Annotated in this window: 62 protein-coding genes (1 of these 62 running past the window's edge); 44 read left to right on the top strand and 18 right to left on the bottom strand. The window is 60.1% G+C overall.

The features are described from left to right. Window positions 1–590 carry the 3' portion of a DUF6076 domain-containing protein gene (locus ACZO3G_RS04755; protein WP_277138671.1) on the top strand. It extends 184 nt beyond the left edge of the window, so only the last 590 of its 774 coding nucleotides appear in the window; its start codon lies beyond the left edge, outside the window; the stop codon is at window positions 588–590. Between the two features lie 193 nt (window positions 591–783). On the opposite strand, the gene ACZO3G_RS04750 is transcribed toward ACZO3G_RS04755, so the two are convergent. From ACZO3G_RS04750 to ACZO3G_RS04730, 5 genes are all read right to left on the bottom strand, one after another. Continuing rightward, window positions 784–1,158 (bottom strand): DndE family protein, encoded by a 375-nt coding sequence (locus ACZO3G_RS04750; RefSeq protein WP_481159348.1) that lies wholly within the window; start codon window positions 1,156–1,158, stop codon window positions 784–786. After that, window positions 1,158–3,296, bottom strand: a complete 2,139-nt coding sequence (locus ACZO3G_RS04745; protein WP_277138673.1) for an AAA family ATPase — start codon at window positions 3,294–3,296, stop codon at window positions 1,158–1,160. The genes ACZO3G_RS04750 and ACZO3G_RS04745 overlap by 1 nt, the downstream gene beginning before the upstream one ends. Next, window positions 3,286–4,650 carry a DNA phosphorothioation system sulfurtransferase DndC gene (gene dndC / locus ACZO3G_RS04740; protein ID WP_277138674.1) on the bottom strand — a complete coding sequence of 455 codons (1,365 nt, stop codon included), beginning with the start codon at window positions 4,648–4,650 and terminating at the stop codon, window positions 3,286–3,288. Before dndC ends, ACZO3G_RS04745 begins: the two co-directional genes overlap by 11 nt. Before the next feature lie 5 nt (window positions 4,651–4,655). Then, window positions 4,656–5,723 (bottom strand): DNA sulfur modification protein DndB, encoded by a 1,068-nt coding sequence (gene dndB, locus ACZO3G_RS04735; protein ID WP_277138675.1) that lies wholly within the window; start codon window positions 5,721–5,723, stop codon window positions 4,656–4,658. A 103-nt stretch (window positions 5,724–5,826) separates the two neighbouring features. After that, the gene (locus ACZO3G_RS04730) at window positions 5,827–7,005 is read right to left on the bottom strand and encodes an AIPR family protein (RefSeq protein ID WP_277138676.1); all 1,179 of its coding nucleotides are present in this window, start codon (window positions 7,003–7,005) and stop codon (window positions 5,827–5,829) included. A gap of 135 nt (window positions 7,006–7,140) precedes the next feature. On the opposite strand from ACZO3G_RS04730, the gene ACZO3G_RS04725 reads away from it, so the two are divergent. After that, window positions 7,141–7,374, top strand: coding sequence for a helix-turn-helix domain-containing protein (locus ACZO3G_RS04725; protein ID WP_368044111.1), 234 nt, complete (start codon window positions 7,141–7,143; stop codon window positions 7,372–7,374). Between the two features lie 752 nt (window positions 7,375–8,126). Here the strand turns inward: ACZO3G_RS04725 and ACZO3G_RS04720 are convergent. Then, window positions 8,127–8,669: a helix-turn-helix domain-containing protein gene (locus ACZO3G_RS04720; RefSeq protein ID WP_367379713.1), complete on the bottom strand. Its 543-nt coding sequence runs from the start codon at window positions 8,667–8,669 to the stop codon at window positions 8,127–8,129. A 171-nt stretch (window positions 8,670–8,840) separates the two neighbouring features. On the opposite strand from ACZO3G_RS04720, the gene ACZO3G_RS04715 reads away from it, so the two are divergent. The 6 genes from ACZO3G_RS04715 (at window position 8,841) to ACZO3G_RS04690 (ending at window position 14,156) form a co-directional block, all read left to right on the top strand. Continuing rightward, window positions 8,841–9,377 (top strand): hydrolase, encoded by a 537-nt coding sequence (locus ACZO3G_RS04715; protein WP_418427972.1) that lies wholly within the window; start codon window positions 8,841–8,843, stop codon window positions 9,375–9,377. A gap of 16 nt (window positions 9,378–9,393) precedes the next feature. Further along, window positions 9,394–10,764, top strand: a complete 1,371-nt coding sequence (locus ACZO3G_RS04710; protein WP_368044110.1) for a sodium-dependent transporter — start codon at window positions 9,394–9,396, stop codon at window positions 10,762–10,764. Window positions 10,765–10,797: 33 nt separating this feature from the next. Then, window positions 10,798–11,379: a LysE family transporter gene (locus ACZO3G_RS04705; RefSeq protein ID WP_302550011.1), complete on the top strand. Its 582-nt coding sequence runs from the start codon at window positions 10,798–10,800 to the stop codon at window positions 11,377–11,379. 170 nt (window positions 11,380–11,549) lie between these two features. Next, window positions 11,550–12,170: a TetR/AcrR family transcriptional regulator gene (locus tag ACZO3G_RS04700; protein WP_302550010.1), complete on the top strand. Its 621-nt coding sequence runs from the start codon at window positions 11,550–11,552 to the stop codon at window positions 12,168–12,170. Beyond that, window positions 12,167–13,585, top strand: coding sequence for an MATE family efflux transporter (locus ACZO3G_RS04695; protein ID WP_302550009.1), 1,419 nt, complete (start codon window positions 12,167–12,169; stop codon window positions 13,583–13,585). Before ACZO3G_RS04700 ends, ACZO3G_RS04695 begins: the two co-directional genes overlap by 4 nt. Beyond that, entirely contained in the window at window positions 13,578–14,156 is a 579-nt protein-coding gene (locus ACZO3G_RS04690; RefSeq protein WP_302550008.1) for a cytidylate kinase-like family protein, read from the top strand. The genes ACZO3G_RS04695 and ACZO3G_RS04690 overlap by 8 nt, the downstream gene beginning before the upstream one ends. Window positions 14,157–14,545: 389 nt before the next feature. On the opposite strand, the gene ACZO3G_RS04685 is transcribed toward ACZO3G_RS04690, so the two are convergent. Beyond that, window positions 14,546–14,980 (bottom strand): helix-turn-helix domain-containing protein, encoded by a 435-nt coding sequence (locus tag ACZO3G_RS04685; RefSeq protein WP_368044109.1) that lies wholly within the window; start codon window positions 14,978–14,980, stop codon window positions 14,546–14,548. A 642-nt stretch (window positions 14,981–15,622) separates the two neighbouring features. Between ACZO3G_RS04685 and ACZO3G_RS04680 the strand changes: the two genes are divergently transcribed. The 12 genes from ACZO3G_RS04680 to ACZO3G_RS04625 all read left to right on the top strand — a co-directional run bounded on the left by ACZO3G_RS04680 (window position 15,623) and on the right by ACZO3G_RS04625 (window position 23,176). Further along, window positions 15,623–16,201, top strand: a complete 579-nt coding sequence (locus tag ACZO3G_RS04680; protein ID WP_146021734.1) for a hypothetical protein — start codon at window positions 15,623–15,625, stop codon at window positions 16,199–16,201. Between the two features lie 14 nt (window positions 16,202–16,215). Further along, on the top strand, window positions 16,216–16,539 hold the full coding sequence (locus ACZO3G_RS04675) for a DUF6076 domain-containing protein (protein ID WP_288234127.1): 324 nt from the start codon (window positions 16,216–16,218) through the stop codon (window positions 16,537–16,539). 207 nt (window positions 16,540–16,746) lie between these two features. Next, window positions 16,747–17,496, top strand: coding sequence for a hypothetical protein (locus ACZO3G_RS04670; RefSeq protein WP_288234128.1), 750 nt, complete (start codon window positions 16,747–16,749; stop codon window positions 17,494–17,496). A gap of 206 nt (window positions 17,497–17,702) precedes the next feature. Beyond that, window positions 17,703–18,230 carry a TetR/AcrR family transcriptional regulator gene (locus ACZO3G_RS04665; protein WP_101552915.1) on the top strand — a complete coding sequence of 176 codons (528 nt, stop codon included), beginning with the start codon at window positions 17,703–17,705 and terminating at the stop codon, window positions 18,228–18,230. 70 nt (window positions 18,231–18,300) lie between these two features. After that, a complete protein-coding gene (locus ACZO3G_RS04660) occupies window positions 18,301–18,963 on the top strand; it encodes a hypothetical protein (protein ID WP_277138576.1) in 663 nt (220 codons plus the stop codon). Window position 18,964: 1 nt separating this feature from the next. Then, window positions 18,965–19,408 (top strand): DUF2871 domain-containing protein, encoded by a 444-nt coding sequence (locus ACZO3G_RS04655; RefSeq protein WP_277138577.1) that lies wholly within the window; start codon window positions 18,965–18,967, stop codon window positions 19,406–19,408. Between the two features lie 45 nt (window positions 19,409–19,453). Continuing rightward, the gene (locus tag ACZO3G_RS04650) at window positions 19,454–19,864 is read left to right on the top strand and encodes a peptide deformylase (protein WP_277138579.1); all 411 of its coding nucleotides are present in this window, start codon (window positions 19,454–19,456) and stop codon (window positions 19,862–19,864) included. Between the two features lie 133 nt (window positions 19,865–19,997). Next, window positions 19,998–20,456, top strand: coding sequence for a metallophosphoesterase family protein (locus tag ACZO3G_RS04645; protein WP_277138580.1), 459 nt, complete (start codon window positions 19,998–20,000; stop codon window positions 20,454–20,456). 4 nt (window positions 20,457–20,460) lie between these two features. Beyond that, on the top strand, window positions 20,461–20,961 hold the full coding sequence (locus ACZO3G_RS04640; RefSeq protein WP_277138581.1) for a DUF6933 domain-containing protein: 501 nt from the start codon (window positions 20,461–20,463) through the stop codon (window positions 20,959–20,961). Window positions 20,962–20,971: 10 nt separating this feature from the next. Beyond that, window positions 20,972–21,721: a peroxide stress protein YaaA gene (gene yaaA, locus ACZO3G_RS04635; protein WP_277138582.1), complete on the top strand. Its 750-nt coding sequence runs from the start codon at window positions 20,972–20,974 to the stop codon at window positions 21,719–21,721. A 1-nt stretch (window position 21,722) separates the two neighbouring features. Then, complete coding sequence (bcp, locus tag ACZO3G_RS04630; protein ID WP_101552928.1) at window positions 21,723–22,196, top strand: thioredoxin-dependent thiol peroxidase; 474 nt, start codon at window positions 21,723–21,725, stop codon at window positions 22,194–22,196. Window positions 22,197–22,429: 233 nt separating this feature from the next. Continuing rightward, window positions 22,430–23,176 carry a hypothetical protein gene (locus tag ACZO3G_RS04625; RefSeq protein ID WP_277138583.1) on the top strand — a complete coding sequence of 249 codons (747 nt, stop codon included), beginning with the start codon at window positions 22,430–22,432 and terminating at the stop codon, window positions 23,174–23,176. A gap of 66 nt (window positions 23,177–23,242) precedes the next feature. On the opposite strand, the gene ACZO3G_RS04620 is transcribed toward ACZO3G_RS04625, so the two are convergent. After that, complete coding sequence (locus tag ACZO3G_RS04620; protein WP_101552932.1) at window positions 23,243–23,866, bottom strand: DUF4190 domain-containing protein; 624 nt, start codon at window positions 23,864–23,866, stop codon at window positions 23,243–23,245. Window positions 23,867–24,053: 187 nt separating this feature from the next. On the opposite strand from ACZO3G_RS04620, the gene ACZO3G_RS04615 reads away from it, so the two are divergent. From ACZO3G_RS04615 to ACZO3G_RS04585, 7 genes are all read left to right on the top strand, one after another. Next, entirely contained in the window at window positions 24,054–24,566 is a 513-nt protein-coding gene (locus ACZO3G_RS04615; RefSeq protein ID WP_101552934.1) for a COG2426 family protein, read from the top strand. Between the two features lie 154 nt (window positions 24,567–24,720). Beyond that, window positions 24,721–25,134, top strand: coding sequence for a DUF3842 family protein (locus ACZO3G_RS04610; protein WP_276872562.1), 414 nt, complete (start codon window positions 24,721–24,723; stop codon window positions 25,132–25,134). Window positions 25,135–25,138: 4 nt separating this feature from the next. Further along, window positions 25,139–26,230: an FAD-binding protein gene (locus tag ACZO3G_RS04605; protein ID WP_276872563.1), complete on the top strand. Its 1,092-nt coding sequence runs from the start codon at window positions 25,139–25,141 to the stop codon at window positions 26,228–26,230. Between the two features lie 187 nt (window positions 26,231–26,417). Then, a complete protein-coding gene (locus ACZO3G_RS04600) occupies window positions 26,418–26,750 on the top strand; it encodes a winged helix-turn-helix transcriptional regulator (RefSeq protein ID WP_276872564.1) in 333 nt (110 codons plus the stop codon). After that, window positions 26,747–27,001, top strand: coding sequence for a helix-hairpin-helix domain-containing protein (locus ACZO3G_RS04595; RefSeq protein WP_101552942.1), 255 nt, complete (start codon window positions 26,747–26,749; stop codon window positions 26,999–27,001). The genes ACZO3G_RS04600 and ACZO3G_RS04595 overlap by 4 nt, the downstream gene beginning before the upstream one ends. A gap of 3 nt (window positions 27,002–27,004) precedes the next feature. Beyond that, entirely contained in the window at window positions 27,005–27,712 is a 708-nt protein-coding gene (locus ACZO3G_RS04590; RefSeq protein WP_276872565.1) for an MBL fold metallo-hydrolase, read from the top strand. 32 nt (window positions 27,713–27,744) lie between these two features. Then, entirely contained in the window at window positions 27,745–28,512 is a 768-nt protein-coding gene (locus ACZO3G_RS04585) for an AAA family ATPase (RefSeq protein ID WP_276872566.1), read from the top strand. A 55-nt stretch (window positions 28,513–28,567) separates the two neighbouring features. Here ACZO3G_RS04585 and ACZO3G_RS04580 read toward each other — a convergent pair whose 3' ends face one another. From ACZO3G_RS04580 to ACZO3G_RS04550, 7 genes are all read right to left on the bottom strand, one after another. Further along, window positions 28,568–29,389: a MerR family transcriptional regulator gene (locus ACZO3G_RS04580; RefSeq protein ID WP_121586688.1), complete on the bottom strand. Its 822-nt coding sequence runs from the start codon at window positions 29,387–29,389 to the stop codon at window positions 28,568–28,570. 152 nt (window positions 29,390–29,541) lie between these two features. Then, entirely contained in the window at window positions 29,542–31,647 is a 2,106-nt protein-coding gene (locus ACZO3G_RS04575) for a CocE/NonD family hydrolase (RefSeq protein ID WP_276872567.1), read from the bottom strand. A 25-nt stretch (window positions 31,648–31,672) separates the two neighbouring features. Further along, the gene (locus tag ACZO3G_RS04570) at window positions 31,673–32,698 is read right to left on the bottom strand and encodes a dipeptidase (protein WP_276872568.1); all 1,026 of its coding nucleotides are present in this window, start codon (window positions 32,696–32,698) and stop codon (window positions 31,673–31,675) included. A 36-nt stretch (window positions 32,699–32,734) separates the two neighbouring features. After that, window positions 32,735–33,739: a proline racemase family protein gene (locus tag ACZO3G_RS04565; protein WP_101552955.1), complete on the bottom strand. Its 1,005-nt coding sequence runs from the start codon at window positions 33,737–33,739 to the stop codon at window positions 32,735–32,737. A gap of 67 nt (window positions 33,740–33,806) precedes the next feature. Then, entirely contained in the window at window positions 33,807–34,706 is a 900-nt protein-coding gene (locus tag ACZO3G_RS04560) for an ABC transporter permease (protein WP_101552957.1), read from the bottom strand. A 5-nt stretch (window positions 34,707–34,711) separates the two neighbouring features. Then, entirely contained in the window at window positions 34,712–35,629 is a 918-nt protein-coding gene (locus ACZO3G_RS04555; RefSeq protein ID WP_101552959.1) for an ABC transporter permease, read from the bottom strand. 119 nt (window positions 35,630–35,748) lie between these two features. Beyond that, on the bottom strand, window positions 35,749–37,302 hold the full coding sequence (locus ACZO3G_RS04550) for an ABC transporter substrate-binding protein (RefSeq protein WP_101552962.1): 1,554 nt from the start codon (window positions 37,300–37,302) through the stop codon (window positions 35,749–35,751). A gap of 462 nt (window positions 37,303–37,764) precedes the next feature. Here ACZO3G_RS04550 and ACZO3G_RS04545 point away from each other — a divergent pair, with 462 nt between their 5' ends. The 7 genes from ACZO3G_RS04545 to ACZO3G_RS04515 all read left to right on the top strand — a co-directional run bounded on the left by ACZO3G_RS04545 (window position 37,765) and on the right by ACZO3G_RS04515 (window position 42,784). Beyond that, window positions 37,765–38,763: an ABC transporter ATP-binding protein gene (locus ACZO3G_RS04545; RefSeq protein WP_276872570.1), complete on the top strand. Its 999-nt coding sequence runs from the start codon at window positions 37,765–37,767 to the stop codon at window positions 38,761–38,763. Further along, complete coding sequence (locus tag ACZO3G_RS04540; RefSeq protein WP_276872571.1) at window positions 38,760–39,773, top strand: ABC transporter ATP-binding protein; 1,014 nt, start codon at window positions 38,760–38,762, stop codon at window positions 39,771–39,773. The genes ACZO3G_RS04545 and ACZO3G_RS04540 overlap by 4 nt, the downstream gene beginning before the upstream one ends. Window positions 39,774–39,878: 105 nt before the next feature. Further along, window positions 39,879–40,085, top strand: coding sequence for a YwbE family protein (locus tag ACZO3G_RS04535; protein ID WP_101552969.1), 207 nt, complete (start codon window positions 39,879–39,881; stop codon window positions 40,083–40,085). Next, on the top strand, window positions 40,082–40,438 hold the full coding sequence (locus ACZO3G_RS04530) for an arsenate reductase family protein (protein ID WP_276872572.1): 357 nt from the start codon (window positions 40,082–40,084) through the stop codon (window positions 40,436–40,438). Before ACZO3G_RS04535 ends, ACZO3G_RS04530 begins: the two co-directional genes overlap by 4 nt. Then, entirely contained in the window at window positions 40,435–41,586 is a 1,152-nt protein-coding gene (locus ACZO3G_RS04525) for an alanyl-tRNA editing protein (protein WP_276872573.1), read from the top strand. Before ACZO3G_RS04530 ends, ACZO3G_RS04525 begins: the two co-directional genes overlap by 4 nt. Next, window positions 41,583–41,924 (top strand): arsenate reductase family protein, encoded by a 342-nt coding sequence (locus tag ACZO3G_RS04520; RefSeq protein ID WP_101552975.1) that lies wholly within the window; start codon window positions 41,583–41,585, stop codon window positions 41,922–41,924. The genes ACZO3G_RS04525 and ACZO3G_RS04520 overlap by 4 nt, the downstream gene beginning before the upstream one ends. A 143-nt stretch (window positions 41,925–42,067) precedes the next feature. Continuing rightward, window positions 42,068–42,784, top strand: a complete 717-nt coding sequence (locus tag ACZO3G_RS04515; protein WP_276874295.1) for an alpha/beta fold hydrolase — start codon at window positions 42,068–42,070, stop codon at window positions 42,782–42,784. Window positions 42,785–42,847: 63 nt separating this feature from the next. Here the strand turns inward: ACZO3G_RS04515 and ACZO3G_RS04510 are convergent, their stop codons facing one another. Continuing rightward, window positions 42,848–43,663 (bottom strand): MerR family transcriptional regulator, encoded by an 816-nt coding sequence (locus tag ACZO3G_RS04510; RefSeq protein WP_101552977.1) that lies wholly within the window; start codon window positions 43,661–43,663, stop codon window positions 42,848–42,850. Between the two features lie 259 nt (window positions 43,664–43,922). After that, window positions 43,923–44,492: a tRNA 5-(aminomethyl)-2-thiouridylate-methyltransferase MnmM gene (gene mnmM / locus ACZO3G_RS04505; RefSeq protein ID WP_121586677.1), complete on the bottom strand. Its 570-nt coding sequence runs from the start codon at window positions 44,490–44,492 to the stop codon at window positions 43,923–43,925. Window positions 44,493–44,571: 79 nt separating this feature from the next. On the opposite strand from mnmM, the gene ACZO3G_RS04500 reads away from it, so the two are divergent. Beyond that, window positions 44,572–44,901, top strand: a complete 330-nt coding sequence (locus ACZO3G_RS04500; RefSeq protein ID WP_101552982.1) for an MGMT family protein — start codon at window positions 44,572–44,574, stop codon at window positions 44,899–44,901. Here ACZO3G_RS04500 and ACZO3G_RS04495 read toward each other — a convergent pair. Then, complete coding sequence (locus tag ACZO3G_RS04495; protein ID WP_101552984.1) at window positions 44,879–45,538, bottom strand: HD domain-containing protein; 660 nt, start codon at window positions 45,536–45,538, stop codon at window positions 44,879–44,881. The genes ACZO3G_RS04500 and ACZO3G_RS04495 overlap by 23 nt on opposite strands. 108 nt (window positions 45,539–45,646) lie before the next feature. Between ACZO3G_RS04495 and ACZO3G_RS04490 the strand changes: the two genes are divergently transcribed. The 9 genes from ACZO3G_RS04490 to ACZO3G_RS04450 are packed head-to-tail and all read left to right on the top strand — an operon-like array spanning window position 45,647 to window position 53,329. After that, window positions 45,647–45,811, top strand: a complete 165-nt coding sequence (locus tag ACZO3G_RS04490; protein WP_276874290.1) for a hypothetical protein — start codon at window positions 45,647–45,649, stop codon at window positions 45,809–45,811. Continuing rightward, the gene (locus tag ACZO3G_RS04485) at window positions 45,808–46,356 is read left to right on the top strand and encodes a GNAT family N-acetyltransferase (RefSeq protein ID WP_276874287.1); all 549 of its coding nucleotides are present in this window, start codon (window positions 45,808–45,810) and stop codon (window positions 46,354–46,356) included. The genes ACZO3G_RS04490 and ACZO3G_RS04485 overlap by 4 nt, the downstream gene beginning before the upstream one ends. Window positions 46,357–46,393: 37 nt before the next feature. After that, window positions 46,394–47,431, top strand: a complete 1,038-nt coding sequence (locus tag ACZO3G_RS04480; RefSeq protein ID WP_101552989.1) for a threonine aldolase family protein — start codon at window positions 46,394–46,396, stop codon at window positions 47,429–47,431. Further along, on the top strand, window positions 47,428–48,372 hold the full coding sequence (locus tag ACZO3G_RS04475) for a DMT family transporter (RefSeq protein ID WP_277138587.1): 945 nt from the start codon (window positions 47,428–47,430) through the stop codon (window positions 48,370–48,372). Before ACZO3G_RS04480 ends, ACZO3G_RS04475 begins: the two co-directional genes overlap by 4 nt. Window positions 48,373–48,377: 5 nt before the next feature. Next, the gene (locus ACZO3G_RS04470; RefSeq protein WP_276874380.1) at window positions 48,378–49,973 is read left to right on the top strand and encodes an N-acyl-D-amino-acid deacylase family protein; all 1,596 of its coding nucleotides are present in this window, start codon (window positions 48,378–48,380) and stop codon (window positions 49,971–49,973) included. Then, window positions 49,970–50,641: a pentapeptide repeat-containing protein gene (locus ACZO3G_RS04465; protein ID WP_276874382.1), complete on the top strand. Its 672-nt coding sequence runs from the start codon at window positions 49,970–49,972 to the stop codon at window positions 50,639–50,641. Before ACZO3G_RS04470 ends, ACZO3G_RS04465 begins: the two co-directional genes overlap by 4 nt. 33 nt (window positions 50,642–50,674) lie before the next feature. Further along, complete coding sequence (locus ACZO3G_RS04460) at window positions 50,675–51,766, top strand: ABC transporter ATP-binding protein (RefSeq protein ID WP_121586670.1); 1,092 nt, start codon at window positions 50,675–50,677, stop codon at window positions 51,764–51,766. After that, window positions 51,750–52,610 carry an ABC transporter permease gene (locus ACZO3G_RS04455; protein WP_276874385.1) on the top strand — a complete coding sequence of 287 codons (861 nt, stop codon included), beginning with the start codon at window positions 51,750–51,752 and terminating at the stop codon, window positions 52,608–52,610. Before ACZO3G_RS04460 ends, ACZO3G_RS04455 begins: the two co-directional genes overlap by 17 nt. After that, window positions 52,607–53,329 (top strand): ABC transporter permease, encoded by a 723-nt coding sequence (locus ACZO3G_RS04450; protein ID WP_486846849.1) that lies wholly within the window; start codon window positions 52,607–52,609, stop codon window positions 53,327–53,329. Before ACZO3G_RS04455 ends, ACZO3G_RS04450 begins: the two co-directional genes overlap by 4 nt. The last annotated feature ends 4 nt before the right edge of the window (window positions 53,330–53,333 follow it).

Raw genomic sequence — 53,333 nt, 5'->3', positions numbered from 1 at the left:
ACTTTGATTCGATTAAGCGCAGGGGTGCAGATGCTTATGCCGCAGCCTACGCACAATACTTTTCAGACATGAGAGTGGCGGGAGCCATGCTGTTTGACGCGAATGACTTTGAAGAGAGCTTTCCCGTTCAGGTAAAGTTCGTCCCGATGAAACACCCAACCGAGGACGACAAGGTCATCTTGGCGGAACAGGCGGAGTTTACCTATCTGTCTCACTTTCTCTACACGGATTTCTATCGCGGTCTGAGGATGGGCAACGCGCCCCGCCGCTGCCACAACTGCGGGTGGTATTTTCTGCTGACCGAGGGCTATAACACCCGCTACTGCAACAACATTGCGCCGGGTGAAACCGAACGTACCTGCCGCAAGGTAGGGGCCCATCGAAAAGAGGCAAAGGAGCGTGCCTCTGCCACTCCTGCCCAGAAAGAGTACGCGAAGGCCTATAACCGATTGAAGATGCGGAAGCAGAGAGGTAAAATCAGTGTGGATGAGTGGAACGTCTCCGTGGCCAAGGCCCAGGACTTGAAAGCACAGGCCGAGCGTGGGGAGCTGAGCGATGAGGAGTTACGCAGGCAGTTGGAGGCTCTTTGATTTATGTGTCGCAGGATTTGGTGCGGCTATTTCAATTTGTCCGTGCCTTGGTCAGATACTTTTGTGCGTGCGGTGTATGGTTATTACATCTCAGATTCGAACTACTCCGAATTTCCGAATATTTCGATTTTCAATTTGTCTATTGCTAAAAACCTAAGATCTCGATTGTTTCTCATCAGAATCCTGAAGGTAATTATAACCCTTTGTCCACTTCCGTCAAATGCACAAGTAAATCTCTTGAATACTTTTTCTCTTGTTCCAATAGACTGGCGCCGCGTTCCAAGTGACCTTTCACATAAGTGGGGAAGTATTCTTTGTCCGGAATATGTCGGCCTTCTTGTAATTCAATCAGGCATTTATAGAGGCTGTCTGCGTCTCCAGTGATTGTTGAGCGATTCAGTTCTTTTCCCAGACTATCGGAATATAACTCGACCTCCATCAAAGGTCCCTGGCGAATGGATAAAGATAACGCAAGTCTCATGAGGGTAGGCCACGGAAGTTTTTCGCTTGCCTCAATTTGATTGAAGATTTCTTCCGTTTTCCGGGATGTTTTTAGTTTAAACACCATTATTTCACCTCGAAATAGCTTCCCTCGGAAATCCGAGTACGCTTGTCCTCTCCGTATTCGAGCATATACACTTTTGCGATCTGCTGGTCAAGCGAGACCATGTGTTCATGTCGGATCTCTTCATTTGTAGATAGCACAAAGAGCTGTCCCTGAAGTTCTTTGAAGAACTTTTCGGTAATGTTGGCGCGATGCTCAGTGTCGATGCGCGCAAACGGCGTATCAATGATAAATGGCAACTTGTTGTGACTTTGATTCATAATTGCCCAATACAATGACATTACGAGGACCTGCTTTTCACCATTGGAGAAACGAGTATAGTCAAGCTCTATAGGAAGGATCATCGTCTCTTCATCACAATCAGCCAAGGCAAAGCCGAGAGATTCTTCCGTTGTATTCAGCTGAGTCATCAGTGATTGGAATCCAGCCTGCTTCAGACTCACTTTCAGAGTGGCGGCACCATGCCTTTTGGCTGTAAGCTTAAGCGCAGAGACCTCAACTGCCTGATTGCGGACAAGGTGCAGAGAGAAGTCATTGTCAAGATAGATCTGATCGACAAAATCATCTTTTCGAATAAGTTCTCTAAACTTTCGGTTAAGATCGTGCTCAACATCTGCAATCAATTTTTTGTATTGCTGTTCCTGAAGTTCTTCTACCAGCAGAAGCATACGATCGGAAAGTGCTGACACAGATTGTTTTTTCAGTTCAGCTTCCAATGCTTTTCGACTGTGATTCAGTGCCTTTTTCAATTCTTCTGTTCGATCTTGAAGTTCTTGTAGAGCGGTCTCTTTGCCCGTCAGCTCGGATTTGAGTCGCTCAATCTGATTGGTTAAGTCGGAAACACATTTGACATGGCTCTCAAAATTTTCGATGGAACTCTTTTGCAATTGTGTTCTGATCTTGGTGCTTCGCTGGATTGAGTCCTCGATTCTCCGCCTGTCTTTGCTAAAGGTAGCGGTCTTGTATTCCTCCACAGCCGCAATTTTGTTGAGAATTGAGAGCCCGTCATCCTCTGACAGCATAAAAATTGGGGTTTTGTTCTCCAAGTCTTGATTTTCAAAGAAAGACTGTATTGCATTTACGAGGAGCGTCGTATCTTCAGCGGGGCTATGGCTACTTGTTTTCTTCATTATGTTGGAGATGCATCGCTTGAACTGTGATGTATTCAGAGAACTCTGTAGAATTCTATAGGCCTGAAGATCCTTTTCAGCTGAAATTTGTTCTTTAACATTTGCCAGCAAGTCCTTCACAATTATAAATGGTAGGATCTCTGCCGCTGCACTCTTTAACTTCCAATTAATCCGCTCGCGCCGGTCTTCTTCGTCTTTTAGGGCGTTCTGCAAATCTTTCCAAACTTCGAGTGTAACGCCTCCGTTGGCGGCATATGCTTTGTTTTCGTGATTCAGATCAGCCTCAAGACGCTCAACATCTGTACGCAGTTCGACAATCTCACCGATTAATTGCGCCTCTTCTTGAGAGTACTTTGCCAAGGACTCTCTCTGGTCTGCATAATTTTGAGCAATGGATTCATTGCCGGATTCGACTCCGTTTAAAAGTCGTCGAATATTGTTGTATAGCAATTCATATGTATCATTACCGCTTAGGATAAGTAACGCGTCTTTAATGTTATTGTGCTGCTCATCCAAAAAATAGTCAGCAATTTCTTCACCATCGAAGAAATACAGTTTGTGTAATTCTGGCGGAATGAGGTGCAAGAGGTAATTCTGGAAATTCATTGCGGCTTCTTCGTCCAGCAATACACCATTCTGCTTTACCGAAAAAATTTCAGTAATTATGCTGTTGCTCCAAGTCCAAAACCGAGTTACCTCATAATGATCAGTATCAATCCGACTTTCAGAAAAACAAATCTTCACATATGCAGATTTGGTCTCGTCCAACCTGGCTTGATTGTTGATTAAGTCATAGATTTCCTTTAGATATCGTTTCCCTGAAGTTTTAAAGCCAAAAGATGCATGCCCGTACAAACAAATCTGTATGGCTGTAAAAAGGGTAGTCTTTCCCGCACCATTTTTTCCACCAATGACGATAATTCGTTTGGATTGATCATCGGTCATGACATCAAAGAAATTTAAATCTTCGTATGATCCAAAGTTATTTAATTCGATTCGTTCAATCTTCATTTTCGAGTCCTTCTTGGATATAGCTGTAGTGCAACCAACCCTGGTTCATAATTTTTTCAACCTCGCGAGCACTTATAGCAGATCGGGTATAGAATTTTGTGTTGTCAACAGCAATCAAAAGTTTAGAAACCAGTTCGAAGGGAACCTCATATTTCTGACACAACGCATCAATCCGCTGAATGGTATCATTATCGTATTTTGCGTGTTTAAATTGATCCCAAGGAAGTCGTTTATTTCGCACTTCATAATAGATATCTACGAGAGCCCGTCTGGAAAGATCTCCTTCGTCTTCCCACATTTTATCGATCATTTTCAATTCTTCAATTGTAATGAGCTCGAATCCTGTTTCATCTTCCAATTGCAAAAGACGCTTTAGGATTTCTTTTCGCGTATCCAGTTTGAATGGTCCCCGACCAAAGTCGCCATCGGAATTGAAGTAGACAGCTCCATTTCTACGGCGCCAATCTCGCGCCTCGGGTGTGGCTCTCAACTCTACCAACCAGTTTCTAAATCTCCGGAGCGGAATCAGATTCTCTGCCCCGTGATCAATGAAATTTTGCAGCGACTTGTCCTCTTTGACCATAGTGCAGCACCAGCACCCAAAACGAGAATTACCAGTAATCGGGATCTTGTCCTTATCCACTTCACCGACTACGCTTTGCTCTTCGCCCAGCGTTTCGCCTTGATAAAGACTGAACAAATATTTGTTATCAGTTCCCCATGCGCTACGAGCATCGTCTTTGAGAAGATACTCCCACACAATGGAGTTTTCAATTTCTGTCAGGGGGTTATATACATAGGCCTTGGGAATTGAGGTATGGGGAGATAATATCTTCCCTTCAATCTCATGGAAAGATATGCTTTTTGAACGAGCAGCGCTTTCTGCCTTTCGAACACCTAAAAGGATTACAATCTCGCCATCTTTTTTGATGGTATCGTAAGTGAACTTATTTGAAGGGTTAATCTTCAGCCGTTCGGTACACCATCTGAAACCAGGCGCTTCTGGGGTCGGATATCCCAGACCGATTACCAAACTCCAGAAAGTTTGTCGAATCTCTGGATGCAGCATATGTGCTTCAACATTGAGATGCTCACTTTCGCTGGCGGTATTGATCGCCGCATTCATACGATACATGTAGTCCTTTACAATGGGGTTCTCTACCATAGTATCTGATGTGACAACATATATTTTTTTCGTCCTTTCTTCTGGTTTCAAAGTGTGGAGCATTTCAAAAACGAGCTGACAGAGTAGGGTAGAGTCTTTTCCACCACTAAATCCAAGCATCCACGGGCGCTGATCGTGCTGGTAGACAAGTCGCATCTCCGCAATAATATCGTTAAATACTGTAAACATAGGACTCATTTTCCTTTAGTAAGTTTTTCTTCGTATACTAAGTCTTCGGGATCCAAAGGAATTTCTAAAGTTTCCTTCAGCACATTGCAGGCCAGCCGTGCTGCATCGTTACTGTTGATGATCTTACCATTGGTACGGATAACCCTGCCTTTCCAACATTCAGCACTTCTAAGCCAATCAACTTTTTCTAACCCAGCGATACTTTTCTCAAGCTCTTTGTCATCGTTCGTTAGAAAATGATTGCCTAAAACACCAAGTGCTTGAATAATAATGGCTTGTGTGATGATGTATTTCTCGCGTAAATCCACTTTGCTGAGTTCCTTATTGGTCAATTCGTTCCACGGAAGAATGTGCTTTACCACAGCGGACCAATACTGTTTCAAAAAAGCCTCTGCAGCATCATTACATTTGGCACGCTTTAAGATTTTTTTGTTAGCCTTGTAGAATGTGTTCAGCGTAAAAAAGTTCGATGAAAACTTTCCAAGAATGTCTTTTTCTTTGTCTGTATACTGGTCAAAAAACTCAATTTCACTGATAACCCGTCTTGTCACCACAGCCAAAGCGTCACGAGAGTCATAAAGTTCGGCAATAGAGTTAGATGTTTTCACAGCATGCTTATTGAGGTCGGTAAACATCTGCTGCCCATGTTGCAGTCCCTTATCTTCGTAGAAAACGACGGAAATGGTTTCCGTATTGAGCGTCTCGTCTTCGGTGATAGCCTCGATAATTGAAGCTTTTCTATGTTGACCGTCGACAATCATGAACCGTGCGTCCATGGAAACTTCTAAAATTCCAAGATCTGCAGAGGCAATAGATGGGGCGAAGTTGTACTCACCATCAATTGCCGCAGCCAAGGCGGAGAAAACATATGAATCACGGTTATCCAAAATATAGTCTTTTATTACAGGAATGCGGGTAGTATTCAGCCGCCGCTGGGCTCGATACTCAGGCGGAATATACTCATCATCATTTCCGAAAATTTTGTTCAAGATTCTAAGGGGAATCATCGCGATATAGTATTCCTTGCCGGCCTGCAATCCCTTTACTGCAGGAAATCTGTAACAGAAGTCCATATGGACACCTCCGAAACTACTTAAGTATATTTGCATTATATACTTAAGTAGTGAAAAAGTCAAGAAAAAACCACCCAGTCATTGACTGGGTGGTCGAAAGTGTTTAGTTGCCCATTGCGGTAAGCATCACACGCATATACAGTGTCTGCCAGTTGACTGAGTCTTTGCCAACCTTCACAGGATCATTGCCGGAGTTGCGGCTTCTTTCTACTGTAATAGATACCAGTTCAGGTCCGATTTTTTCTAACACTTCATAGGGGTTGCACTTCCAGCTGTACACACCATTTTTTTCTTCGAGAAGTGCCCGAAGCGAACCAAGAATGGGGTAAATAAATCCATTAGGCGAACCATGGGACAAAGTCTTTTCATAGAACTTAGAAACAGGTGCCTTGCGGTTCTCCTTCGGAGTAGTAACTCCAGAAATCGCTCCATACTTACCATTGGGATTCTTAACACGATAGTATTCAGGAATTTTGGACTCCACATAGTCGTAGAGCTTAAAAATATCAACCATAATCGGCTTCATTTTGACATGGGGATTTTCGGGGTTATCACCATACTGTTCATAGAGATGAATGTAGTTATCAATGCAGCGCTTCTTACTACTGAAGGAAACAACAGGACAGCTGTCCATTCCGGGATAAGTATCCAAATTAAACATATTCAAGATTGCGAGGATATCACCGACGTCAATATTTCCATCGTCATTCTCCATGAAATACACTCTGTCCTTGAAAGGTTCGGTCGAAACAGCCTGTTTGATGATGTCAAAGTAGTCTCTCAAGTTTGCAATGGACTTGTCCTGAACCTGGGTAGATGTGTTTCTGGCGGCAGCAAGATCCTCAAAAATGCCTTCGACGCCCGTCAAGATCTCAAGTTTCACAAACTGCTGACCGCGTTCCAGATCATCACGATTTTCAAGGATAACCATCAAGGTGTGGCCGCCATCAACATTGCCGTGATATTCCTTGTCCGTAAACACCAACTTCATGGTGCTGTCATAATTGTTGAATGTTACATCATTGGCAGAAAGGAGAATACCGCGGTTCAGGAGATGAAAATCTTTGCCTTCAACAAGAGATGCTCTGATTTTTTTCGCTACGCCACTGTTGGTATTCTGTTTTCGGGGGTTTGTTTCCATCCAGTCGATCAGATCTTCGGGCAAATCCTTGACATCACAAATAGCGGTATACATCTGCGATACACTGCTCGGCCCTTCTTTGTAGGGGTTAGGAATCTTGCGGAAGGATTCTACGGGGATATTGAATGTTCTCTTTGTCATTGTGATTACTCCTTTACTCAGAAAGTTTATTAGATACGTGGTACAACCACCATCTGAGTCTATTCTACAAAAAATCTCAGAAATTTCAACGCTATATATAGCGTTTTTTTGCATTTGTAGTATAATATTTTTGAGGTGAGTGCCGTGTATGCTTACAATGTAAATGTAGCCTTGGGTAATGTCCTGCGAAAATATCGCGAAGGACGTGGTTTTACTCAAGATGAATTCGCTGCATATTGTGGCCTCAGCCGTGCATACTACGGGCGAGTCGAACGCGGCGAACACAGCCTCACTATAGAAAAATGCCAAAAGATTGCTACTACTCTGAATGTCAGATTGACAGATCTATTTGGGGAACTGCAGGAGTAATGAAATCATTATCTGTTCATTCCTTGTTTATTGCGGCGCAGGATTTGAACTGCGCTTGGGGCAGAAACCACTTGCATAACCGTCTGCTCATAGTTACAATCCAACCAACCCAGAATATGAAACGCTTCCCGCCTGGGGCCGGTGACAAGCGCCGGCTCTGGGTGGGAAGCGTTTTTGACCACATTGATTACCACAGCCGGGTGCGGAGCACGCGGAAACAGTGGTTTTAAGAGTGCCAAAGAGTAAGCGAAACTGAGCGAAAATGACTATAAACCGCTACAAATAAGCGCAAAAAACTTCCCAGAAATTTTTGGGAGCAGGATGCCGCAGGTTCGAATCCTGTCACTCCGACCAAACCAATAGGGTAAAATAGATATTGGGGGTAAAAACCCAGTGTTTATGCGCCCTGAGAGGCTCTTAAGTAGCAATACTTGAGAGCCTCTTTTCTTTGCCATTTGTCCAAGGAATTCACATTCTGCCGGGAGTTGAACCGGCGGGCAGTTCCGATCAGAAAAAATAACACAGTGTCTCATTGAAAGCAGCGGCTAAGACAGCCGCTGCTTTTTATTATGTGAATAATTACTGTGTCGATGAACCAGAAGAGCTTTAACGATGAAAAGGATAAAACAGCTCTGGTAGGAAAACTGAAAAAAATAGAAGCTATCGTGTTACCGGACAAGCGCCGCTCTATGGAGACAAGGGGCGTCGTTCCCTGCTGTAAGATAAAAAGGAGGATTATGTCCCTGGAATGCTCAGGGGTTAAACAAAATCATGTGCAGGATCGCGGCCTCATTCCCGACGTTTCGATACGAGTGTACGCTGTCAGCCTTAAACCGGATGTTTTCCCCCTTTCCAACGGAAAACCGTTGACCATCTGTATCAATTTCAAGCTGCCCTGTGAAGACCGTAATAAATTCGGTGGTTCCTTTAAGATGCGGTTCCGATTCCCAATAGCTCCCCGCATCCAGTTCCAGATAGTAGACCGCAAATTTGCGGTTGTCATCGTCGGGGAAAATCGGGTAATTTTTGACCTTACCACCATCTTCCAGCAGCGGCTGTAGCTCTGATGTTTTCACAAGTTCATACGGGTTTTCCGGGCGGACGGTCAAGGCGTCAAAAGGCACCTTCATTCCATTCGAAATTTTCCACAGCGTTGAGAGGGTTGGGTTTCCCTCTCCTCGCTCAATTTGTGCAAGCATACTTTTGCTGACGCCGCTTAACTTGGACAGCTCGTCCATGCTCATTTTATTCTTTTCACGAAGCCTCTTAATGTTTTTCGCGACAATCTGATTCATGGAGTCCAAAAAAATCCGCTCCTCTCTGTTGACAGTATAACGAACAGGATGTATTATTATATCGCACAAGTGCAATATAGTGTCCACTTTGTACCATTATAAATTCTTGATTCAAATTTGTAAAGAGGAGAGCGAACGAAAATGGTTCCAAATCTACAAGAGGCCCGGGATTTGCTGAAAAAGTACAATAGCGGCGAGTTTCACTTGCTGCACGGAGAGGTGGTTTCTGGCATCATGGGCTGCTTTGCCCGTCAGTACGACCCCCAGAACGAGGTATATTGGGCGGCGGTGGGTATGCTGCACGACATTGACTTTGAGCTTTATCCCGAGGAGCATTGTGCAAAATGCGTTGAACTTTTACGCTCCCACGACATTGACGAGGGCATAATCCGCTCCATCGTGAACCACGGCTATGGCCGGTTGGACTGGGTGACGGTCAAGCCTGAATTACAGATGGAGAAAATCTTATTTGCCACCGATGAATTGTTCGGGCTGATCGGGGCGTGTGCCATGGTGCGGCCCTCCAAAAGCGTTCGGGACATGGATATGAGCTCCATCAAGAAGAAGTTCAAAAAGAAGGAGTTTGCCGCCGGATGCTGCCGGGAAGATCTGGTGCAGGGCGCGGAAATGCTGGGAGTATCGCTGGAAGAACTGATGCGGCAGACGCTTGACGCCATGAAAACCCTGGTTGACGTTCTTCCTGTTTGACGCCTGGGAGGAAGCAATGATGAAACGAGAACATTTTTCCTCCCGGTTGGGATTTATCTTGATTACCGCCGCCTGTTCCATCGGCCTCGGGAACATCTGGCGGTTTCCCTACATCACAGGGAAATACGGCGGCGCGTCTTTCGTCCTGCTTTACATGGTCTTTCTAGTGATTCTGGGGCTGCCCATCGTCGTGATGGAGTTCGCCGTCGGGCGGGCCAGCCAGAGAAGCACGGCCCTCTCCTTCCACCTGCTGGAGCCGGAGGGGACAAAATGGCATTGGTTCAAGTACGCCACCATCATCGGGAATTATCTGCTGATGATGTTCTATACCGTCATCAGCGGTTGGCTGTTTTATTACTTTATTGAGATGGCAAAGGGCCGGTTCCAAGGGATCGCTTCCGCCGAAGTAGATGGGATTTTTTCCGGACTGTTGGCACAGCCCGGCACCATGTTTCTGTGTGCGGCGGTCATGATCATCGTCTCCTTTGCCGTCTGCGCCGTCGGCCTGCAGGCGGGCGTGGAGCGGGTCACAAAAATGATGATGCTGCTCTTGTTCGGCCTGCTGCTCGTGCTGGCGGCGCGCTCGGTCACGCTGCCGGGAGCGGAAAAGGGGCTGCGTTACTACCTGCTCCCGGACTTCGGCGCCATGAGGGAGATCGGCCTGCCTGAATGTATCTTCGCCGCCATGGGGCAGGCGTTTTTTACTCTGAGCATCGGCATTGGCACGCTGTCCGTCTTTGGCAGCCGCATTGACAAAAGCCATTCCCTGACCAGCGACGCCCTTTACATGGGGGTACTCGACACGGTGGTGGCGCTGTTGGCGGGGCTTATTATCTTTCCGGCCTGCTTCAGCTTCGGCGTCCAGCCGGACAGCGGCCCCAATCTGCTTTTTATCACGCTGCCCAACATTTTCAACACGATGAGCGGCGGACGCTTTTGGGGGACGCTGTTCTTCCTGTTCATGGTATTCGCCGCCGTCTCCACGGTGATCGCGGTGATTGAAAACATCATTACCTACGTTATGGATGCAACGGGCTGGAGCCGGAAAAAGTCGGCGGCTGTCAATTTTGTGCTGCTGATCCTGCTCTCCCTGCCCTGCATCCTCGGTTATAATCTATGGAGCGGGTTCCAGCCTTTGGGGGACGGAACAAGTGTCCTGGATTTGGAGGACTTCATTCTGAGCAACAATCTGCTCCCCCTGGGGAGCCTGGTATTCCTTCTGTTTTGTACGCGCCACTATGGATGGGGATGGGACCGTTTCTATCACGAGACCACCATCGGGAAGGGCCTACCTTATCCCGGCTTCGCAAGAACGTACATCAGCTATGTTCTGCCGGTGATCGTCCTCGTCATCTTCATCAGCGGCTATCTGTCCTTTTTGAAATAGTTCTCCACTCGTGTGGGATAGGAGGGTTTTAAATTGTTTCATGTATCAGATTTCCTGATCTACTGTTTTATCACGGCTTACACGCCGGGGGCCAACAATCTATTGTCCATGAGCAACGCGGCCCGGCTGGGCTTCCGCCGCAGCTTCCACTTCAACCTGGGCATCCTGGCCGGGTTTGCAGTCGTGATGTCGGTCTGCACCCTGTTCAGCACCACGCTGTATGCCTACCTCCCAAAAGTGAAGATATTTATGCAGCTCGCAGGGGCGGCTTATATGCTGTATCTTGCCTGGAAGGTGTGGAAAAGCTCCGCCGACGTAGAGGCGGACAGCGGGAAAGAGGCCAGCTTTCTTTCCGGTATGCTCCTGCAATTCGCCAATCCCAAGATCTATATTTACGCGATCACCGCCATGACGCTCTACATTTTGCCGGTCTACCACTCCACCGGGACGGTGATTGGATTTACCGTCCTCCTGGCGCTGATCGGGGCGTCCGGCTCCTTCGTATGGGCGCTGTTCGGGTCGGCCTTCTGTAAGTTCTTTTCAAGGCATACAAAAGCGGTCAATCTTGTGATGGCTCTACTGCTTGTCTACTGCGCAGTCGCTTTGTTCCTGTAAAATGCCTGGGCCGACCATAGGGGCGAGAGCTTCCCGTAGATTGCCCAAAGCCTGGGAGACATTGGCCCACCGCTGAAAAGATTTACAGAAACTTAATAGACTTATTGGTCTGTTTGTGTTATGCTGCTAAAAACAGACCAATAAGTCTATTTCTTTAAGGAGTATCCATTATGAAGCGCGAAGAAAAGAATTTTATCAGCCTGCAAAGAATTTTAGATACCGCTACGCAAGAGTTTGCGCGGCAGGGCTACGGCCTGAGTTCCGTCAATACCATCTGCAATTCAGGCGGCATTTCAAAAGGGATCCTTTATCACTATTTCAAAGACAAAGACGCACTCTATCTGGCCTGCCTGCAGACATGCTTTGACCGTTTGACCGCCGCGCTGAGAGAAGGCGCCGCGGATCTCCAGGGCTCCGCCGGCGAGTGCCTGGAATCTTACTTTGACACACGGCTGGCTTTCTTTGAAAAGAATCCCCAGCTGCTTCCTCTTTTTTGCGAAGCCGTCATTTCGCCGCCCACTCATTTGCAGAATGCCGTTCAGGAAATCAAAGCGGAGTTTGACGCGCTGAATGTTTTCGTGCTGACCGCACTGCTGGAAAAGGTACCTCTCCAGCCCGGCGTCACAGTGGACGAGGTGGGGGGGGTGTTCCGGCTGTACCAAGATTTTATCAACGCTCGGTACCGGATGGAGAACCTTGATTCCGACGGGTGGAAACAGCATGAGCAAGTCTGTAAGCGGTCGCTGCATATTTTGCTGTACGGCGTGGTGGAGCGGGGGGAAGAGATATGAGCGGGACAGCCACGAACGGCCGGGAATCCATTTTATCGGATGCAACGCCCGAAAAGGCAATCGTAAAGCTTGCCGTACCCGCAACGCTGGCCCTTCTGGCAAAGGCGGTCTATAACATCGTGGACACCGCGTATATCGGGATGCTGGACAGCGACATCGCCCTCGCGGCCGTGGGCGTCACCTTACCTCTGCTGCTGATTATGGTTTCGGTGGAAAACATTTTTGCGGCGGGCGCGGCGGTATTGGCGGGCCGGCAGCTGGGGGCGAATGACAGGGAGAGCGCCAACCGAACGGTGACCACCATCGTCGGGCTCTCCATGCTGATCGGCGTCGGCCTCTGCATTTTGGGGCTCCTGTTTATGGAACCGCTGCTGCGGGCTTTCGGCGCCTCAGACGCGGTCTTGCCCCAGGCAAAGGACTATGCGTTTTGGATGTTTATCGCCGCGCTGTTCAACCTCCCCGCCCAAAGCCTCAACTGCGCGGCCAGAGCGGAATCCTCGGTAAAAATTTCTTCCGTCGCCGTGATCGCCGGCGCGCTTCTGAATGTGCTGCTGGACCCGGTGTTCATGTTCTCTTGGGGATTTGATATGGGGGTGGAGGGCGCTTCCCTCGCCACCACCCTTTCCCAGTTTGTGACCTTTGGCATTCTGCTGTGGTTCTATTTGAGCGGCCGTTCCATCATCAAAGTCAAACCCCGCTATTTTAAGCCCTCCGGCGGTCTGGTGTGGAGCGTGATCTCCATCGGCATCCCCACGGCGGTCATCCAAATTTGTCTTGCAGTGGCTACCTCGCTCACCAATATCGCGGCAAAGCCCCTGCCGGATTCCGATCTCATCATTGCGGCCTACGGCGTGGTGCAGCGGTTGATCCTCATCGGCTGCTATGTGGTCATGGGCTTTATGCAGGGTTACCAGCCGGTGGCCTCCTACGCTTTCGGCGCAAAAAATGAGGAGCGGTTTCATCAGTCGGCGCGGTTTGCGCTCAGAGGCTCGCTGCTGCTGACCGTGGCGGTGGCGGCGGCGTATATCCTGCTGGCCCAGCCGCTCATACTGCTGTTTAACCGCAATCCGGCGGTGGTGGAGTTCGGGAAATGGCTGCTGATTTCGCAGGTGATTTTGTACCCCGCTTTCGGTTTGTGCTACATGATGACGATTACCTTTCAGACAATCGGCTCCTCTAAAATGGGGCTGTTCCTATCCTTGATTCGGCAAGGGATGTTCTATATCCCGTTCATCCTGCTTTTGCCCCGCATTTTCGGCGTGTCGGGCATCTACCTTTCACAGCCGGCCGCCGACGCACTGACGATACTTACCTGCGTCATTTTGATAAGGCCGATGAAACGCGCGGCGTCAAGAAAAATGGCGGAGAATAGACAGGAAGAAACAGACCCCAGGAGGCGCGGTGAAGATGGATAAAGTGATTGCGATCAGCCGGCAACACGGCAGCGGCGGTAGGCAAATTGGAAAACTTGTCTCCGAACAGTTGCATATCCCCTTTTATGACAAGGAGATCGTCCGGGAGGCCGTCTGTCAAAGCGGCCTCTGCGCGGAACAGTTTGACGGCGCAGATCTAAGGGGAGCGGGAAACGGTCTTTATTCGATTGTCCCGGGCGTACCCTTTGAACTGCCGGTAAAAGATACGCTGTACCTCGCCCAACGCGAAGCGATCTGTAACTTGGCTGCCGGCGGGCCTTGCGTGATCGTGGGCCGCGGCGCCTGCGAGGTGCTGAAGGGCAGACTTCCTTTGCTGCGCGTATTTATTTATGCGGATATGGAAACAAAAATCCGGCGTGTGGTGGAAGAATATCAGGAGCTACCGGAAAATGCAGAGAAGCGGCTCTATGCGGTCGACAAAAAGCGCATGGCATATTATTCTTTTTATGAAAAGAAAGAAAAAGAACGGGCAAAGTATTTCGACATCTGCATTGATAGCGGCAGCCTTGGAATCGACGGGGCCGTTCAGGTTATTTTATCGGCCTACCGTTAAATTCCGCGGCAACATTTTGGCAACAGAAAATCAGTTGGCAATACTGTACGCCGTCCCGCCCATGCTGGAGCGGCAGGCAGTGTCTGCGCGGACAAAACCGTGGTAAAACAAACCCAGGCAGCGTTTTGGGCTGTCTGGGTTCTTTTTTCGGCGCAAATATAGAATTTACAAATGAATTTCCTTTTATCGCTCTACGACAACCGTTAACTCTCTCCAACGGGGGCAGCTTTTCGATCTGCTCCGCTCCTCTCCGATTACTAACTTTTTTCATTTTACCCCAAAATGTTTCCGATGACAACGGTACCTCGATCAAGACGGGGCCGAGACAAAGCGATTGATTGGGCAGGATTTTGAGCGAAGCAGCCACATGGGCTTTGGCACACCGGATCTCATTCCGTCTCCCACATGATTGCGGCCCTTTGGGGAAATGCCGTCATGCCGGCGCCGGCAAACGAGGCGAAATAGACGTAGATTGCTTTCGCCTGGGCGGTAAGGTCCCGATCTGGCATGACCAGCCTCGGTACGGTGTCGAAGCCGCGGGCCGCCACGCTTTCAAATACCAGAAGACCCGTCATGCCGCTTTCCGTCGAAGCGGCGGAAGCGTAAGTAGGGACGGACAGCCGAACGGTATAGAGATTCCCGCTCGCGGTACGCTCCCTGCTGATGTACCCGTCCTCCACCAGGCGGCTCATGTGCTTGGTATAGGTATCCTTGTTGATCTGCAAGTCTCTCACGATTTTGTCCCGCTTGGGGAACGCCGTGCAGCCGCAACTGGCATAGGCGCAGATGTAAGCGTAGATGGTTTTGGCGAGAAGGGGGAACACCGAATGCGCATCACCGCCTTATGGATTTTTCCATATCCTTTGGAATTGATGCTGATTGGGTCAGGCATTTCTATCACCTCTCCGGCCTTCGCTGTCAAAAGAATAGGCACCCAAAATCGGGTGCCTTAAAGAAGATAGGGTTTCGATTTGTCAAATCCGTAGCGGCTATGCCATTAGAACCATTGTCTGCTGGAGATTTTGAAAAAAGATCAGAACTTGAGAACCCCCCAGTTTTTCCAGAAATCCTTATGTCATGCGGGTTGAAAAGACTTTTAGTGGTTGTTGGATTCCGACCAGTTCTGCTATCTTCTCTTTCGTTAAAGGCACTCAAAATCCGTTGGTGCCGCATCTCCGGCCTAAGAGCCGCCCTGCGGGCGGTTGGCCTCCGAAACGCCTCGCTGTGGCTCGGTGTGCGGGCGGGTACTCTGTTCGCTGCGCTCGCCCGGCGTGCGGTAGGAACCCTGACGGTTCCCCCAGACACGCCTCCTCCCTCCGATAACTTGTTGCCTGAATAGTGATTTTACCGCATTGCTGCAAGGGTAAGTCCATATGAGACTTACCCTTTTTTTCTTTATTTTTATGTGATATACTTTTCCAAAGAAAATTTTTTTACTGGTATAGCTAGAATGTGGAGGTGAAATAATGGAAATCCCAGGTGAGGGTCTAATCAGCACTGCAATAGAACAAGTGGTCGCAGGTGTTCAAATTAAAGTCTCGCAGATTGAAGAAAGTCGCAATAGAGAATTCTTATATCAGATGAAAGAATTAGAATTCTATAAAAGTAACTATGAGAAAGATTTGAAAGGAATTTTTGATTATTGGTTTGATGTAGTTAGAATTACTCATATCAAAGACAACTTACATTTAACAGAACAAGAACGTCAAAAGTATAATAAAAAATTTAGCGAGTTAGTTTATGTTGATAAAATTGCGCAGTATAAAATGAACACCTTAAAATATGGCGGAAGAGAAACTGGACGAATACTTGCATTACAGAACAAGTTACAACAAAAATTTTACGATGACAAACCGCGCGAAACTGAACTTTATTTATGGTGTAGAATTCTGGCTGTTTTAAAAAAGGATATACTCGGGCAGGATTTGGATCCGCTTGATATTCTCCGCGTTTTAGTTAACGACTATGACGAACATGAAAAAGAAATAATCGCTGCAAAAAATTATGTGGATAAAATATATGCCCAAACTTACGGTAAACCATGAGACTTGGGACCGAAGTGCTGGATGTAAACTCCGAGGGATATGCTGCATTTCAGAAATTTCTGAATGGTCTGGAGTATTTCCCGGAGAGCCTCCGCTTCCGGGGGCAGGTGAAGGGAATGCTGGAGATTTACTTTGAGCTGATCAAGCACAGGGGAACCGACTCTTACGCCGCACCTACGCACTATATTTTGCTGACCGAGGGCTATAACACCTGCTACTGCAACAACATTGTGCCGGGTGAAACCGAACGAACCTGCCGTAAAGTGGGCGCCCACAGGAAAGAGGCGAAGGAGCGTGCCGGAGTCACACCTGCCCAGAAGGAGTACGCTAAGGCTTAAAAGCAAGTGTTTCTATTTTGCATTTTAGTTGATAAACCAACGGCTCTTGGTTATGCCGCCACGTCATACCCGCAACTGAGCAAGAGGGTGGATAGTGACAGAACCAATTTATAATGTTATTATTTTATAGAGCGATTGGAAGTTCGCTGACCGCAAACTGCGGCAATTTGGGATTATCACAGAAAAGCATGGAAAGGCGGCCTGTGCATGCTTCATGTAAAGAACGGTGTGCCGGTTCTGGCACTGATCTGTTTGCTGGGCGCGTGCGCTGCGCCCGCCGATGGGCCGCAGGCGGAGCCGCCGTTCGCCAGCGGCTCATCCTTGGAGGCGACAGCGCCGGAAAGTGCCTCCCCCGCCGTACCCGCGGAAAAGGCGCCTCCAAAGGGCGGGGCCAAGGTCGAATGGCCGACATTGGAGGAGTCGATGGCGGCATATGCTGAGGTTTTGAATGGGAGCAGAAACGCAAGGTCCGACGAAGGAGAGATCCCTTTTGAGGATTTATTCAATCGCACGGAGGATGGGGAATTTTACGAATGGGAGAAATATGCCTTTTTCGACATGAACGGGGATGGGATTCCCGAGCTGCATCTATCCACCGGTCATGGAAACAGCTACGAAATCTATACTTATTATAATCAGGAGGTCATGCTCTGGTATCGTGGAGTCGATTACAACTATCCGCTTGAAAACCGCGCGATGGGATATATCCGATATGGGGCGGCCCCCACGCATATGGACTATCAATATAGGGTATTGGATTTTTGGGGCGATACACAGTTTTATATAGAATTCACGAAAGGCGATACAGACGAAAACGGAATTTATGATGAGCGGGATGATTATATCTATAAGGGCAAATGGATCTCAAAAGAGGAATGGGACAAGCTGACCGAGCCGTACCTGGCAGTCAAACCGGCCGACCTTTGCTGGAAGCCGATGCGCAATGATACGCCTTAAAGGATTTCCGGCTTATTCTTTTCTCGTATACGATAATCTTCCTCTGGTTTTCCGACACAGGCCCGCGTACCCGAAACCGGATAAAAAAGAGGCAAATCATTCCGGCGCCTTGACAAACGGCTGGCGGCGCGCTATAATGAACATTGTTCAGTTACGAAAGCGGGGTGGTTGCGGTCAACACGGTGGTGACGTCGAAAGAAGCGATTATGAAAACCTGCCGGGATATGGTGTCCGAACGGGGCCTGTCCGCCCTGGACATGCGTTCGGTCGCAAAGGCGTGCCATGTGGCGCTCGGGTCGCTCTACAACTACTTTCCCTCGAAGGACGCCCTGGTCACCGCGACCATCGAGAGCGTCTGGCAGGATATTTTCCACATGGAGCAGTGCTGCGAACAGAAGCCCTTCCCCGAATATGTCCGCTGGATCTTCGACAGCGTCCGGCAGGGGACCAGGGAGTATCCCCATTTTTTCACGGCGCATTCCATCAGCGTCGCCAGCTCCGCCAAGGAACAGGCGCGCAAAACCATGGAGCAGTATTTTTCCCACATGAAGGCGGGAATGGCGCAGTCGCTCCGGGCGGACCCGGCCGTCAGAAGGGACGCGTTTTCCGCGTCGTTTTCGGAATCGGACCTGATCGATTTCGTGCTGTCCAACCTTCTGACGCTGCTGGCCCGGCAGGAGGACGACTGCGAGGTGCTGCTTGAAGTGATCCGCCGGGTCCTGTATCCGGCCTGAAAGCCCGTCTGAGGACGGGTTTTCAAAGCGCTTATTGTGAACGCCGTTCAACTTGAAAGGAGATGCCGCGATGCAGGCAGTATTTGAAACCCTCTTCGACATCGTTTACCTGTCCACCGTCATCACGCTGGGATATCGGATGATCCGCGGCGGCAAAGGTCAAAAACAGTACCTGCTGTTTGGGATCATGGCCGTCGTCCTCGGCTGCGGGGACGCCTTCCATCTGATCCCCCGCGCCGTCGCGCTCTGCACCACGGGGCTGGAATCCTATCCCGCGGCGCTGGGCGTCGGGAAGCTGGTGACTTCAATCACCATGACCGTCTTTTACCTGCTGCTCTATTATGTGTGGCGGGCACGGTACCGGATCACCGGCCGGGCCGGGCTGACGGCGGCCGTCTGGGCGCTTTCGCTCTCCCGCATCCTCCTCTGCCTGGCGCCGCAGAACCGCTGGACCAGCGCCGACGCGCCGCTCAGCTGGGGGATCTACCGCAACATCCCCTTCGCGCTGCTGGGGCTGCTGATCGTGCTTCTCTTTTACCGGAGCGCCAAGCGGCACGGGGACCGCGCGTTTCGCTTCTTGTGGCTCGCCGTTCTGCTCAGCTTCGCCTTCTACCTTCCGGTCGTGCTCTTTGCCGACGCCCTGCCGCCGGTCGGCATGCTGATGATCCCCAAAACCTGCGTCTACGTCTGGATGGTCGTAATGGGCTTCCGGGCGATGAAAGGAGAACGCTGATATGAAAAAATACCTGAATTTCGCGTTTGCTTATGCGGTCCTCGCCATGGCGGGCGGCGTATTTTACCGCGAATTTACCAAGTGGAACGCCTTTACGGGCGCGACGGCCCTGGGCAAGGTGCACACCCACCTGTTTATCCTGGGGATGTTCCTCTTTCTGATCGTCGCGCTCTTTGCCGGGCGCGGGGACGGCCTGGAGCGTTACAAATCCTTCCGCGCCTTCCTGTATCTCTACAACGTGGGGCTCCCGCTCACGGCGGTCATGATGGTGGCGCGCGGGATCCCTCAGGTGCTTGCGCTTCCGCTTTCCAAGGGGATGGACGCGGCGATCTCCGGGATTGCCGGGATCGGGCATATCCTCCTCGGGACGGGCGTCGTCCTGCTCCTTCTGTCGCTGAAAAAAGCGGCGCGGCACGCGGAGACCGCGGCGCAGGGCCACCGTTAGCGGGCGCGGCGCGCGGGAATCCGTGGAGAGAAAGGGGAAAGACCGATGGTAAGGGAAATCATGAGGGACGAAGCGTTCCTGGCGCGGAAGGCCGAACCGGCCGGGGAGGCCGACCTGCCCGCCGCGAGGGACCTGCTGGACACGCTGGAGGCCCACAGACAGGGCTGCGTGGGCATGGCGGCCAATATGATCGGCGTCAGCAAACGCATCATCGCCTTTGAAAACGAGGGAAACTACACGGTGATGTTTAACCCCGAGATCATCAGGCGTTCCGAGCCCTATGAGACGGAGGAGGGCTGTCTTTCCCTCTCCGGCACCCGGAAGGTCAAGCGCTGGAAATCCATCAAGGTGCGTTACCAGAACGAATCGTTCCAGACGCGCCTGAAGACCTTCGCCGGCTGGACCGCCCAGATCATCCAGCACGAGGTGGACCACTGCGAGGGGATCCTCATCTGAGGTCTCCGGGCCCGGAAAAACGCACCGCTTCCGCGGTGCGTTTTTTTGTCCGCGGCGGGGGACGCGGGGCGTTCCAAAAAAACGCGGAATATGGTAGAATAACGGCGGGAACCTTGCGGAGCGGGAGGCGGCCATGAAAAAAATCGTCCTGTTATCAGACACCCACGGCCTCCTGCGGGAGGAGGTCAAGGCCCTGCTGGCCGAGGCGGACGCCGTCGTCCACGCCGGGGATTTCGACACCCCGGAAGTCGCGGACGCGCTGCGCGCCTGCGCGGAGCCCCACCTTGTCCGGGGCAACAACGACGGAGCGTGGGCGGAGGACCTTCCCCGGACGCTCGCGTTCACCATCGAGGGGGTGCGCTTCTTCCTGGCGCACAACCGGAGGGACGTGCCGCGCGGGCTGAACGGCGTGGACGTGGTGGTCTGCGGGCACTCCCACAAGTACGCCTCGGAGGACCGGGGCGGGGTGCTGTGGCTCAACCCCGGAGGCTGCGGCAGGCGGCGGTTCGGCCTGGAGCTCACCCTCTGCCTGATGGAGGTTGACGCGGGCCGTTACCGCGTGGAAAAGATTTTTCTTCCCCGGGAGGGATAAAACGATGGAACTGGGACTGACGATCCCGCTGCGGCGGCATTTGAAGATGAACAGCCTCCCCCACGGAGAGACGCCCGACCGCGGGGCCTGCTGGGACCTGCACGTCATCACCCTCCGGGGGCGGAAGAGCCTGCTCGCGGTCCACTGCCGCAGCCGCTACGCCTTCGTCCTCTTCGGCCTGAGCGGCGCCGAGTGGGAGGCGCTGCCCGCGACCTTCCTCGAGGGGCTTCGCAGGAGCCTGGACGCCGCCGGCGTCGAGTCGGAGACCGCCGGGGAGTACCTCCGCCACGCGGGGGAAATCCGGCTGACGAGGACGCACGGGCGGCGGGAGGTCGCCTTTCTCAACCGGGCGTGGGAGGATGTGACGGCGCTGGACCATGCGCTGGACCCCTCCCGCCGGGAACAGCCGCTTCTGGACCGCGAAGTCAACGCAAAGCCCAGCCGCTGCGCCGGGTGCGACGGCACGGGCCCGGCGCGGCAGCGTCTGGCGCGGAGCCTGCGATAAGGAGGCGCCTATGCGGATCATCATATCCCCCGCGAAAAAAATGCATGAGGACGCCGACAGCCTCGAACCCCTCGGCCCGCCCCGGTTTTTGCCGGAGGCGGAACGCCTGCTGTCCGTCCTGCGCCCGATGCCGCTGCGGGAGTTGAAGGCCCTCTGGCAGTGCAGCGACGCGATCGCCGCCCTCAACGCGAAGCGGCTGCGCCGCATGGACCTGCGCGGGCGGCTGACCCCGGCGGTCCTCTCCTACGAGGGCATCCAGTACCAGTACATGGCCCCCGGCGTCTTTGAGACAGGGCAGTTCGCCTACCTTCAGGAGCACCTGCGCATCCTCTCGGGCTTTTACGGCCTGCTGCGGCCCTTCGACGGGGTGGTCCCCTACCGGCTCGAGATGCAGGCCAGGCTCCCGGTCGACGGGCACCGGGACCTTTACGGCTTCTGGGGGGACAAGCCCGCGCGGGCGCTGGCCGGGGAGACGGACCTTCTGGTCAACCTTGCATCGGCGGAGTACAGCCGGGCGGTGAAGCCGCATCTGCCGCCCCAGGTGCGGTTCCTCACCTGCACCTTCGGGGAGTGGAAGGAGGGGCGGGTGATCGAAAAGGGGACGCTCTGCAAGATGGCGCGGGGACGGATGGTGCGGTGGCTGGCGGAAAACAACGTCACCGCCGCCGGGGACATCCGGGAGTTCCGCGAGTTGGGATACCGGTATAACGCCGGCTGTTCCGGGGAAAATCACTATGTATTCATCAAGGAGGATGGCTGATATGCTGGAAGCCGGAACCAAAGCGCCCGATTTCACCCTGCCGGACAAGGACGGACGGCCCGTCTCCCTGTCGGACTTCCGGGGGAAAAAGGTCGTGCTCTATTTTTATCCCAGGGACGACACCCCCGGCTGCACCCGTCAGGCCTGCGCCTTCGCGGCGGCCTACGACGCGTTCCGGGAGCTGGACGCGGTGGTCATCGGGGTGAGCAGGGATTCCGCCGCCTCCCACCGGAAATTCGCCGAAAAGCACGGCCTGCCCTTCCTGCTTCTCTCCGACCCGGAGCTGACCGTCCTGCAGGCCTACGGCGTCTGGCAGGAGAAGAAGCTCTACGGAAAGGTGAGCATGGGGGTCGTGCGGAGCACCTACCTCATCGACGGGGAGGGCGTGATCGAAAGGGCCATGCCGAAGGTTAAGCCGGACACCAACGCGGAGGAAATCCTCGCGTATCTCCGGGATCGCCGCGGCGGGAAATAAAAAGAACAGGCGGGAGGGCGCGTCAGCGCCCTCCCGCCTTTCCGCCGGCATTCCTCCGGCGTCGTGTAGTCAACAGTTTTTTTGTCCAATTTTTGCAAATCGGATGCAAAAAGCCCGGGAAGCGGGGCGAAACCCGGGCGTACCGGGCTTATTATTAAAGCCGCTTTGGACGGGCTGTTTGTGACGGTCAATTTATGGTAGACTGTTTTCAGAATGATTGAGGAGGCACGCTTATGACCTACAAATACCGTTATATCCGGCGGGAGCTGTACGAAGCCAACCCCGCGAAAAGGTTGAAGTCCTTCCGGAGCCCGTCGGAAATGTCCCGGCTGATCAGGTGGCCCCTGTGGGTCATGGGGATCGGAGGGATCTGCTTGACGGTCTACTTGCTCTGGCTTTTGTTTACCATGCCCCAAAGCCCGCTGGTGCCGGTACTGTCCGTCATCGTACTTTTTCTGTCGCTGGCCGCGTCGTTTTCGCGGGAAAAGCTCTTTTACCACCTCCCCGCGCGGGAAAAGGAGCTGGCGGAGCAGCAACGCGACTACATCGAATACCTTGCGGGCATCCGGGCCGTCCTGATCAAGCACGGAATCGACGGGTCGGAGAAGCTGCGAAAGCTGAAGGCCGAATGCGAAACGCTTTTGAAGGCGCGGGAAGAAAAATACGCAAGGTTTCACCGGGTCATCATCGACATGCTGATCAGCGTGCCCGTGGCCGCCCTGATCACCGGCCTGATCTATCAGGACAGCGGTGTGGTGCCTGTGGCAACGGCGTCGGTGCTGCTGTTGGGGCTGCTGGTCTTCGGGCTGGCGAAGCTGTTCAGCAAGATCGATTACTATTCCGACGGGTATTTCAAGGACCAGAACCTGTTGGACGCGATCAGCGAGGTGGAATACGCGGGCTGGCCGTTTGGGGCTCCCGGCGGGACGCGGACGGACGGGGAGGAGGCGCAGGCGGCGGACGAGGTCCGCGCAGTCTGACACGGGTGCGTCCAAATAGAAAAGGGCGTCCCCGCCGTATGGCGGGGACGCCCTTTGGGGATCAGATCAGAGAACGGTGAGGACGATGTTCAGCAGCCACATCAGGATGGAGACCACGACGCCGATGATGCCGAGGACATAGCCCGCCGTCGCGCGGCCGCTGTTCGTGCTCTTGCGCCCGACCGCGCCGCTCGAGACGGCGACGGCCGAGAGGATGACGCCGATCAGCGGGATGAAGAAGGCGAGCAGCACGCCGAGGATGCCTGTCACGAGGGCGACGGTCGCCTTGCCGGTGGGGTTGTGGACCTCGACGGGGACGGGGGCCGCGGGGGCCGCGGCGGCGTCCGGCTGCGGCGCGGCGCCGCCCTCCGGGACGGGAACGTCCTGCGAGAGCAGGCTCATGAGCGCGTCAACGCGGTTTTTGAGCGCCTTTTTGGGAACCGCGCCGTAAAACCCGTCGAGGCCGTGCTCGCCGAACGATTTGATCCACGCCTCGAGGTGAATATTTCCCTGCGAGTAGCGAAAACTGATGAAGGACGGCGCGGTCAGGAACCCGACGCCCTTTTTCCAGACCGTCTCGCCTTTGTAGTTGACCTGCCGGAAGCCTTCCTTCGCGAAGAAGTCCTCCGAGACGAACTTGATGAAGTCGTCGGGCTTGCCGCTCTGGTAATCCGCAATGAATCTGGACATATGTACGCCTCCTCTTTTTGATGGAACCTCGCTATCAATCATAGCATAATTCCCCGCGAAATGGAATCTTTCCCTTCTGGTTGGTTTGCCCGCGGGAATATGCTATAATGACGGTGGTACAATCTGAAAACCTTCCGGCGGGCCCAAAGGGGACACCGCCCATCCAAAAACGGGGAGGGAAACAATCATGGCCGCTGCGCTGACGCCGCTGAGAATCTGGCTCAAAGACCTCTTTGTCCTGCTCCTTTCGATGGTCCCCATCGCCGAGAACCGCCTGGCCATCCCGGTCGCCGCCGCGCTGCGCCTCAAGTGGCAGCAGGCGTTCCTCTGCACGACGGCGGGCAGCTTCCTGCCCGTGCCCTATGTGATGAAGGGCAGCGGGCCGCTGGCCGACCGCGCCCGCAGGGTCGGCTTTGTCGAGCGCGGACTCGGGCGGGTCGAACGGTTCGCCCAAAAGCACCCCGGGCTCTTCCGCAACGGCTCCGTGTTCATCCTTGCCGTCTTCGTCGGCATCCCCTTCACAGGGATCGGCGTGTGGATCGCCTCCTTCGTCGCGGGCGCGCTCGGGTTCGACCGGCGCAGCTCGATGGCCGCCATCCTCGTCGGCACGGTGATCTCGGGGCTCTTTACCACCGCGTGCACCTACGGGGTGATCGTCGGCGTGAAAACGCTCTTCCGGTGCGTCACCCGGGCCGCATGAATCTTGAGGCGGAGGGCCGCTTTCCCATTTGGGGAAGCGGCCCTTTTTCTTTCCCCGCGAATGTTGTATAATATCCGCAGAGCTGTTATGACCTGCGAGGGCCCGCGCCCGCGGGGGCGGGCCCGGCGGAGAAGCGTTGAACGGAGGATACGGGATGCGGATTATTGTGATTGACGGACAGGGCGGCGGCATCGGGCGCAGCCTGACGGAAAAGCTGCGCGCGGAGCTGCCGGAGGCGGAGCTCGTGGCGGTGGGGACCAACTCGGCCGCGACCGCGAACATGATGCGGGCGGGCGCCAACGTGGGGGCGACGGGGGAAAACGCCGTCGTCTTCAACTGCGCGCGCACCGATGTGATCGTCGGGCCGCTCGGCATCATCCTGGCCGACGCGATGCTCGGGGAGATCACCCCGCGCATGGCCTGCGCCGTGGCGGCCAGCCGCGCCAAAAAGGTGCTCATCCCCGCCGCCAAGCAGCATATGACGATCGTGGGCATCGAGGACCTGCCCCTCTCCCGCTATATCGACGAGGCGGTCGCCTGCGTGCGGGATTTCTGCGGGAGGGATTGACGGTATGCCGGAGGGACCATACGACGTCGCGATCATCGGGCTGGGCCCGGCGGGTGCGACCGCAGCGCGGCTGCTCGACAGCCGCCTGCGGGTGATCGCAATCGATCAAAAACAGGCGGCGGGCGGCTTCCAAAAGCCGTGCGGCGGCCTGCTCGCGCCCGACGCGCAGAAGGCGCTCGCGCGGTTCGACCTGACCCTTCCCAAGGAGGTGCTCGTAGACCCGCAGATCTTCGCGGTGCGCACCATCGACCTGAAATCGGGACTCACCCGCCACTACCAGCGGATGTACCTCAACCTCGACCGGCACCGGTTCGACCGCTGGCTCCGGTCGCTCATCCCCGCCGGGGTGCGCGTGGAGGAGGGCTGCGTGTGCAGGCGCGTCGAGCGGACTTCCGGGGGCTTTTGCGTCCTCTACGAAAAGGAGGGCGCGCTCCGCGAAATCACCGCGCGTTACCTCGTGGGCGCGGACGGGGCGGGTTCCCTCGTGCGGCGGGCCTTCTTCCCGGAGGTCTCCATCCGCAGGTATGTCGCGATCCAGCAGTGGTTCCCCGACGAAAACCCCAACCCCTTCTACTCCTGCGTCTTCGACCCGGAGAACACCGACTGCTATTCCTGGTCGATCTGCAAGGACGGGTCGTTCATCTTCGGGGGCGCCTATCCCGCCCGGGGATGCCGCGCGCGGTTCGAGCGGCAGAAGGAAAAGCTCGCGGCGCTCGGCTTCCAGTTCGGCGAGCCGGTCAAAACCGAGGCCTGCCTGCTGCTGCGGCCCGCCGGGCGGCGGCAATTCTGCACGGGAAGGGACGGCGTGTTCCTCGCGGGGGAGGCGGCGGGCTTTGTCAGCCCGAGCTCCCTGGAGGGGATCAGCAGCGCGATCCTCAGCGGCTCCCGGCTCGCCCGCGCCCTGAACGGGGACGGCGACCCCGTCCGCGCTTACGCGCGCGGCTGCCGCGCGCTGCGCCGCAAGCTGTGGCTGAAGCTGCTCAAATGCCCCTTCCTCTACGACCCCGGCCTGCGGCGGCTCGTGATGAAAAGCGGCCTTGAGGCGATCGGCGTGGAGCGGCCCGAGCAGGCCCGCCCCACGGCCGGCGGGCGTTGACGCGCGCGGCGCCCTGCCCGCGTCAAACGTTTTGGGGGCCGGGGGGCTTTTCAAAGCCCTCCCGGAACGTTCCCCCGGGACTGGACTTTTTTGCGCCTATGGGTTACTATGGGAGTAACAGAAGATTCCGAATACTGCATGCAGTTTGGAATTCTGGTATCAAAACGAAAGCATTGGAGGAATTCCTATGACAAAGCCGCTGCCCTGCTGCCCTGTGGAGACGACGCTCCTGCTCATCGGGGACAAGTGGAAGGTGATGATCCTGCGCGACCTGATGACCGGGACCAAGCGGTTCGGGGCGCTGCGCCGGAGCATCCCGGCGATCAGCCAGAAGATGCTGACCCAGCAGCTGCGCGCGATGGAGGCGGACGGGCTGGTGCACCGGGAGGTGTACGCCGAGGTGCCGCCGCGGGTGGAATACTCGCTGACCGAAACGGGCGAAAGCCTGCGCCCGGTGCTCGACGCGATGAACGTGTGGGGCCGGCAGTACCAGCGGGACCAGGGGGAGGGCGTCGCATGAAAAGCGACCTGCGGACAATCCCCGGCGTCGGGTCCAACATGGAGGAACACCTGCTGCGGCTGGGCGTCTCCTCGGTCGCGTCGCTGCGCGGGCAGGACCCGGAGGAGCTCTACGAGCGTGACTGCGTGCTGCACGGGGGCGTGCTCGACCGCTGCGTGCTCTACGTCTACCGCTGCGCCGTCTACTTCGCGGAAACCGATTGTCCCGAACGGGAGAAATGCAGCTGGTGGTACTGGAAGGATCAGGTGTAGCCGATGGAAATCCGATACCTCTTTCACAGCGGGTTCGCCGTCGACACGGGCGCGCACCTGCTGATCTTCGACTATTACAAGGACACGCCGCGCGGCGGGAAGCTCGCGGACGGCGTGATCGACCCGGCGGAGATTTCCGGCCGGGACGTCGTCGTGTTCGCCTCCCACAGCCACGGCGACCACTACAGCCCCGTCATCTTCGGCTGGCGCGGGGCGCTCCCCCGCGTGCGGTACGTCCTGTCGGACGATATCCGGACGCGGGAGGAGGCGTTCCGGATCGGCCCCGGGGAGACGCTCGACCTCGGAGACCTCTCGGTGCGCGCGCTGCGCTCGACCGACGCGGGGGCCGCCTTCCTCGTCAGGACGGACGGAAAGACGGTTTTTCACGCGGGCGACCTCAACTGGTGGCACTGGAACGGCGAGACGGATTCCTACAACGCGCGGATGGCGCGCGACTACCGGCGTGAGATCGACACCCTGCGCGGGGAGAAGATCGACCTCGCCTTCCTGCCCGTCGACCCGCGCCTGGAGGACAAGTACCTCTGGGGGATCGACTATTTCATGCGCGCGGCGGGCGCCGATATGGCGGTGCCGATGCACCTGTGGGAACAGTACGGCCTCATCGGCCGCCTGCGCGCGGAGGAGACGGCCGCGCCCTACCGCGCCCGGATCGCGGGCTACTCCCGGCGCGGGGAGCGGGTGACGCTGTGAAAAGGCCGGCGCCGGAGGATGGAGGCGGAGGCATGTGGGAGGACGCGCTCTATCTCCGTTCGGTGGAGCTGCGCGCGATCCCGGAGGGGGAGGAGAGCTACGTCTTTTCCCTCCCGATGGTGCGGCATCTCGGGCGGCTGGAATTCCAAAAGCAGGTGACCTTTCTCGTGGGGGAGAACGGCGCCGGCAAGTCGACGCTCATCGAGGCGGTCGCGGTCGGCAGCGGCTTCAACCCCGAGGGCGGCACCCGCAACTTCAGCTTTTCGACGAGCGATTCCCACTCGCCGCTGTGGAAATACCTCTCCGTTGCAAAAGGGCCGCGCCGCCCGCGCGACGGCTTTTTCCTGCGGGCGGAGAGCTTCTATAACGTCGCCACCAACCTCGACGAGCTCAATAAAATCAAGGCGGGCCGCCGCAGCCTCATCGACTACTACGGCGGCAGGTCGCTGCACGAGCAGTCCCACGGGGAGAGCTTCCTCGCGCTGGCGCTCAACCGCTTTTCCCCGCAGGGGCTCTACCTGCTCGACGAGCCGGAGGCGGCCCTCTCCCCCACCGGGCAGATGACCCTGCTCGCGCGGATCTACGCCCTCGCGCGGGAGGGGGCGCAGTTCGTGATCGCGACCCATTCCCCCATCCTCACCGCCTGTCCCGGCGCGGACATCTACCAGCTGACGGGGGAGGGCTTTGCGCGCACCCCCTACCGTGAGACGGAAAATTACCGCCTCACCCGCGCCTTTTTGGAAAATCCCGAGCGGATGCTGCGGTACCTGCTCGCGGAGGAGCCCGGCGGGGACGGCTGACCGTCCCGCCGGGCTCCTGTTTTTTTTGGCCGTCCCGCGGCCCGGACCGAACGGATCATTCGGCCTTTTCCACGGGAAACTGCAGTTCGGTGAGCCAGTCCTCCTCGCTCTCCTTGTTCCAGATGCCGTCGATGTAGCTCTCGCGCGGCGGGCCGGCGAGCCGGTAGCCGTTCTGCTCGATCCACTGGGCGGCGAAGGTGTAGGCGTTCCGCAGGGTCCTGTAGGGCCCCTTGTGGAGGAGGCAGGCCGCCTGCGGCACCCGCGCGATTGTCTGAAATTTGGCGACGTCGCTGTCCTCCTTCCGCTCGGTGACCGCCTGGCAGAGGGAGACGTCGATGTCGTGGTCGCGGTATTCCTCGTAGTGGTAGACGTTGAAGCAGTATTCCGGCTCGGCGCATTTGCAGCCGAGGCGCTCCATCTCGGGCCCGAGCACCTCGGGCATGAGGTGGAAGAGGTCGTCGTAGCTTTGGATGACCGTGCGCAGGTAGGCGACGATGACCTCGGGAAGCTCCTTGATCGTAACGTTGTAATTTTCCATCATCAGGGTTCCTTTCCGCAGGATGTTTTCCACCAGACGCAGCCGCTGGCCGTCCTCCCGGATGCGCGCCGCGAGCTCCCCGCGCTTCAGCTCCAGCAGGGCGCGGATCGTCTCCGGCCCCGCGCCGCCGTCGAGCAGGGCGATGATCTCGGTGAGGGAGAACCCCATCTGCCGCAGCGATTGGATCTGGTTCATCCGCGGGAGCTGGCCGGTCGTATAGTAGCGGTAGCCGGTGAACCGGTCGATGCGGGCCGGCCGGAGCAGGCCGATTTCATCATAGTGGCGCAGCGTCTTGGGGGTGACGCGGCAGATCTGGGAAAACATTCCGATGCTGTACATGGTTTTTTCTCCTTCTTCGCCTCAAAGTGCGCGCAGCTTGTCGACAGGTCCATCATAAGCCTTCCCCCTGGGGCAGAGTCAACCCCTTTTTTGAAAAAAAGAAAACGGAGCGCCTTCCAATTGCCGGAGGGCGTTCCGTTTGCGCTGTTGGGTCAGTTTTCGCCGGGGATCACCGGCAGGAGGATGTGGCTGCACCGGGCCGCGTCGTGGAAGACGGTCTGGCTCGCGACGAGCATCTCGGTGTCGTCGGCGATCGGTTTGCCGGTGTTGTGGTTGGGGAAGATGGAATTTTCCGCCCCGCTGGTGACCTCCACCCGGATGCGGTGCCCCGCCCGGAAGGTGTTGGCCACCCAGCTCATGGGAATCTCATAGCGCACCACCTCGCCGGGGGTGAGCAGCTTCGGCTCCTTGAGGGACTCCCGGTAGCGCGCCCGGAGCACCCCGTCGCTCAGCCGCAGGGAGTTGCCCTCCCCGTCCACCTCGGTGAGCCGGGCCACCCAGTCGGTGTCCGGCCGGTCGGTCGCGGCGTAGAGGACGAAGGAGAGCTCCCCCGCCACCGTCAAATCCTTTTCGAGCGGCGCGGAGGTGTAGACGAGCACGTCGGGGCGCAGCTCCATCTCCCGGTAGTTTTCCGGCACCATGCACTCGTTCTCGCTCATGTCGATGAGGTGGGGGGCCGGGTCGTTCGGGTCGAAGAGGTAGTGGTCGGCGGGCTCCTCCGCCACGGGCGGCGCGTCCCGCAGGACGCCGTCCCCCAGGCGGGTGTTGGCGGAGCCGCCCCCCGAGAGGTAGTAGGGGACGAGGGCGGATTCCTTCGGCGGCCAGTCGCACGACTGCGCCCAGCGGTTGCTGCCGATGACGTAGTACTCCACCCTCGGGTCCTGCCGCGCGCCGTTCTCCACCCCCTTGAGGAAGCGGTCGAACCAGCGGATATACTGGTAGAAGAGGTCGTAGCGCACCGCGCGCACGCCGTAGTCGATCCCGTGGATGTCCCGCGAGACGTTGAACTGGTGCCGCCACGCCCCGAGAATCATCCGCTGGTCGGGCCGGCCCATGCGCCGGTTCATGCGCCACGCCTGGCTGGTGCCGGTGCCCACGTCGTCGAACCAGCCGGAGACATAGAGGGTGGGGACGTTGATCTTGTCCGCGAAACGCTCCCAGTTGGAGCGTTCCCAATAGTCGTCCATGCTCTCGTGGTCCATCCACTCCCGCCAGCAGGGGATCTCCTTCCCCAGCGCCCTTTGGGGGATCTCCCGGATGGGCAGGAGCTTTACCACGTCCGCCCAGTCGTCCCGGTCCATCTGGGCCTGCTCCATCCGCCGGCCGGACATCGAGAAGAGCCACGCCAGCGTCCCCGAGCAGAGGATGCCGTTGCGGTGGGGGAACTCATAGGTGGGAGTGCCGCCCGTGACCTGGCTGATCATGGCCTTGAGGTTCGGGTGGCCGCTGGCGGCGGCGTTCCACTGGACGATGGCCAGGTAGGACGCGCCGATCATGCCGATGCTGCCGTCGCACCAGTCCTGCGCGGCGATCCAGTCGAGGGTGTCCTTGCCGTCGTCCATCTCGTTGACGATCGGGCTCCACTCCCCGCCCGACTCCTCCCGGCCGCGGGTGTCCTGAATGACGAGGGCGTAGCCGTAGTGGATGAAGGGGTGCATGATGATCTCCCGGGGCTTGCCGTAGCAGGTGCGGATGAGCACCACCGGAAAGCGTGTCTGGGGGGCGGGGCCGTTCCGCGGCAGGTAGACCGCGGTGGAGAGGGTGACGCCGTCCCGCATGGGCACGTCGAAGGTTCCCAGGCACCGCTTGCCCCAGACCGGCTGGGAGAGCAGCGGGTCCCGGTGGTCCCGCAGGGGGGTGACCCCCTCGAAGCCGTCCTCCACGAGCACGTCGATCCGCTTTTGGAGGACGCCGATTGCGGCCACCGCCCGCCCTTCGCAGAGGACGTAGTCGACCGGGTGGACCCCCAGCCGCCGGACCCACAGCCGGGCGCCGGAGCCCGCCGTGTAGGGGGAATCGACCTCGGCGTAATCCGCCGGGTCGAACGGCCGCTCCCCCCTGGCGGCGGCGGAGAGGAACTCCCACGCTGCGATGCGGTCGGGGTATTGGAAGCTCTCCCTCTGGGGCGCGAAGGGGGCGTAGGGGCCCCACTCCATCGTCTCCAAATCCCGTGTGCGGCAGAGGATCTCCCCGCCGCGCGTGAGGAACCCGGCGATCGCGACGCCGAGGTTATAATAAGTATAGCTGCGCTCTGTCATATCCGTGCCCCTTTCCGGCCGTCCGTTATTGGAACCACTGGCGGTAGACCCGCAGGAAATTGCCGCCGTAGACCTTTTCGATCCGCCGCGCGCTCCAGCCCCGGCGGAGCAGCTCCTCCGTCAGCCTGGGAAGCCCGGCGTGGGTGCCGAGGATGTCGAAGGCGCGCACGTCGTTGCCGCCCACGACAAAGGAGGCCCCGGGCGCGAGGATCTTCTCCGCAAAGTCGAAGCCCAGGCCGAGGCAGTCCTCGCCGCCGACCCGGACGATCTGCTCCATGTGGTCGGCCAGCCGCCCGAGGGTGGCCTCCTCCGCCGACGCGCCCACGAGGGAGCTGACCCCGTTGATGCCGATGACCCCGCCGGTGGCGGCGATCGCCTCGATCTGCCGGTCGGAGAGGTTGCGGGGGGTGGGCAGGAGGCTGCGGGTGTTGGAGTGGGAGGCGATGACCGGCCGGTCGGAGAGCTTCATCACATCCGCGAAGCCCTCGTCGTTCAGGTGGGAAACGTCGATCAGCATCCCGAGGGAGAGCGCCTTTTCCACCAGCCGGTAGCCGAAGGGGGAGAGCCCCGACTTCTGCCCCTGCGGCTCGTCGCTGTAGAGGGCGCCGTCCGCGGCAAGGTTGCGGCGGCTCCAGCAGAGCCCCACCATCCGCACGCCCAGCTCATAAAAGACCGGCAGCAGCTCCTCCTCGTTTCCGAGCGGCTCCACCCCCTCGAAGGAGAGGAGCAGGGCGATCTTCCCCGCGCCCAGCGCGGCTTCGATCTCGGGATAGCTGCGGCAGAGGGCCAGCTCGGGGGTCTCCCGGAGCTCGGCGTAGAGGGCGCCGACCTGACCCAGCGCCTGGTGCAGGGCCCCCTCGGGCAGGTCCCTGCCGTCCACGAAGAGGGAGGACACCACCACGCGGACGCCGCCCTTCCGAAAGTCCTCCAGATATTCGTCGCGGATCACATGGGTGCGCCCGTTGCGCCGCTTGGCGTAGAGGTCGTAGGCCAGATCGAGGTGGGCGTCGACGATGGGGATTCGCTGATGCAGGGCCTCCAAAGATTCCATAGCTGTTTCTCCCTTTTTTTCAAATTCGCCGGACCGTTAAAGCAGGAACCCGCCGCCGAGCGGGTCCTCCGGGTCGAGCAGGTATTGGGCGAGGCCGGTGACATAGGCTCGCCCGGTGATCTCCGGGACGATCGCGGGGTAACCGCCCTGCGCCGTGTCCTCGGCGGCCACGCCGGTGAAGAGGGTGCCGAGGATGCTCTCGTGCACATAGGGCTTCCCCAGCGGAAGCTCCCCTCTGGCGCGCAGGAGGGCCAGCTTGGCGCTCGTCCCGGTGCCGCAGGGGGAGCGGTCGATCTGCCCGTCCCCGAAGACCACGACGTTGCGCGCGTCGGCGCGCGGGTCCCGCGCGGGGCCGCAGAATTCCACGAGGTCGACCGTGCGGATGTGGGGCAGGAGCGGATGGGCGATCCCGCCGGCCGCGTTGAGCGCGTCCCGGATCTCCGCCCCGCGGGCGGTGAGCCGGTCCTTGTCCGCGGCGTCGAGCGCCACCCCGGCCTCCTCCGCCTCCACCAGCGCGAAAAAGTTTCCGCCGAAGGCGATGTCGGCGTGGACCGTCCGCCCGTCCGAAAGGGCCACGGGGACCCCCTCCCGGTAGAGGAAGGCGGGGACGTTGCGCACCGTCACCTCCCGCACCCGGCCGTTGTGGAGCTTCGCGCGGGCGCGGATGAGGCCGCTCGGGGTGTCGAGGGTGACGTCCGCCTCCTCCCCCGCGCAGGGGACCATGCCCGTCTCAAGCAGGGCGGTGACCACCCCGATGCTGCCGTGGCCGCACATGTTGAGGTAGCTGCCCGAATCCATGAAGACCACCCCGGCGTCCGCCTCCGGGCGGCAGGGCGGCAGCAGGAAGGCGCCAAACATGTCCTTGTGGCCGCGCGGCTCGAAAAGGAGCATCCGGCGGACATGGTCCAGGCGCTCCTGCAAATAAGCCCGCTTTTCCGCCATCGTCGCGCCGGGGACGGCGGGCATCCCGCCGGTGACGATGCGGGTGGCCTCCCCCTCGGTGTGGGTGTCCACGGCGGTAAACATCCGGCTTGCTATCATAAACTGCTTCCTCTTTTCCAAAACGGTCCGGCCGCCGCGGCTGCGGCGGCCGGAAGGTCGGCGGTCATTATTTCATCTGGGGGTCGAGCGCGTCGCGCAGGCCGTCCCCGAGCAGGTTCAGGGCGAGCACGGTGATCATGATGCTCAGCCCCGGGAAGAGGACGAGATGGGGCATGTAGCGGATGAACTCGCGGCCCTCCGAGAGCATGGCCCCCCACTCGGGCATGGGCGGGGCGATGCCCAGCCCCAAAAAGCTCAGCCCCGCGGCGGTGATGATCACCTCGCCCACGCCCAGCGTCGCCTGCACGATGACGGGCGCGAGGGCGTTGGGGATGATGTGGTGGAGGATGATGCTGAAATGGCTGTCCCCCACCGCCTTGGCCGCCTGCACGAACTCCTTATTGCGCACCGACAGCACCGCCGAGCGCACCACGCGGGAATAGCCGGGCACGAGGGCGAGCCCCACCGCGATCATGATGTTGACGATGCCCGGCCCGAGGCTGGCGACCACGGCGATCGCCAGCAGCATCGAGGGGATGCTCATGAAGACGTCCATCACCCGCATGATGACGTTGTCCAGCCTCCCGCCGAAATAGCCCGACACGGCGCCGATCACGATGCCGGCCGCCATGGCGCAGGCCACCGTCGTCAGCCCGATGGTGAGCGAGATGCGGGTGCCGTAGATCACCCGCGCCAGAATGTCCCGCCCGTAGTCGTCGGTGCCCATCAGGTGCTCCGAGCTGGGGGGCTGGCGCTTGTTGACGATGTCCTGCTTGATGACCTGGTTGTCGTAGTCCACCAGCACGTCCGCGAAGACGGCGACGAACACGAGCATCACGAAGATCACCAGCCCGATCACCGCCTGCTTGTTGCGGAAAAACCGGCGGCAGAATTCCTTAAACGGGCTCTCCTTTTTCTCCTCCCCCTCGGGGCGGGCGGAAAGCGGCTTCTCTGTTTTCACGGTCATACACCTCACTCCCTCAGCCGCGGATCGATCAGGGCATAGATGATATCCACGGCAAGATTCACCAGGCTGAACACGATCGCGATATACACCACGCTGCCCAGCACCAGGGGGTTGTCCTTCATCCGGATGGCGTTGACCATGGCGGTCCCCAGCCCGGGGATGCCGAACACCGTTTCGGTGACCACCGCGCCTCCCAGCAGGGAGCCGAAGTTGATGCCGATGACGGTGATGACCGGGATGATCGAGTTTTTCAGCGCGTGGCCGAGCACCACCCGCTTCTGGTCCGCGCCCTTGGCCCACGCGGTGCGGATGTAGTCCTGGCGGACCACCTCGAGCATGGAGGACCGGGTCATGCGGATGATGACCGCGGCGTTGACGGCGGCGAGCGTGATGGTGGGGAGCACCATCTGCCGGAAGGTGTCAAAGCCGCTGGACGGGAACCATTTGAGGTTGAGGGAAAACGCGATGATGAGCATCATGCCCAGCCAGAAGGCGGGGATGGCGGTGGCCAGCATGGCGAAGATCATGCTGATGTTGTCGAGGATGGAGTACCGCTTCACCGCCGACAGGATGCCGATGGGCATGCCGATCAGCACCGACAGGAACATCCCCGCCAGAGCCAGTTCCGCCGTCTTGGGAAACCGCTCGGCGATGGTCTCCGCGACCGGGATGTTGGTGGCGTAGCTCCGCCCGAAGTCCCCGCGGAGCATGTTCCCCACATACCGCGCGAACTGCACCACAAAGGGGTCGTTGAGGCCCATCTGGTCCCGCAGGACGTCCACCTGCTCCTGGGGGGCCTTTTCGCCCAGAATGAGGCGGGCGGGGTCCCCCGGGGTCAGATACATGATGGTAAAGACAATGAGGACGATCCCCAGGATGACGGGGATCAGCATCAGTATCCGTTTCAGGACAAATTTCAGCATGTCATCACACCTATACAACGGGGGGACGCCGTCCGGGAGCCCGCTTCACAGCAGGGCCCCGGCCGGCATCCCCGATAAATTCATGGGTCCTTCTCAGGGAAGGGGTTCAGGCGAGGGGGTTATTCCCAGCTCCAACTGGCCACGGGATAGTAGCAGTTGTCGATGACCCGGACGCCCTTGAGGCTGTTCTTGGCCGCGAAGTACTGGTTGGGGAAATAGAGCGGGATCTTGTTGGCGTCCTCGTCGGTAATCTTCACGATCTGCTGGTACATCTCGGAACGCTTGGCCGCGTCGTTCTCCTGGCGGGCCTTGACGAGCAGCTCGTCGATGGTGGGGTTGGAATAGACGCTTCCCCAGTTGAAGGGGCCGTCGGACGCGAAGAGGTAGGTGAGCATGTCGTCCGCGTCCGGCCAGTTGAGGCCGCCCACGTAGACTTCATAGTTGCCCACCGCCATCTGCTCGAAGTAGGTGCCCTTCTCGAGCGTCTCGATGCTGGCGGTGATGCCGATCTCCTTGAGCTGGGCCTGGACCACCTGCGCGACCTTCTCGCGGTTCTGGCCGGCGGCCAGCTTGATGGAGCAGGAGAAGCCGTCGGCGTAGCCCGCCTCGGTCATCAGGGCCTTGGCCTTCTCGAGGTCGTAGGGGTTCATCACGGGGTCGTCGGGATTGTAGCCGTCCATGACCTCGTTGAGGGGGCTGTTCGCGAGGACGCCGTCGCCGTCCTGCGCGCCCATGAAGACCTCCTCCTTGTTGATCGCGTATTTGACCGCCTGGCGGACCTTCTCGTTGTCAAAGGGGGCCGCCTGGGTGTTGAAGCCGATGTAGGCGATGGTGGCGCCGGGGGCCGAATAGAGGTTCAGGTTGGGGTCCGCCTCAATGGTCGGGGCGTCGATGGGGGCGCTGTTGGGCAGCGCGTCGATCTCGCCGTTCTGGAGCGCGACCAGGGCGGTGCTGGTGTCGGGGAGCACCCGGTAGGTGACGTTCTTGATCGCGGGAGCCTCGCCGTGGTAATCCTCGTTGTAGGCGAGCACCACATTGTCGCCGGAGGACCAGCTGACGAACTTGTAGGGGCCGGTGCCGACGGGGTTGCGGCCGTAGTCCTCGCCCGATTCGGTGACGGCCTTCTCATTGACGACGCCGAAGAAGCTGCCGCCGAGGTTCATGAGGAAATTGGCGAAGGGGACCTTGAGGGTCACGACCAGCGTGGAGTCGTCGGGGGCGTCGACCTTGTCGATCGAGGCGCAGTAGGAGGCGGTGGCGGGCTCCACCATGGCGCGCTCGATGGTGAACTTGGCGTCGGCGGCGGTGAAGGGCTCGCCGTTGTGGAACTTGACGCCGCTCTTCAGGTGGAAGGTATAGACCATGTTGTCGTCGCTGATGTCCCAGCTTTCGGCCAGTCCGGGCCGGATGTCGCTGGAGCAGGCGCCGTCGCTCTCGACGAGCGTGTCGTAGATGTTGTACATGACCATCATGGCCGTGGCGTCCAGGGTGACCTGCGGGTCGAACCCGGTGGGGTCGGCGTTCATGGCCACGATGACCGAATCCTTTTCGCCGCTGGGCGCCGCGGGAGCGGCCTCCCCGCCGGGATTGGTTCCGGCGCTGTCCCCGCCGCAGGCGGTGAACAGGGAAAGAACGAGCATGACGACCAGAGCTAAACTGAGAAGTCTCTTCATTGGGCTTTCTCTCCTCCACAATTTTGTTTTGAGTTGAAAAACGAAGGCGCGTTGGCCGGGTCCTTACACTTTTCCACTTTGATGTGATTATACCCTCCCGCCGGAAAACTGTCAATAAATATACGGGATTTCTGCAAATGGGAGGCGCGGCGGGAGGACGTTTCGGGTGCTGTTATGGGGTTTTAACAATGCATGTGAAAAAATTGGTTCCTGCAATTGGGAAAACATTATATGACATAAATTTACAAAAATACCAATATGAAGCATATTGCGCATTGTAATTGAAGGAAATCCCCGAAATGCTTTGCAAAAGTTTTAGGGCTTTAGTTGACGAAATCCCGCCGCCTTGCTATAATGATGGACAATATAAAATGCATAAATGTACGCTCCCGGCGTGCATATATACCGGCCGGCGCGTTCCCTCGCGGACACGCCCGGCGCGGGAGGTAGGAGGTCCTGACCATGAGCAGCCTGTTGGAAGTCTCGCATTTGAAGGTGCTGTTCCACACCCAGCAAGGGGACGTGCCCGCGGTGGACGACGTGAGCTTTCAGGTGGAGGAGGGGGAGACCCTCTGCATCGTGGGGGAGTCGGGCTGTGGCAAAAGCGCCACGGTCCAGGCCGTCATGAAGCTGGTGCCCACCCCTCCGGGGGAATACGCGGGCGGGAAAATTCTGCTGGAGGGGCGGGACCTGCTCCCCCTCTCCACGAAGGAAATGATCCCCATCCGCGGGCATGAGATGTCGATGATCTTTCAGGAGCCGATGACCTCCCTGAACCCGGTGAAGACGATCGGAAGCCAGGTGGGGGAGGTGCTGGAGATCCACCGGAGGGACCTCTCCGCCCGGGAGATCCGCGCGCAGGTGGAGGAGAAGCTTTCCCTCGTGGGGATCCCCGATCCCGCCCGGTGCGCCGCGTCCTATCCGCACCAGCTTTCGGGCGGCATGCGCCAGCGCGCCATGATCGCCATGGCGCTGGCCTGCGAGCCCAAAATCCTCATTGCCGACGAGCCGACCACCGCGCTTGACGTGACCATCCAGGCGCAGATCCTCGACCTCATCCGCCAGCTCAAGGAGAAGACCGGCATGACGGTGCTGCTCATCACCCACGACCTGGGGGTCGTGGCGGAGATGGCCCAGCGGGTGCTGGTGATGTACTCGGGCAAGGTGGTGGAGCAGGGGGAGGTCGGCGCGCTCTTCCGCGCCCCGCTGCACCCCTACACCGAGGGGCTTCTCGCCTGCCTGCCGCGCGTGGACCAGGACGAGGAGGAGCTCTACACGATCCCGGGGCAGGTGTCCAACCCGGCGGACTTCCCCAAGGGCTGCCGGTTCCATCCCCGCTGCCCCTACCGCCAGCAGATCTGTAAGGAAATTTCCCCCGAGCTCCGGGAGGCGGACGGCCGGCTGGTGGCCTGCCACTTCCTCCCCGGGGAACGCGTCAGGAGAGAGGAGGAGGCATTATGACGGCACAAAACTCCGCCGCCGGGCAGGGGGCACAGGCGCCCCTGCTGGAGGTCCGGGACCTGAGCACCTACTTCCCGGTCTACGGCGGCGCGCTTTCCACCGTCAAGGGCTACGTCCACGCGGTGGACGACGTCTCCTTTACGGTGAACCAGCACGAGACGCTCGGGCTGGTGGGGGAATCGGGCTGCGGCAAGAGCACCCTCATCCGCAGCATCCTGCTGCTGGAAAAGCCCACCAAAGGGCAGATTCTCTTTGAGGGGCAGGATATGCAGGCCATGAAGGCCGCCCAGCTGCGGCACCTGCGCCGCAATTTGCAGATCGTCTTCCAGGACCCCTATGCCGCGCTCGACCCGCGCATGACGATCGGACAGATCATCGGCGAGCCGCTGCGGGTGCACGGGGAGGCCGACGCCGCCCAGCGGGAGCGGCAGGTGAAGGAGCTCCTCGAGATGGTGGGGCTCCAGCGCGGGTATTACCACCGCTATCCCCATGAGTTTTCGGGCGGGCAGCGCCAGCGGGTGAGCATCGCCCGGGCGCTGGCCCTGCGGCCCAAGCTCATCCTCTGCGACGAGCCGGTGTCCGCGCTCGACGTCTCCATCCAGTCGCAGATCCTCAACCTGCTGCGCAGTCTCCAGTCGGAGTTCGGGCTCACCTACATCTTCATCTCCCACGCCCTCAACGTGGTCCGCTACGTCTCCGACCGGGTGGGCGTGATGTACCTGGGCAAGCTGGTGGAGCTGGCGCCGGTGAAGGAGCTGTACACCACCCCCCGCCACCCCTATACGCGGGCGCTGCTCTCCGCCATCCCCATCCCCGACCCGACCGTCAGCCGGGAGCGGATTTTATTGCAGGGCGACCTGCCCAACCCCAAGAGCCCGCCGGCGGGCTGCCGGTTCCACACCCGCTGCCCCTTCGCCGCCGACGAATGCCGCGCCTCCGAACCGGCGCTCACCGAGGTGGCGCCCGGGTGCCAGGTGGCCTGCCACCGGGCGGTCCGCGGGGAGATCTGAGAGAAAGCGCCCCCTTCCGGGAAGGGGGCGCTTTTTGCGCGCGGAATCATTGTGCGCGGGGCGTTTCCGTGGTAAACTAGAGGGCAGTGAAACGGGGGTGGAAGGATGGACGGACACAGGCGGGCGGATATCCGGCCGGGGATGCTGGTGGATATCGTGCTCAAAAAGGACCAGCCGACCGGCAGGCGCACGCGCGGCCGGGTCGGGCGGCTGCTCACCAAAAGCGGCACCCATCCGCACGGCATCAAGGTGATGCTGGAGGACGGCCAGGTGGGCCGGGTGCAGGAGATCATCGGGGAGGAGAGCGAATGAGCGTTCTGTTTTTGGAATATCCCAAATGCGGCACCTGCCAAAAGGCGAAGCGGTGGCTCGACGAAAACGGCGTGGACTACGCCGACCGGCACATCGTCGGGGAGAATCCCACGGCGGAGGAGCTGCGGGAGTGGTCGGCGCGCGCGGGCGTGCCGGTCAAAAGGCTCTTCAACACGAGCGGGATGAAATACCGCGAGCTGGGGCTCAAGGACCGCCTGCCGGAGATGGACGAGGAGGCGCTTTTCGCCCTGCTCGGGACCGACGGGATGCTCGTCAAACGCCCGCTCGTCGTGGGAGCGAATTTTTTGCTGGCGGGTTTCCGTCCGGCGGAATGGGAGAGGCTGTTAACATGACGGACAAGCTCTACGAGGAGGACGCCTACCTGCGCGAATTCGAGGCGGAGGTGACCGGCTGCGTCCCGGCAGAGGGGAGCTGGCTCGTGACCCTCGACCGGACGGCCTTTTACCCCGAGGGGGGCGGCCAGCCGGCCGACACGGGAACCCTCGGCGGCGCGCGGGTGCTCGACGTACATGAAAAGGAGGGCGAAATCCTCCACACGACCGACGCGCCCCTTCCGGTGGGCGATCGGACGGCGGGCGCGATTGACTGGGAGGCGCGTTTTTCGCGGATGCAGCAGCACACCGGCGAGCACATCGTCTCGGGCGTCATCCACCGGCTTTTCGGGCTGGACAATGTCGGCTTCCACATGGGGCGCGACGCCGTGACGATCGATTTAAACGGCGAGCTGACGGCGGACGACCTTACGCGGGTCGAGCGGCTGGCCAACGAGGCGGTGTGGGAAAACCTGCCCGTCGGGGTGGAATACCCCGCCCCCGAGGCGCTTGCCGCGCTCGACTACCGCAGCAAGAAGGAGCTCACCGGCCGGGTGCGCATCGTGACGGTGCCGGGCAGCGATGTGTGCGCCTGCTGCGGCACCCATGTGCGGCGCACGGGCGAAATCGGCGTCATCAAGCTGCTGACGAGCCAGAGGTACAAGGGCGGCGTGCGGGTGTGGCTGCTCTGCGGGGACCGCGCGCTCACCGATTACAACGAGAAGAACGCGCAGGCCTACGCGGTCTCGGGGATGCTCTCCGCCAGGGTCGGGGAGCTCGCCGGGGCGGTGGAGCAGATGCAGGCGGAAAACGACGCGCTGAAGCTGCGCGCCGCGCGTCTTCAGGAGGAGCTCTTCCGTTACCGCGCCCGCGAGGTCGAGGAGGGCGCGACCTACGCCCTCCTCTTCGAGGACGCGATGGAGCCGCCCGCGCTGCGGCGGTTCTGCCTCGCGCTCTGTGAGCGGTGCGGGGTGGCGGCGGTCCTCTCGGGGAGCGAACGGGAGGGCTGGAAATACGCGGCGGGCAGCGCGCACAGCGACGTGCGCCCGCTCGGCAGGGAGCTGAACGCCGCCTTCTCGGGGCGCGGCGGCGGAAGCCCCGAGCTCGTACAGGGGACCCTCTCGGGCAGCCGGGAGGAGATCGAAAACTTTTTCAGGAGCAGGGTATGAACATTCAGATTTTCGGCAAGGCCAAGTGCTTCGACACCAAAAAGGCCGAGCGCTATTTTAAGGAGCGCGGCGTCAAATTCCAGAGCGTCGACCTCATCCGCTACGGCATGAGCAGGGGGGAATTCGAGAGCGTCCGGCGCGCCGTCGGCGGCGTGAAGGCGCTCGTCGACGAGAAGTCGAAGGACTACGACAAGTCCTTCATCGCCTACCTCGCCGGGGAGGAGAACATCGCGGACAAGCTGATGGAATACCCCTCGGTGCTCAAGACCCCCATCGTCCGAAACGGAAAGCAGGCCACCGTCGGCTACTGCCCCGACGTGTGGAAGGAGTGGACCTGAGGGCGCTCCGGGCGGAAAACAACGCGCCCGCGGGCGCGTGCGCGGCGCAGCCGCGCGGTTTTCCGCCCCGGCCCCGCGGCGAACGCCAGGGGAGCCTTGCGGCCGCCCCTTTGGGCGGCCGCCGGTAAAAGGAGGGAAACGGAATGGAAGCATCCGAGCGGTTCGAGGCGGTCATGGCGGACGGCGCGCGGATCGTCTGCCGGATTTTCGGCGGCGGGGAGCGCGCGCTGCTGCTCCTGCACGGCAACGGTGAGGACCACACCTGCTTTCAAAAGCAGGTCGCGGCCTTTTCCGGACGCTTCCGGGTGATCGCGATGGACAGCCGCGGACATGGGGAGTCGTCCGCCGGCAGCGGCGTGACGATCGCGAAGATCGCGGAGGACGCGGCGGCGGTGCTCGGCGCGCTGGGTATTGAACGCGCGTCGGTCGTGGGGTTCAGCGACGGCGCGAACGCCGCCCTCGGCCTCGCGCTCTCCCACCCCGGCATGGTGGAAAAGCTGGCGCTCGCGGGCGCGAACCTTTTCCCGGCGGGGGTGAAGCCCCGGTTCCAGCTCCCCGCCGAGCTGGAATACCGCGCGCTGCGCCTCTGCGGGAGGTTCAGCGAGCGGCTGCGCCGCCGCGCGGAGATCGTCGGCCTCATGGTCGAGGAGCCCCGCTATACCCCCGGGATGCTCGGCGCGATTACCGTGCCCACGCTGGTGCTTGCGGGCGACCGCGACCTCATCAGGCCGGCGCATACGGCGCTCATCGCCGCGTCGCTCCCGCATGCAAAGCTCGTGACGATCCCCCGCTCCGACCACTGGATCTTCGACCGCCAGCCGGTACGGGTCAACCGGGAGATTTTGGCCTTCCTCGGATGAAAAAGCGCCCCGGCAAAGCCGGGGCGCTTTCGCATGTCCTCGCGGACTATTTTTCCTCGCGGATTACTTTTCCACCGGGAAGCAGATCTCCGTCACCCAGTTTTCGGGGTTGGGGTCCATGGCGGGGCTCACATGGTAGATATTGAACATCGGGCCGCTGATCCGCCAGCCGCCCGCGTCAATCCATTCGCCGATCGCGGCGCAGGCGTCGGAGACGCTGGCGTAGCTGCCGCGGATGACGCAGGAGGCGACCTTCACGGCCGGGACCTCCTTAAAGCGGACGTGCTCGGTGTCGTGATAGCTGCCGGTGACCGCCGTGCGGATTTCCACGTCGACGTCCGACTCCTTGAACCCCTCGTCGAAGAAGACGGCGATGGCGTAGGCCGGGGAGGCCATCTGGACATGCTGGCCGGCCGTTTCGCCGTAGAGCCGCTGCCAGAGGTCGCCCTCGCGGTCGTAGGAGGGCATCGTGTCGCGCAGGCTCATAACCTGCATGGCGGGGATTTCCTTGAGGGTTACATCGTACTTCATACTGTTATCGTCCTTTCCCAATCGTTCGATGGTGTTTTCGAGGATCGCGAGCCGGGCGCCGAGGTCCCGCGATTCCTCCCGCATCTGGGAGAGGCGTACCGCCAGGTAGCGGCGAAGGCTTTCCGCATTGTCGTACTGCGCGAGGATCTCCCGGATCGTCGCCAGCCCGAACCCCATCGACTTGAGGGCCTGGATCTTACCCGCCGCCTCCAGCTGCCTTGCACTGTAGTAGCGGTAGCCGGTGAAGGAATCCACCGTCTCGGGGGCCAGCAGACCGATCTCATCGTAGTGGCGCAGCATCTTGATGCTGATCATCGTCAGCTTGGAAAATTCGCCGATCTTGAACATGTTACGTCCTCCCGTCTGTTTTTGAGCTCACCGTCAGCTTACACCATCCCACAGTGGGAGAGTCAATAGGAAACTGCAAAATTTTTTCAAGCCGCCCCGCGTCCCTGCTTCCTCTTCATCCCTCGTTCCGCTCCCTTCCCACCCCGCGTCCCCACTCCCGCGACCACCGTTAAAAGGCGGCGGCCGGCCGGGATCAAACGTTTTGAAGGGTGGCGGGGAACTTTTCCAAAAGTTCCCCGCCTTACAAAAGTTCCCCTCCTCACGCATCCTTTATGAGAAAGACGGGCAGGGGCGGGTCGTTGGGGCGGTTGCAGAAGTCGGCGACGACCACCGTAAAGGCGCGGTGATCGATCGTGCGCAGGTAGGCGAGCAGGGCGTCCCGCTCGGCGTAGCCGGTATCCCGGCCGTAATAGATGATGAGGCTCATGACCCCGCGCGGCTTTAAGAGCGTAAGCCCCGCTTCGATGGCGGCGATGCTGCTTTCGGCGCGGGTGTTGACGCTGTGGTCGCCGCCGGGCAGCCAGCCGAAGTTGAAGACGATGCAGTCGACCGACCCCGGCGCGGCGTAACGGGCCATATTGGCGTGGCTGTCCAGGACGACGCGCGCAAAACCGGAGCACCCGCGTTCCCCGATGAGGGCGCGGGTGCTTTCCACCGCCTCGGGCTGGATGTCGAAGGCGAGCACCTTCCCCGTCTCCCCGACGAGGGAGGCGAGAAAGACGGTGTCGTTGCCGCGCCCTGCGGTCGCGTCGATGCAGAAGGCGCCCGGCCTCACATGGGATTCGATGAACTGGTGCGCCACCTGAAGGGCGCCGAACGGTCTTGACATGGGAAACTCCCTTTCTATGTAGTTGCAGGATTCGGGAAAAGGCATTACAATAAAAAAGAACCGAGGGGAGGGAACAAATATGCGCTTCGACGAGCTGGTCTACGCCGTCGTGCGGCAGATCCCGCGCGGCCGGGTGGCCTCCTACGGGCAGGTCGCGCTGCTCTGCGGCAACCCGCGCGCCTCCCGCGCGGTGGGCTGGGCGCTGCGCCGCAACCCCGCCCCGGGGGAGGAGATCCCCTGCCACCGGGTCGTGAACCGCGAAGGGCGGCTCGCGCCCGCCTTCGCGTTCGGCGGGCCGGACGCCCAGCGGAGTCTGCTCGAGGCGGAGGGCGTCGCGGTGGACGATGAGGGCTTTGTGGATATGGAACGGTACGCGTGGTACGGGCCTACAGAACCACCTGGTCGTTGATGACGAGCCCGAACCGCAGGCCGAGCCGCTCGGCCGCCTTGCGGCAGAGGAGCATGCGCTGGAGGAAGATCTCAAAGTAGTCCATCACCGCGGCGCTCGCGGTGTCGATGCGGATGCGCAGCGTGATCATGGACTTGTCGGGGGAGATCTCGGTGGAGGCCTCCTCGACGGCGTAGTTGACCCGGTCGTGGATGTCGAAGGTGGCCATGTCGCGGTTGCGCACACGGGAACGGCGCACGTCGGTCTTGTCGGCCAGGATGAGCGCGGCGGCCACCGCGTCGACCGCGACGGCGGTGCCCTCGTCGTGGTTGCCGATGGCGCTGATGATCGTGGCGGTGTCCTCCGCGTCCGCGCCCAGCTTGTCGAGGATGCGGAAGGCCATGACCGCGCCGCTCTGGGCGTGGTCGGCGCGGTTGATGACGTTGCCGATGTCGTGCAGGTAGCCCGCGATCTGCGCGAGCTCCGCCGTGCGCTCGGGATAGCCGAGCGTCAGCAGGATCTCCCGCGCCTTCCTGGCCACCTTGGTCACATGCGCGAAGCTGTGTTCGGTATAGCCCAGCACCCGCAGCGCGTCGTCCGCCTTGCGTATGTAGGTCTTGATGGATTCGTTATGGGCGATCTGGTCGAATGTTACCATGGTTACGTCCTTTCGTTTTTTGTTTCATGGAATCATTCTATCCCGAATGCGGGGCAAATACAATTGCGGCGGCGCGGATTTTATAAAAATTTTACAGGAGGGCGAACGATGGGACCGACCTGTTACACGGTGACCCGCATCGACGGGGATTACGCGGTCATGGTGACCGACGGAGGGATCGAAAACACGGTGGCGATGGCGCTGCTTCCGCCCGAGACGGACGAGGGCGTGCGGCTCGTATGGGAGAATTTCACCTACCGGGCGGCCGAATGAAGGTGATCGCGCGGACGCCTCGCCTGCTCCTGCGGGAGCTTTCGGAGGAGGACCTCGGCTCGCTCGGCGGGACGCTGATGGACGCCGAGGCGATGGCGGCGCTCGGCGGGGCGATGGACCGGGAGCAGGCGCTGACCTGGCTGCGCCGCCAGATCGGCCGGTACCGGACGGGGGAGCCCGCCTGCTGGGCCGTCGAGGAGCGGGAGACGGGGACGCCGGCGGGGCTGGCGGGCTTCGCCCGGATGCCCACCCCGCTCGGGGAGCTGCACGAGCTTGGCTACATCCTGCGCGCCGACCGGCGGGGACGCGGCTACGCGTCCGAGGCGGGCCGCGCCTGTCTGGAATACGGGTTCGGGACGCTTGGGCTGCCCCGCGCCTGCGCGGTGATCCGTGTGGGGAACGCCGCGTCGGAGCGGGTGGCCCGTCGGCTCGGGATGCGGTATGTCCGGGAGATGGAATTCCGGGGGGCGCCGCATGGGCTCTGGCTCGTTTCCCGGGAAGATTTGTCCGGCAGAGGTTGTTTTTCGCGGGAAACCGTACTATAATGGTAGAGATTCAATTCAGGAGAGGAAGAGACGGGACATGTACAGCTTTAAGAACGATTACAGCGAGGGCGCGCACCCCCGCATCATGCAGGCGCTGCTCGACACCAACCTCGACCAGACGGACGGCTACGGCACCGACCCGCACTGCGAACGCGCGCGGGCGCTCATCCGGGAGAAGATCGCCTGCCCGGAGGCGGACGTGCATTTCCTCGTGGGGGGCACCCAGGCCAACCTGACGGTCGTGGCGGCGGCGCTGCGCCCCTACCAGGCGGTGGTCGCGGCGCACACGGGACATGTGTGCGTGCATGAGACGGGCGCGATCGAGGCGACCGGCCACAAGGTGGTGTCGATGCCCTCGCCCGACGGCAGGCTCACCCCCGCCATGGTGGAGGAGGCGTGCGGCCTTCACACCGACGAACACATGGTCCAGCCGAAGATGGTCTACATCTCCGATTCGACAGAGGTGGGCACCCTCTACCGGAAGGCGGAGCTCGAGGCGCTGCACGATACCTGCCGGGCGCTGGGGCTCTACCTCTTCCTCGACGGGGCGCGGCTTTCGGCGGCGCTCACCGCAGAGACGAACGACCTCTCCCTGCCCGACCTCGCGCGGCTGTGCGACGTCTTCTACCTCGGCGGGACCAAGTGCGGGGCGCTCTTCGGCGAGGCGGTCGTCATCGTGAACGACGCGCTGAAGCCCGATTTCCGCTACCTCATCAAGCAGCGGGGCGGCATGCTCGCCAAGGGGCGGCTGCTCGGCATCCAGTTTGAAAGCCTCTTCGAGGACGGCCTCTACCTCGAGCTCGGCGCGCGCGCCAACCGGCTGGGGATGCGGATGAAGCGGGCGATCTCCGAGGCGGGCTTTTCCTTCGCGAGCGACTCGTACACCAACCAGCAGTTCGCCGTTCTGCCCGACGCGCTGGTGGAGGCGCTCGGCGGGCACTACAAGTTTGAACGAAACGGCAAGCCGGACGCCGGACACACCGTCGTGCGGTTCGTGACCTCGTGGGCGACCGACGAGACGGCGGTCGAGCGGTTCGCCGCCGACCTGCGGCGGCTGGCGAGCGGGGCGGAATGACCGCACAGCCGAAAGGCCGCCTGCAAAGCGCCGGGGCGGTCGTGCCGCTCGCGGTGCTCGCCACCTTCCTGTGGGGCACGGCGTTCCCCTGCGTCAAGCTGGGGTACCGGCTCTTTGCGATCGAAAGCGGCGGGACCGCCTCCCAGATGCTCTTCGCGGGGACGCGGTTTTTGCTGGCGGGGGCGCTGACCCTCGTGTTCGGCGCCGCGGCGGGCCGGCGCGCGCCGCTGCCCGCGCGGAGGAATTACGGCGGCGTCCTGCTGCTCGGGCTCGTGCAGACGACGGCGCAGTACGTCTTCTTCTATGTCGGCCTCGCCAACACGACGGGCAGCCGCGGCTCGATCATCGACGCGTCCGCCGCCTTCATCGGCGTCATCCTCGCCCACTTTCTCTGCCGGGGGGACCGCATGACCCGCCGCAAGGCCCTCGGCTGCGCGGCCGGGTTCGCCGGGGTGGTCGTGCTCAACCTCGGCGGCGGGCTGGACGGGGCGTTCGCCTTTACCGGCGAGGGGTTCATGCTGCTGGCCGCCACCTCCTCCGCGCTCGGCGCGGTGGTGAGCGCGCGCGTCGCGCCCGGCAACGACCCGATGGCGGTCACCGGCTGGCAGCTGCTGGCCGGCGGCGGCGTGCTCTTCCTCATCGGCGCGCTCGGCGGCGGGCGCATCCGCCCCACCGGCGGCGCGGCCTGGCTCCTGCTTTTCTATCTGGCGGCGCTCTCGGCGGTGGCCTTCACCATCTGGACGCTGCTGCTCAAATACCATCCGGTGGCGCGGGTGAGCATCTTCAACTCCCTCATCCCCGTCTTCGGCACCCTCTGTTCGGGGCTCTTCCTGGGCGAGGAGATCTGGAATGTCCGGAACCTCGCGGCGCTGCTGCTCGTCTGCGCGGGCATCTGCATCGTGAACGGCGCGCCCGGCCCCGCATCCTCTGTGAAAGCGTGAAAGCCATGTTCGACCTGCTCATCAAAAACGGAACCGTCGTCGACGGCAGCGGCGCGCCCGCCTTCCCGGCGGACGTGGCGGTGTCGGGCGGCGTGATATCGGCGGTGGCGCCGGGAATTTCCGCACCGGCCGCGCGCACGGTCGACGCGTCGGGACGGCTCGTCACCCCCGGCTTCATCGACATCCACCGGCACGCCGACCTGAACCTCTTTACCGAAGGCTTCGGCGCGCCCGAGCTGCGGCAGGGGCTCACGACGATCGTCAACGGCAACTGCGGGCTGTCGGCCGTGCCCTGCCCCGCCGCGCGGCGGGAGGAGATTCTGCATTTCCTTTCGCCGGTCGTGGGGGACGCGGACGGCGCGCCCCGCTTCGGGGGCTTCGCGGAATACATGGCGCTGGCGGAGCGGGCGCCGCTCCCGCTGAACGTCGGCATGTGCGTCGGCAACGGAACGGTGCGCGCCGCAGTGCGCGGCTACGGGGAGGGGCCGCTCTCCCCCGGCGAGCTCGCGGCCGCGCGGGACCTCCTGCGCGGCGCGCTTTCGGACGGCGCGCTCGGCGTGACGCTGGGCGTCGTCTACGCGCCGGAATACAACTACGACGCGGACGGCTTTGCCGAGGTGCTCTCCCCGATGCGGGAATTTCCCGTGCCGCTCGCCGCCCACGTCCGCGGGGAGGGGGACCTCCTCCACGAGTCGCTGTACGAGGTCATCGGGATCGCGCGGCGGCTGGGGACGCCGCTGCACGTCAGCCACCTCAAGTGCATCGGCAGGCGCAACTGGGGGCGCGGGGCGAAGCGCGCGCTGGAGATCCTCGAGGAGGCGCGCGCCCGCGGGCTGCGGGCGGACTGCGACGTCTACCCCTACACCGCCGGGTCGACCCAGCTCCTCCAGATCCTCCCGCCCCACTTTCTTGAGGGGGGCGCGCCCGGCGTCATCGGCCGCCTGCGGGAGCCCGCGCGCCGGGAGGAGCTGCGGGGGATTTTCGCGGGCCCGTCCGACCGATTTGAAAACCTCGTCTACCTGGTCGGGTGGGAGAACATCCGCTGCACCTCGATGCGCCGTCCCGAAAACCAGCCGTTCATCGGCAAATCGGTGGCGGAGATCGCCCGGAGGAGGGGGCAGGACCCCTGCGACTGCGCCTGCGACCTGCTGGCCGCCGAAGAGTGCGACGTCGCGATGATCGACTTCATCACCTCGGAGGAGGACGTCCGCACGATCCTGCGCTCTCCCATGAGCTCGGTGATCTCCGATTCGGTCTACCCCTCGCGGGGGGTGCCCCATCCACGGCTCTACGGCGCCTTTCCCAAGGTGCTGATCGACTATGTGCGGGAGAGCCCGCTGCTGACGCTCGAGGAGGCGGTTCACAAGATGACCGCCAAGCCCGCCGGGGTCTACCGCCTCGGGAGCAAGGGCCTGCTGCGGGCGGGCTTTGACGCGGACATCAACGTTTTCTCCCTTGAAAACCTGAAAAACCCCGCCAGCTATGAGCACCCCGCGCAGTACGCGTCCGGCTTCGACTATGTGTTCGTGAACGGCCGGGCCGCCGTCGACCACGACGAGCTGACCCGCGCGCCCGCGGGCAGGCTGCTGAGGCGGGCATGAGGGCGGCGCGGGAACAGCGGCCGCCGGCCCTGCCGGCGGAGCCGAAGCTGGAACGGGAGCTTTCGGAGGGCCTGCTCGAGGAGGAACCGGGAAGGTACGCCTTGGGGGAGGCAGACGCGGTGAGCGGGCTTCTCTTCCGCGGCGTTTTTCCGGGACTCGACTTCGAGGAGGCGAGCTTCGAGGGCTGCGTCTTCGAGGGGATGCGGCTGACCGGGGCGGACCTCTCCAAAACGGGACTCACCGACCTGGTTTTCCGGCGGTGCGACCTCTCGAACGCCAGCTTCTCAAAGGCGGCGCTCACGCGGGTGCGGTTCGACGACTGCAAGCTCGTGGGCGCGGACTTCTCCGAGGGGGTGCTGCGGGACGTGCGCTTTTCCCGGTGCAGCCTGCGGTACGCGCAGTTTTTCCAGGCGGGGCTGCGCGCGGTGCGGTTCGAGGGGTGCGACCTCTCGGGCGCGGCGATGCAGGAGCTGAAGCTGCGGGACCTCACCCTTTCGGAATGTAAGCTCGCCGGGGCCGAGCTCTTCCACACGAAGCTCGCGGGGGTGGACTTCACCACCTGCGAGACGGACGGGCTCGTCGTCGCGGCGGAGGACCTGCGGGGCGGCGTCTTTACCGCCGCGCAGGCGGTGGGGCTGGCAAGGCTGCTCGGCATCATCATCAAATAGCGATATCTGCGGATACCATACAGGAGGAACAGCATGGAGGACGTACTATTATCATTACAGGAGATCTGCAAGGCGTTTGGGGAGACCGAGGCGCTCGCGGGGGTCAGCCTCGATGTGCGCGAGGGGGAATTCCTGACGCTGCTCGGGCCCTCCGGCTGCGGCAAGACCACCACCCTGCGGATCATCGCGGGGCTGGAAAGCCCCGACAGCGGCCGTGTGCTGCTGCGGGGGGAGGACATGACCGGCTGGGAGCCCAACCGCCGCCCGGTCAACACGGTGTTCCAGAGCTACGCGCTCTTCCCGCACATGAACGTGGCGAAAAACATCGGCTACGGCCTGCGGCTCAAAAAGACGCCCAAGGAGGAGATCCGCCGCCGGGTGGACGAGATGCTCGGCCTCGTGCAGCTTCCCGGCTTCGGCGGGCGGATGCCCAACCAGCTTTCGGGCGGGCAGCGGCAGCGGGTGGCGATCGCGCGCGCGATCGTGAACGACCCGGCGGTGCTGCTGCTCGACGAGCCGCTCGGCGCGCTCGATTTGCAGCTGCGCCGCCAGATGCAGACCGAGCTCAAATCGCTGCAAAAGGATCTGGGCATCACCTTCATCTACATCACCCACGACCAGGAGGAGGCCCTCAACATGAGCGACCGGATCGGCATCATGAACGAGGGGCGCATCCTCCAGCTCGGCAAGCCGGACGAGATCTACGAGCGGCCCCAGACGCGGTTCGCCGCCGAGTTCATCGGGCAGAGCAACATCTTCACCGCCGAGGTCGCGGGGCGGGAGCCGGACGGCACGCTGACGCTGCTCTACGCGGGCGGCGTCGTCAAGGCGTGCGGCGAGGGGACGCCGGGCGAAAGGGTGACCCTTTCGGTGCGCACCGAGCGCATCCGGTTCGGCGAAGAATGCCGCTACGGGTTCGCGCTCACCGGCATTGTCCGGGCGCACAGCTATACCGGAGGCATGCTGCGCACGACCCTCGGGCTTTCCGACGGGCAGGAGCTGATCGTGAGCGGCATGGGCGGCGGGGGCGACCGCGCCGAGGTCGGCGAGACGGTGCACATCTACTGGAAGCCCGCCTGCGCCGCCATCGTGGAAAGGGGCGACCAGCATGAAGCGCGCGCGTAAGGGGCGCGGCTTTCCCGCCGCGGGCATCCCGTTCCTCTTGTGGACGGCGTTTTTCGTCGCCATCCCGCTCATCTATATCCTCTGCATGAGCTTCATGAAGCGCGCGGCCACCTGGGGGGTCGTCGCCGAGTTTTCGCTCGGCAGCTACGCCAAGATGCTCTCCCCCGCCTACCTGCGCGTCTTCGGGGAAAGCCTCTGGCTGTCGGTGCTCACCACCGGCTTTACGCTGCTGCTCGGCTATCCGTTCGCCTATTTCACGGCGCAGCTCTCCCCCAAGCGGCGCTCCCTCGCGCTGCTGCTCGTCATCGTGCCCTTCTGGACCAACTCGCTCGTGCGCATCTACGGGTGGATGATCCTCCTGCGCAGCCAGGGGGTCGTCAACGCCCTGCTCATCGCGCTCGGCGTCATTGACACGCCGCTTAAACTCCTGTATAATTTTGGGGCCGTGCTGGTCGGCATGGTGTATGCCCTGCTGCCCTTCATGATCCTGTCCGTCTACAACTCGATCTCCAAGCTCGACCCGTCGCTCACCGAAGCGGCGCGCGATTTGGGCGCGGGCAAGTGGCGCGCCTTCTGGAGCGTCACCGTGCCGATGACCCGGGCGGGCATCATGGCCGGGTGCGTGCTCGTCTTCATCCCGTCGGTCGGGCTCTTCTTCATCTCCGACCTGCTCGGCGGCGCAAAGACGATGCTGCTTGGAAACCTCATCAAAAACGAACTGCTCACCGCCCGCAACTGGCCGATGGGCGCGGCGCTTTCGGTCGTCATGATGGCCGCCACCCTGCTGGTGATCGGCCTCTACCAGAAGCTGTCAGGTGAAAAGAGTCTGGAGGGGATCGTATGAGGCGGCGGTCCAAAATCCCCGAAATCTATGTGACGCTCCTGCTCATTCTCATGTACCTGCCGATCCTGGTCGTCGTGGTCTACTCCTTCAACGACACCAAGCTCTTTAGCTGGGAGGGGTTCACCTTCTCCTGGTACCAAAAGCTGCTCCACAACCGAAACATCATTACAGCCTTCTTCAACAGCCTCGAGCTCGCGGCGCTCAGCAGCCTGTCCGCCTCGGTGCTCGGCACCGTCGGCGCGGTGGGCATCGCGGGCAGGCATTTCCGCGGCCGCGGCGCGCTCGAAAATTTTTCCCTCATCCCCATCATGGTCCCCGAGATCATTCTCGGCATGGCGTACCTCGCGTTTTTCTCCTTCCTGCGCCTGCCCTTCGGCATGCTGACGCTCGTGCTCGCGCACACCACCTTCTGCGTGCCGTATATCTTCATCAACGTCAAGGCGCGGCTCGCCGGGCTCGACCCCGCCATCGGAGAGGCCGCCCGCGACCTCGGCGCGTCCGCGCCGCGCGCCTTCTTTGACATCACCCTGCCGCTCATCGCGCCCTCCATCCTGTCGGGCGCGCTGCTCGCCTTTGCCATGAGCATGGACGACGTGGTCATCAGCTTTTTTGCCACCGGCGCGCAGACGAGCACCCTTCCGCTGCAAATCTATTCGATGCTCAAGATGGGCGTCACCCCTGAAATCAATGCCCTGTGCACCCTCATGAGCATCGAATAGATTT

The sequence above is a fragment of the Anaerotruncus sp. genome, assembly GCF_057433415.1.
The sequence above is the reverse complement of the archived record's forward strand: the minus strand, read 5'-3'. Positions and strand labels throughout refer to the sequence as shown.

Excerpts from the sequence above, each read along its gene's own strand:
- ACZO3G_RS04645 (WP_277138580.1), top strand. The coding sequence starts at position 19,998 with ATGAAAAAAATCGTCCTGTTATCAGACACCCACGGCCTCCTGCGGGAG.
- ACZO3G_RS04530 (WP_276872572.1), top strand. The coding sequence starts at position 40,082 with ATGAGCGTTCTGTTTTTGGAATATCCCAAATGCGGCACCTGCCAAAAG.
- ACZO3G_RS04650 (WP_277138579.1), top strand. The coding sequence starts at position 19,454 with ATGGTAAGGGAAATCATGAGGGACGAAGCGTTCCTGGCGCGGAAGGCC.
- ACZO3G_RS04470 (WP_276874380.1), top strand. The coding sequence starts at position 48,378 with ATGTTCGACCTGCTCATCAAAAACGGAACCGTCGTCGACGGCAGCGGC.
- mnmM (WP_121586677.1), bottom strand. The coding sequence starts at position 44,492 with ATGTCAAGACCGTTCGGCGCCCTTCAGGTGGCGCACCAGTTCATCGAA.
- ACZO3G_RS04475 (WP_277138587.1), top strand. The coding sequence starts at position 47,428 with ATGACCGCACAGCCGAAAGGCCGCCTGCAAAGCGCCGGGGCGGTCGTG.
- ACZO3G_RS04600 (WP_276872564.1), top strand. The coding sequence starts at position 26,418 with ATGACAAAGCCGCTGCCCTGCTGCCCTGTGGAGACGACGCTCCTGCTC.
- ACZO3G_RS04560 (WP_101552957.1), bottom strand. The coding sequence starts at position 34,706 with ATGACCGTGAAAACAGAGAAGCCGCTTTCCGCCCGCCCCGAGGGGGAG.
- ACZO3G_RS04570 (WP_276872568.1), bottom strand. The coding sequence starts at position 32,698 with ATGGAATCTTTGGAGGCCCTGCATCAGCGAATCCCCATCGTCGACGCC.
- dndC (WP_277138674.1), bottom strand. The coding sequence starts at position 4,650 with ATGTTTACAGTATTTAACGATATTATTGCGGAGATGCGACTTGTCTAC.
- ACZO3G_RS04540 (WP_276872571.1), top strand. The coding sequence starts at position 38,760 with ATGACGGCACAAAACTCCGCCGCCGGGCAGGGGGCACAGGCGCCCCTG.
- ACZO3G_RS04495 (WP_101552984.1), bottom strand. The coding sequence starts at position 45,538 with ATGGTAACATTCGACCAGATCGCCCATAACGAATCCATCAAGACCTAC.
- ACZO3G_RS04625 (WP_277138583.1), top strand. The coding sequence starts at position 22,430 with ATGACCTACAAATACCGTTATATCCGGCGGGAGCTGTACGAAGCCAAC.
- ACZO3G_RS04580 (WP_121586688.1), bottom strand. The coding sequence starts at position 29,389 with ATGTACAGCATCGGAATGTTTTCCCAGATCTGCCGCGTCACCCCCAAG.
- ACZO3G_RS04525 (WP_276872573.1), top strand. The coding sequence starts at position 40,435 with ATGACGGACAAGCTCTACGAGGAGGACGCCTACCTGCGCGAATTCGAG.
- ACZO3G_RS04585 (WP_276872566.1), top strand. The coding sequence starts at position 27,745 with ATGTGGGAGGACGCGCTCTATCTCCGTTCGGTGGAGCTGCGCGCGATC.
- ACZO3G_RS04745 (WP_277138673.1), bottom strand. The coding sequence starts at position 3,296 with ATGAAGATTGAACGAATCGAATTAAATAACTTTGGATCATACGAAGAT.
- dndB (WP_277138675.1), bottom strand. The coding sequence starts at position 5,723 with ATGGACTTCTGTTACAGATTTCCTGCAGTAAAGGGATTGCAGGCCGGC.
- ACZO3G_RS04605 (WP_276872563.1), top strand. The coding sequence starts at position 25,139 with ATGCCGGAGGGACCATACGACGTCGCGATCATCGGGCTGGGCCCGGCG.
- ACZO3G_RS04680 (WP_146021734.1), top strand. The coding sequence starts at position 15,623 with ATGGAAATCCCAGGTGAGGGTCTAATCAGCACTGCAATAGAACAAGTG.
- ACZO3G_RS04615 (WP_101552934.1), top strand. The coding sequence starts at position 24,054 with ATGGCCGCTGCGCTGACGCCGCTGAGAATCTGGCTCAAAGACCTCTTT.
- ACZO3G_RS04690 (WP_302550008.1), top strand. The coding sequence starts at position 13,578 with ATGGATAAAGTGATTGCGATCAGCCGGCAACACGGCAGCGGCGGTAGG.
- ACZO3G_RS04710 (WP_368044110.1), top strand. The coding sequence starts at position 9,394 with ATGATGAAACGAGAACATTTTTCCTCCCGGTTGGGATTTATCTTGATT.
- ACZO3G_RS04485 (WP_276874287.1), top strand. The coding sequence starts at position 45,808 with ATGAAGGTGATCGCGCGGACGCCTCGCCTGCTCCTGCGGGAGCTTTCG.
- ACZO3G_RS04720 (WP_367379713.1), bottom strand. The coding sequence starts at position 8,669 with ATGAATCAGATTGTCGCGAAAAACATTAAGAGGCTTCGTGAAAAGAAT.
- ACZO3G_RS04700 (WP_302550010.1), top strand. The coding sequence starts at position 11,550 with ATGAAGCGCGAAGAAAAGAATTTTATCAGCCTGCAAAGAATTTTAGAT.
- ACZO3G_RS04695 (WP_302550009.1), top strand. The coding sequence starts at position 12,167 with ATGAGCGGGACAGCCACGAACGGCCGGGAATCCATTTTATCGGATGCA.
- ACZO3G_RS04515 (WP_276874295.1), top strand. The coding sequence starts at position 42,068 with ATGGAAGCATCCGAGCGGTTCGAGGCGGTCATGGCGGACGGCGCGCGG.
- ACZO3G_RS04490 (WP_276874290.1), top strand. The coding sequence starts at position 45,647 with ATGGGACCGACCTGTTACACGGTGACCCGCATCGACGGGGATTACGCG.
- ACZO3G_RS04730 (WP_277138676.1), bottom strand. The coding sequence starts at position 7,005 with ATGACAAAGAGAACATTCAATATCCCCGTAGAATCCTTCCGCAAGATT.
- ACZO3G_RS04665 (WP_101552915.1), top strand. The coding sequence starts at position 17,703 with ATGAAAACCTGCCGGGATATGGTGTCCGAACGGGGCCTGTCCGCCCTG.
- ACZO3G_RS04670 (WP_288234128.1), top strand. The coding sequence starts at position 16,747 with ATGCTTCATGTAAAGAACGGTGTGCCGGTTCTGGCACTGATCTGTTTG.
- ACZO3G_RS04520 (WP_101552975.1), top strand. The coding sequence starts at position 41,583 with ATGAACATTCAGATTTTCGGCAAGGCCAAGTGCTTCGACACCAAAAAG.
- ACZO3G_RS04455 (WP_276874385.1), top strand. The coding sequence starts at position 51,750 with ATGAAGCGCGCGCGTAAGGGGCGCGGCTTTCCCGCCGCGGGCATCCCG.
- ACZO3G_RS04500 (WP_101552982.1), top strand. The coding sequence starts at position 44,572 with ATGCGCTTCGACGAGCTGGTCTACGCCGTCGTGCGGCAGATCCCGCGC.
- ACZO3G_RS04545 (WP_276872570.1), top strand. The coding sequence starts at position 37,765 with ATGAGCAGCCTGTTGGAAGTCTCGCATTTGAAGGTGCTGTTCCACACC.
- ACZO3G_RS04660 (WP_277138576.1), top strand. The coding sequence starts at position 18,301 with ATGCAGGCAGTATTTGAAACCCTCTTCGACATCGTTTACCTGTCCACC.
- ACZO3G_RS04595 (WP_101552942.1), top strand. The coding sequence starts at position 26,747 with ATGAAAAGCGACCTGCGGACAATCCCCGGCGTCGGGTCCAACATGGAG.
- ACZO3G_RS04535 (WP_101552969.1), top strand. The coding sequence starts at position 39,879 with ATGGACGGACACAGGCGGGCGGATATCCGGCCGGGGATGCTGGTGGAT.
- ACZO3G_RS04565 (WP_101552955.1), bottom strand. The coding sequence starts at position 33,739 with ATGATAGCAAGCCGGATGTTTACCGCCGTGGACACCCACACCGAGGGG.
- ACZO3G_RS04590 (WP_276872565.1), top strand. The coding sequence starts at position 27,005 with ATGGAAATCCGATACCTCTTTCACAGCGGGTTCGCCGTCGACACGGGC.
- ACZO3G_RS04750 (WP_481159348.1), bottom strand. The coding sequence starts at position 1,158 with ATGGTGTTTAAACTAAAAACATCCCGGAAAACGGAAGAAATCTTCAAT.
- ACZO3G_RS04480 (WP_101552989.1), top strand. The coding sequence starts at position 46,394 with ATGTACAGCTTTAAGAACGATTACAGCGAGGGCGCGCACCCCCGCATC.
- bcp (WP_101552928.1), top strand. The coding sequence starts at position 21,723 with ATGCTGGAAGCCGGAACCAAAGCGCCCGATTTCACCCTGCCGGACAAG.
- ACZO3G_RS04465 (WP_276874382.1), top strand. The coding sequence starts at position 49,970 with ATGAGGGCGGCGCGGGAACAGCGGCCGCCGGCCCTGCCGGCGGAGCCG.
- ACZO3G_RS04575 (WP_276872567.1), bottom strand. The coding sequence starts at position 31,647 with ATGACAGAGCGCAGCTATACTTATTATAACCTCGGCGTCGCGATCGCC.
- ACZO3G_RS04460 (WP_121586670.1), top strand. The coding sequence starts at position 50,675 with ATGGAGGACGTACTATTATCATTACAGGAGATCTGCAAGGCGTTTGGG.
- ACZO3G_RS04450 (WP_486846849.1), top strand. The coding sequence starts at position 52,607 with ATGAGGCGGCGGTCCAAAATCCCCGAAATCTATGTGACGCTCCTGCTC.
- ACZO3G_RS04550 (WP_101552962.1), bottom strand. The coding sequence starts at position 37,302 with ATGAAGAGACTTCTCAGTTTAGCTCTGGTCGTCATGCTCGTTCTTTCC.
- ACZO3G_RS04555 (WP_101552959.1), bottom strand. The coding sequence starts at position 35,629 with ATGCTGAAATTTGTCCTGAAACGGATACTGATGCTGATCCCCGTCATC.
- ACZO3G_RS04640 (WP_277138581.1), top strand. The coding sequence starts at position 20,461 with ATGGAACTGGGACTGACGATCCCGCTGCGGCGGCATTTGAAGATGAAC.
- yaaA (WP_277138582.1), top strand. The coding sequence starts at position 20,972 with ATGCGGATCATCATATCCCCCGCGAAAAAAATGCATGAGGACGCCGAC.
- ACZO3G_RS04620 (WP_101552932.1), bottom strand. The coding sequence starts at position 23,866 with ATGTCCAGATTCATTGCGGATTACCAGAGCGGCAAGCCCGACGACTTC.
- ACZO3G_RS04610 (WP_276872562.1), top strand. The coding sequence starts at position 24,721 with ATGCGGATTATTGTGATTGACGGACAGGGCGGCGGCATCGGGCGCAGC.
- ACZO3G_RS04510 (WP_101552977.1), bottom strand. The coding sequence starts at position 43,663 with ATGTTCAAGATCGGCGAATTTTCCAAGCTGACGATGATCAGCATCAAG.
- ACZO3G_RS04655 (WP_277138577.1), top strand. The coding sequence starts at position 18,965 with ATGAAAAAATACCTGAATTTCGCGTTTGCTTATGCGGTCCTCGCCATG.